The organism is Streptomyces sp. Ru73 (assembly GCF_002920575.1).
GTDB lineage: Bacteria > Actinomycetota > Actinomycetes > Streptomycetales > Streptomycetaceae > Streptomyces.
Window position 1 is genome coordinate 1 of the sequence record NZ_PQSQ01000055.1, and the last position, 52324, is coordinate 52324.

Annotated in this window: 55 protein-coding genes, 1 tRNA gene and 1 pseudogene; 22 read left to right on the forward strand and 35 right to left on the reverse strand. The window is 70.8% G+C overall.

The window, feature by feature from the left end; translation table 11 throughout:
- Positions 1-138: 138 nt before the first annotated feature.
- Positions 139-1281 carry an 8-amino-7-oxononanoate synthase gene (locus C3486_RS22325; protein ID WP_103834528.1) on the forward strand — a complete coding sequence of 381 codons (1143 nt, stop codon included), beginning with the start codon at positions 139-141 and terminating at the stop codon, positions 1279-1281.
- 81 nt (positions 1282-1362) lie between these two features.
- Here C3486_RS22325 and C3486_RS22330 read toward each other — a convergent pair whose 3' ends face one another.
- Together C3486_RS22330 and C3486_RS22335 are read right to left on the reverse strand one after the other, a co-directional pair.
- Positions 1363-2382, reverse strand: coding sequence for a biotin-dependent carboxyltransferase family protein (locus C3486_RS22330; protein WP_103834529.1), 1020 nt, complete (start codon positions 2380-2382; stop codon positions 1363-1365).
- Positions 2379-3344, reverse strand: a complete 966-nt coding sequence (locus C3486_RS22335) for an allophanate hydrolase subunit 1 (RefSeq protein WP_103834530.1) — start codon at positions 3342-3344, stop codon at positions 2379-2381. Before C3486_RS22335 ends, C3486_RS22330 begins: the two co-directional genes overlap by 4 nt.
- A 183-nt stretch (positions 3345-3527) precedes the next feature.
- On the opposite strand from C3486_RS22335, the gene C3486_RS22340 reads away from it, so the two are divergent.
- Positions 3528-5045: a PucR family transcriptional regulator gene (locus tag C3486_RS22340; protein WP_103834531.1), complete on the forward strand. Its 1518-nt coding sequence runs from the start codon at positions 3528-3530 to the stop codon at positions 5043-5045.
- A 7-nt stretch (positions 5046-5052) separates the two neighbouring features.
- On the opposite strand, the gene C3486_RS22345 is transcribed toward C3486_RS22340, so the two are convergent.
- The 16 genes from C3486_RS22345 to C3486_RS22420 form a co-directional block, all read right to left on the reverse strand.
- A complete protein-coding gene (locus tag C3486_RS22345) occupies positions 5053-5442 on the reverse strand; it encodes an SRPBCC family protein (RefSeq protein ID WP_103834532.1) in 390 nt (129 codons plus the stop codon).
- Between the two features lie 93 nt (positions 5443-5535).
- On the reverse strand, positions 5536-5772 hold the full coding sequence (locus C3486_RS22350; RefSeq protein ID WP_258052945.1) for a tautomerase family protein: 237 nt from the start codon (positions 5770-5772) through the stop codon (positions 5536-5538).
- Positions 5773-5775: 3 nt separating this feature from the next.
- A complete protein-coding gene (locus tag C3486_RS22355) occupies positions 5776-6732 on the reverse strand; it encodes a biotin-dependent carboxyltransferase family protein (protein WP_103834534.1) in 957 nt (318 codons plus the stop codon).
- Positions 6722-7615 (reverse strand): allophanate hydrolase subunit 1, encoded by an 894-nt coding sequence (locus C3486_RS22360; protein ID WP_103834535.1) that lies wholly within the window; start codon positions 7613-7615, stop codon positions 6722-6724. Before C3486_RS22360 ends, C3486_RS22355 begins: the two co-directional genes overlap by 11 nt.
- Positions 7612-8985 carry an acetyl-CoA carboxylase biotin carboxylase subunit gene (locus C3486_RS22365; protein WP_103834536.1) on the reverse strand — a complete coding sequence of 458 codons (1374 nt, stop codon included), beginning with the start codon at positions 8983-8985 and terminating at the stop codon, positions 7612-7614. Before C3486_RS22365 ends, C3486_RS22360 begins: the two co-directional genes overlap by 4 nt.
- Complete coding sequence (locus C3486_RS22370) at positions 8982-9230, reverse strand: acetyl-CoA carboxylase (RefSeq protein ID WP_103834537.1); 249 nt, start codon at positions 9228-9230, stop codon at positions 8982-8984. The genes C3486_RS22365 and C3486_RS22370 overlap by 4 nt, the downstream gene beginning before the upstream one ends.
- A gap of 35 nt (positions 9231-9265) precedes the next feature.
- Entirely contained in the window at positions 9266-9988 is a 723-nt protein-coding gene (locus C3486_RS22375) for a LamB/YcsF family protein (RefSeq protein WP_103834538.1), read from the reverse strand.
- A gap of 25 nt (positions 9989-10013) precedes the next feature.
- On the reverse strand, positions 10014-10349 hold the full coding sequence (locus C3486_RS22380) for a Rieske 2Fe-2S domain-containing protein (RefSeq protein WP_103834539.1): 336 nt from the start codon (positions 10347-10349) through the stop codon (positions 10014-10016).
- A 16-nt stretch (positions 10350-10365) separates the two neighbouring features.
- Positions 10366-11403, reverse strand: coding sequence for a 2Fe-2S iron-sulfur cluster binding domain-containing protein (locus tag C3486_RS22385; protein WP_103834540.1), 1038 nt, complete (start codon positions 11401-11403; stop codon positions 10366-10368).
- Positions 11404-11410: 7 nt separating this feature from the next.
- The gene (locus C3486_RS22390) at positions 11411-12397 is read right to left on the reverse strand and encodes a toluene monooxygenase (protein WP_103834541.1); all 987 of its coding nucleotides are present in this window, start codon (positions 12395-12397) and stop codon (positions 11411-11413) included.
- Positions 12394-12726: an MmoB/DmpM family protein gene (locus C3486_RS22395; protein WP_103834542.1), complete on the reverse strand. Its 333-nt coding sequence runs from the start codon at positions 12724-12726 to the stop codon at positions 12394-12396. The genes C3486_RS22390 and C3486_RS22395 overlap by 4 nt, the downstream gene beginning before the upstream one ends.
- Positions 12727-12735: 9 nt before the next feature.
- Entirely contained in the window at positions 12736-12990 is a 255-nt protein-coding gene (locus C3486_RS22400) for a toluene-4-monooxygenase system B family protein (RefSeq protein WP_103834543.1), read from the reverse strand.
- 23 nt (positions 12991-13013) lie between these two features.
- A complete protein-coding gene (locus C3486_RS22405) occupies positions 13014-14510 on the reverse strand; it encodes a YHS domain-containing protein (RefSeq protein WP_103834544.1) in 1497 nt (498 codons plus the stop codon).
- Positions 14511-14570: 60 nt separating this feature from the next.
- On the reverse strand, positions 14571-15278 hold the full coding sequence (locus C3486_RS22410; protein ID WP_103834545.1) for a hypothetical protein: 708 nt from the start codon (positions 15276-15278) through the stop codon (positions 14571-14573).
- 276 nt (positions 15279-15554) lie between these two features.
- Positions 15555-17207, reverse strand: a complete 1653-nt coding sequence (locus tag C3486_RS22415) for an amidohydrolase (RefSeq protein ID WP_103834546.1) — start codon at positions 17205-17207, stop codon at positions 15555-15557.
- Between the two features lie 88 nt (positions 17208-17295).
- Positions 17296-18636, reverse strand: coding sequence for an MFS transporter (locus C3486_RS22420; RefSeq protein ID WP_103834547.1), 1341 nt, complete (start codon positions 18634-18636; stop codon positions 17296-17298).
- Between the two features lie 330 nt (positions 18637-18966).
- Between C3486_RS22420 and C3486_RS22425 the strand changes: the two genes are divergently transcribed.
- On the forward strand, positions 18967-19860 hold the full coding sequence (locus tag C3486_RS22425) for a LysR family transcriptional regulator (protein WP_103834548.1): 894 nt from the start codon (positions 18967-18969) through the stop codon (positions 19858-19860).
- Positions 19861-20001: 141 nt separating this feature from the next.
- Here C3486_RS22425 and C3486_RS22430 read toward each other — a convergent pair whose 3' ends face one another.
- Entirely contained in the window at positions 20002-20571 is a 570-nt protein-coding gene (locus C3486_RS22430; protein ID WP_103834549.1) for a DoxX family protein, read from the reverse strand.
- A gap of 418 nt (positions 20572-20989) precedes the next feature.
- Here C3486_RS22430 and C3486_RS22435 point away from each other — a divergent pair, with 418 nt between their 5' ends.
- The 4 genes from C3486_RS22435 to C3486_RS22450 all read left to right on the forward strand — a co-directional run bounded on the left by C3486_RS22435 (position 20990) and on the right by C3486_RS22450 (position 25268).
- Positions 20990-21337: a hypothetical protein gene (locus C3486_RS22435; protein WP_146075036.1), complete on the forward strand. Its 348-nt coding sequence runs from the start codon at positions 20990-20992 to the stop codon at positions 21335-21337.
- Positions 21338-21599: 262 nt separating this feature from the next.
- Positions 21600-22781, forward strand: coding sequence for an oxidoreductase (locus C3486_RS22440; protein WP_219822239.1), 1182 nt, complete (start codon positions 21600-21602; stop codon positions 22779-22781).
- A gap of 114 nt (positions 22782-22895) precedes the next feature.
- Positions 22896-24008, forward strand: a complete 1113-nt coding sequence (locus tag C3486_RS22445; protein ID WP_146075037.1) for a methyltransferase — start codon at positions 22896-22898, stop codon at positions 24006-24008.
- Positions 24009-24083: 75 nt separating this feature from the next.
- On the forward strand, positions 24084-25268 hold the full coding sequence (locus tag C3486_RS22450; protein ID WP_103834553.1) for a beta-ketoacyl synthase N-terminal-like domain-containing protein: 1185 nt from the start codon (positions 24084-24086) through the stop codon (positions 25266-25268).
- A gap of 140 nt (positions 25269-25408) precedes the next feature.
- Here C3486_RS22450 and C3486_RS22455 read toward each other — a convergent pair whose 3' ends face one another.
- Complete coding sequence (locus C3486_RS22455; protein WP_103834554.1) at positions 25409-26014, reverse strand: bifunctional 2-polyprenyl-6-hydroxyphenol methylase/3-demethylubiquinol 3-O-methyltransferase UbiG; 606 nt, start codon at positions 26012-26014, stop codon at positions 25409-25411.
- A gap of 473 nt (positions 26015-26487) precedes the next feature.
- On the opposite strand from C3486_RS22455, the gene C3486_RS22460 reads away from it, so the two are divergent.
- From C3486_RS22460 to C3486_RS22495, 9 genes are all read left to right on the forward strand, one after another.
- Positions 26488-27249, forward strand: coding sequence for an IclR family transcriptional regulator (locus tag C3486_RS22460; protein WP_258052940.1), 762 nt, complete (start codon positions 26488-26490; stop codon positions 27247-27249).
- Positions 27250-27470: 221 nt separating this feature from the next.
- Positions 27471-28553: an aromatic ring-hydroxylating dioxygenase subunit alpha gene (locus tag C3486_RS22465; RefSeq protein WP_103834555.1), complete on the forward strand. Its 1083-nt coding sequence runs from the start codon at positions 27471-27473 to the stop codon at positions 28551-28553.
- Entirely contained in the window at positions 28550-28810 is a 261-nt protein-coding gene (locus C3486_RS22470; RefSeq protein ID WP_308461261.1) for a hypothetical protein, read from the forward strand. The genes C3486_RS22465 and C3486_RS22470 overlap by 4 nt, the downstream gene beginning before the upstream one ends.
- Complete coding sequence (locus C3486_RS22475) at positions 28807-29766, forward strand: PDR/VanB family oxidoreductase (protein WP_103834556.1); 960 nt, start codon at positions 28807-28809, stop codon at positions 29764-29766. The genes C3486_RS22470 and C3486_RS22475 overlap by 4 nt, the downstream gene beginning before the upstream one ends.
- Positions 29767-29998: 232 nt before the next feature.
- Entirely contained in the window at positions 29999-30886 is an 888-nt protein-coding gene (locus C3486_RS22480) for an LLM class F420-dependent oxidoreductase (RefSeq protein WP_103834557.1), read from the forward strand.
- 84 nt (positions 30887-30970) lie between these two features.
- Positions 30971-31044 (forward strand) — tRNA-Met (locus tag C3486_RS22485).
- A gap of 79 nt (positions 31045-31123) precedes the next feature.
- Positions 31124-31285, forward strand: coding sequence for a hypothetical protein (locus C3486_RS37405; protein ID WP_181138650.1), 162 nt, complete (start codon positions 31124-31126; stop codon positions 31283-31285).
- Positions 31286-31436: 151 nt separating this feature from the next.
- Positions 31437-32144: a maleylpyruvate isomerase family mycothiol-dependent enzyme gene (locus tag C3486_RS22490; RefSeq protein WP_103834577.1), complete on the forward strand. Its 708-nt coding sequence runs from the start codon at positions 31437-31439 to the stop codon at positions 32142-32144.
- A 50-nt stretch (positions 32145-32194) separates the two neighbouring features.
- Positions 32195-32914 (forward strand): leucine-rich repeat domain-containing protein, encoded by a 720-nt coding sequence (locus C3486_RS22495; protein ID WP_103834578.1) that lies wholly within the window; start codon positions 32195-32197, stop codon positions 32912-32914.
- 130 nt (positions 32915-33044) lie between these two features.
- On the opposite strand, the gene C3486_RS22500 is transcribed toward C3486_RS22495, so the two are convergent.
- The 7 genes from C3486_RS22500 to C3486_RS22530 all read right to left on the reverse strand — a co-directional run bounded on the left by C3486_RS22500 (position 33045) and on the right by C3486_RS22530 (position 38726).
- Complete coding sequence (locus C3486_RS22500) at positions 33045-33752, reverse strand: type 1 glutamine amidotransferase domain-containing protein (RefSeq protein WP_103834558.1); 708 nt, start codon at positions 33750-33752, stop codon at positions 33045-33047.
- A 69-nt stretch (positions 33753-33821) separates the two neighbouring features.
- Positions 33822-35057, reverse strand: a complete 1236-nt coding sequence (locus C3486_RS22505; protein ID WP_103834559.1) for a cupin domain-containing protein — start codon at positions 35055-35057, stop codon at positions 33822-33824.
- Positions 35054-36508, reverse strand: coding sequence for a pyridoxal-dependent decarboxylase (locus C3486_RS22510; protein WP_103834560.1), 1455 nt, complete (start codon positions 36506-36508; stop codon positions 35054-35056). Before C3486_RS22510 ends, C3486_RS22505 begins: the two co-directional genes overlap by 4 nt.
- Positions 36495-36821 (reverse strand): hypothetical protein, encoded by a 327-nt coding sequence (locus tag C3486_RS22515; RefSeq protein WP_103834561.1) that lies wholly within the window; start codon positions 36819-36821, stop codon positions 36495-36497. Before C3486_RS22515 ends, C3486_RS22510 begins: the two co-directional genes overlap by 14 nt.
- Positions 36822-36863: 42 nt before the next feature.
- On the reverse strand, positions 36864-37376 hold the full coding sequence (locus tag C3486_RS22520; protein ID WP_103834562.1) for a hypothetical protein: 513 nt from the start codon (positions 37374-37376) through the stop codon (positions 36864-36866).
- 22 nt (positions 37377-37398) lie between these two features.
- Positions 37399-37695, reverse strand: coding sequence for a hypothetical protein (locus C3486_RS22525; RefSeq protein ID WP_103834563.1), 297 nt, complete (start codon positions 37693-37695; stop codon positions 37399-37401).
- Positions 37696-37784: 89 nt separating this feature from the next.
- Positions 37785-38726, reverse strand: a complete 942-nt coding sequence (locus C3486_RS22530; RefSeq protein ID WP_258052941.1) for a DMT family transporter — start codon at positions 38724-38726, stop codon at positions 37785-37787.
- A gap of 75 nt (positions 38727-38801) precedes the next feature.
- Between C3486_RS22530 and C3486_RS22535 the strand changes: the two genes are divergently transcribed.
- Positions 38802-39716, forward strand: coding sequence for a LysR family transcriptional regulator (locus C3486_RS22535; protein ID WP_103834564.1), 915 nt, complete (start codon positions 38802-38804; stop codon positions 39714-39716).
- A gap of 77 nt (positions 39717-39793) precedes the next feature.
- Here the strand turns inward: C3486_RS22535 and C3486_RS22540 are convergent, their stop codons facing one another.
- Genes C3486_RS22540 through C3486_RS37410 form a run of 3 tightly spaced genes read right to left on the reverse strand, consistent with a single transcriptional unit; the run spans position 39794 to position 41339 of the window.
- A complete protein-coding gene (locus tag C3486_RS22540) occupies positions 39794-40591 on the reverse strand; it encodes a hypothetical protein (RefSeq protein WP_103834565.1) in 798 nt (265 codons plus the stop codon).
- Entirely contained in the window at positions 40588-41163 is a 576-nt protein-coding gene (locus tag C3486_RS22545; RefSeq protein WP_181138651.1) for an RNA polymerase sigma factor, read from the reverse strand. Before C3486_RS22545 ends, C3486_RS22540 begins: the two co-directional genes overlap by 4 nt.
- Positions 41160-41339 (reverse strand): hypothetical protein, encoded by a 180-nt coding sequence (locus C3486_RS37410; RefSeq protein WP_181138652.1) that lies wholly within the window; start codon positions 41337-41339, stop codon positions 41160-41162. The genes C3486_RS22545 and C3486_RS37410 overlap by 4 nt, the downstream gene beginning before the upstream one ends.
- Positions 41340-41781: 442 nt before the next feature.
- Here C3486_RS37410 and C3486_RS22550 point away from each other — a divergent pair, with 442 nt between their 5' ends.
- From C3486_RS22550 to C3486_RS22560, 3 genes are all read left to right on the forward strand, one after another.
- Entirely contained in the window at positions 41782-43272 is a 1491-nt protein-coding gene (locus C3486_RS22550; RefSeq protein WP_258052942.1) for an MFS transporter, read from the forward strand.
- 275 nt (positions 43273-43547) lie between these two features.
- Positions 43548-44507 (forward strand): alpha/beta hydrolase, encoded by a 960-nt coding sequence (locus C3486_RS22555; RefSeq protein ID WP_103834567.1) that lies wholly within the window; start codon positions 43548-43550, stop codon positions 44505-44507.
- Positions 44500-46152, forward strand: coding sequence for an NAD(P)/FAD-dependent oxidoreductase (locus C3486_RS22560; RefSeq protein ID WP_258052943.1), 1653 nt, complete (start codon positions 44500-44502; stop codon positions 46150-46152). Before C3486_RS22555 ends, C3486_RS22560 begins: the two co-directional genes overlap by 8 nt.
- Positions 46153-46182: 30 nt before the next feature.
- Here the strand turns inward: C3486_RS22560 and C3486_RS22565 are convergent, their stop codons facing one another.
- Positions 46183-46590 carry a four-helix bundle copper-binding protein gene (locus tag C3486_RS22565; RefSeq protein WP_103834569.1) on the reverse strand — a complete coding sequence of 136 codons (408 nt, stop codon included), beginning with the start codon at positions 46588-46590 and terminating at the stop codon, positions 46183-46185.
- 400 nt (positions 46591-46990) lie between these two features.
- Here C3486_RS22565 and C3486_RS22570 point away from each other — a divergent pair, with 400 nt between their 5' ends.
- Entirely contained in the window at positions 46991-47860 is an 870-nt protein-coding gene (locus C3486_RS22570) for a universal stress protein (protein WP_103834570.1), read from the forward strand.
- A gap of 91 nt (positions 47861-47951) precedes the next feature.
- Here the strand turns inward: C3486_RS22570 and C3486_RS22575 are convergent, their stop codons facing one another.
- The 4 genes from C3486_RS22575 to C3486_RS22590 form a co-directional block, all read right to left on the reverse strand.
- A complete protein-coding gene (locus C3486_RS22575) occupies positions 47952-48956 on the reverse strand; it encodes a sporulation protein (RefSeq protein ID WP_103834571.1) in 1005 nt (334 codons plus the stop codon).
- Positions 48957-49086: 130 nt separating this feature from the next.
- The gene (locus tag C3486_RS22580; RefSeq protein WP_103834572.1) at positions 49087-49308 is read right to left on the reverse strand and encodes a hypothetical protein; all 222 of its coding nucleotides are present in this window, start codon (positions 49306-49308) and stop codon (positions 49087-49089) included.
- 36 nt (positions 49309-49344) lie between these two features.
- A complete protein-coding gene (locus C3486_RS22585) occupies positions 49345-49608 on the reverse strand; it encodes a GlsB/YeaQ/YmgE family stress response membrane protein (RefSeq protein ID WP_103834573.1) in 264 nt (87 codons plus the stop codon).
- Between the two features lie 166 nt (positions 49609-49774).
- Positions 49775-51649 carry a potassium transporter TrkA gene (locus C3486_RS22590; RefSeq protein WP_258052944.1) on the reverse strand — a complete coding sequence of 625 codons (1875 nt, stop codon included), beginning with the start codon at positions 51647-51649 and terminating at the stop codon, positions 49775-49777.
- 395 nt (positions 51650-52044) lie between these two features.
- Between C3486_RS22590 and C3486_RS22595 the strand changes: the two are divergent.
- Positions 52045-52324, forward strand: a pseudogene (locus C3486_RS22595) (AAA family ATPase); the annotation flags it as partial.

The following is a 52324-nucleotide window of genomic DNA, read 5'->3' on the forward strand; positions in this document are numbered from 1 at the left end:
TTTCGCCAAGGCACCCGCCCGTGACCATAGGACAGGTGGGACAACGACGGTGGATCCGTTGTGCGTACCGCGCACGGTCGGGCCCCGCACATTCCTCGGTACGTTGCTCGCCCACCGCACACGACCGAGGGACGACCGATGGCCCAGGACCCGTTCGACTGGATCGATACGCACCGGGAGCGGCGTCGCCGCGCCGGACTCGTGCGGACCCTGCGTCCGCGCCCGGCCGACTCGCCACTGCTCGACCTGGCGAGCAACGACTACCTGGGCCTCGCCCGGCACCGGGAGGTCGTCGACGCCGCGGCCGAGGCCGCCCGGCGCTGGGGTGCGGGGGCCACCGGATCCCGCCTCGTCACGGGCAGCACCGCACTCCACAGCGAGCTGGAGGCGGAGCTCGCGGCCTTCTGCGGCTTCGAGGCGGCGCTCGTCCTCTCCTCCGGTTACGCCGCCAACCTCGCCGCCGTCACCGCCCTGACCGGACAGGGCACCCTCGTGGTCTCCGATGCCGCCAACCACGCCTCCCTCATCGACGGGTGCCGCCTCTCCCGCGCCGAAACCACTGTCGTCCCGCACGCCGACCCCGAGGCGGTGCGCAAGGCCATGGACGGGCACGACGGCCGGGCGGTCGCCGTCTCGGACTCGGTGTTCTCCGTCGACGGCGACGCCGCCCCGCTGCCGGGGCTCGCCGCCGCCTGCCGCGCCCACGGTGCCGCCCTGCTCGTCGACGATGCACACGGCCTCGGCGTCCTCGGCGAAGGCGGGCGCGGCGCCCTGTACGCCGCCGGGCTCGCGGGCGAACGCGACGTGGTCGCCACCGTCACCCTGTCCAAATCCCTGGGCAGTCAGGGCGGTGCCGTCCTGGGCCCGGCCCGGGTGATCGAGCACCTGGTGAACACCGCCCGCACCTTCATCTTCGACACCGGGCTCGCGCCGGCGGCGGCGGGTGCGGCCCTCGCGGCGCTGCGCCTGCTGCGCCGCGAGCCGCAGCGCGCGGCCCGGGCCCGGACCGTCGCCGCATCTCTCCACCGGCAGCTGACCGGAGCCGGCCGCACGGCGGTGCGGCCGGACGCCGCGGTGGTCTCCGTGCACGCGCCCTCGCCGGAGGCGGCGGTGCGCTGGGCCGCCGACTGCCGGGCGGCCGGGCTGGTGGTGGGCTGCTTCCGGCCGCCGTCCGTGCCCGACGGGATCTCGCGGCTGCGCCTGACGGCCCGGGCGGACCTGACGGACGAGCAGATCGCGGAGGCGGTCGAGGTGATCGTCCGGACGGCTCCGACCGGCTGAACACGGAGCCTCGGCGACGAGAACCAGCCACCGCCCGGTCGTCGGCACTGCATTCCTGCGGGAAGCGAATCGCCCTGTGTATTAGAGCGGTTCGAGCTGTTGCCGCCTGAGCGTGAATTGCATGTGGTCATCCAGTCCGGCCGCCTGGTCGAGAGTGATTTCCTTCAGTTTCACGGTGTCGCGCCCCGGGCGGAGCTGGCCGATCTTCCACATGCTGGCGTGGGCGACCGTGGCGACCACCGTTGACCCTCCTGACACATGCCCGTCGGGACCGAGGACGGTCAGGGTGTCGCCGTAGGCGAGAATGCCGCCGAGCGGGTAACAGCCGTCCAGGATGTTCGACGGGTGGCCGCCGGTGACATCGCCGCGGTCGCGGGCCCAGCGGAACTGATGCGGGTGGAAACGGGTGGCCGCGCGGTCGGAGCTCACGTCGACACGCCATTCCGTACTCAGCAGTTCCTTGTAATCGCTTTCGGTGAGGAAGTCCGGATCGGCATGCGGACCACGCAGGATTTCGATCTCCCAGTTGCTCGTGTACCGCGGGCGAAGGTCGAGCGGCAGTCGGTAGCCTCTTTTGCGCTGTGCTCCCTTGGCTTGCGCGTTGATGACATCAGCGCGTGCCAGGGCGCGTCCGTCCAGTCCGCCGATGCCCGCCACCAGGAAGGTGGACATGGAGCCGAATACCTCGGGGACGGCGATACCACCGGAGACCGCGAGATACAGCCGGAATCCCGGGCCGCGCGCGACGCTGCAGCGGATCGAATCGCCGACGGAGAGGGGAACGGCCTCCCAGGTCGGTACGGAGCGGTCGTTGATCCTGACATCGACACCGGAGGCGCCGCATACCGAAACCAGCCCGTCGTAGAGTGCCACCGCATGGAACCGGCCGTACGGGATTTCGAGGGCGGCCGCTCCTGGCGGGTTTCCCACCAGGACGTTGGCCACCCGGAAGGCGAAGTGGTCCGCCGGGCCGGAAGGAAAGAACCCCAGCGACTGGAGGCCGAGCCGGCCCGGGTAGTCCTGCACCGTGGTCTGCAGGCCCGGGTCCACGATCTCCAGCGCCGGAATGGAGGTGGTGCAGGAATCGCCGGAGACGGTCATGGAATCTGCACCTTGCGCTCGGCGGAAGAAGGTTCCGCGTGACAACTGGTCACCTCGTCGGAGAGCCGGGAAACCTCGGCCAAGTGCTCGGAGACCGAGTACTGGCCGAGTTCGATGCGGTACTCGTAGGCGCCCTCGAACACTTGCCGTCTGAGCTCGATGAGCTCGGCCTCCTCGACCCTTTCGAACTGGATGCGGTCTCCGTAGAGAAACATGACCGGATCGAGGCTGCGGCTCCGTTCGCTGCGGACGAGGTCGGCGATCGGCAGCGTCCGGCCGAGGAGCTGGTAACTTCCGGGCGTTTCGAGCGGGTGAATGACGATGCACGGGCCGCCGAGGCCGACGGCGCCCTCGGCCGTCCAGGCGCGTGCCGGGTTGTACTTCGGTGCGGAGATGCTGCATCTCGGATCGAGTGGCAGGAGCGACGGCAGTCCGGGATAGAAGCCGGTAAAGGCGTTCCACCACTCGGTGTTCAGGATCGTCGTGTACAAGTCGTCCCGGTCGGTGAATCCGTTGTATCGGGTGACGTAGTCGATATTGTTGCCATTGATCGCATTGGGGGCGTCCGGGCGGATGGTTATCTGGTAACGGTGCACGGCTTCCCGCGAGGTGGAGTCGTCGAAGGCGATCGGAAGGACGATGCGACGGCTGGGAACCGTGAGCGAGGCCGGCGGCGGGACCTGATGATGCACCTCTTCCAATGCCGCGACGAGATCCGCTTGACTGATCTGCCGGGGAATGAACCGGACGAGCAGCGACCGCAGTCCGGGAGCCGTTTCGCGCACTCCGGGAATCGGGGAAGCCGCAATGCGTCTCGCCACCTCGTGAACGAAGAAGTTGGCGCACAGGTCGACTGTCGCCTCGGCCCCGTACTCGACGAGCACATAACGGTCGCCGGCCGTGCGGTACGTCACCGTCGGCCGGCCTTCGGGAAGTTCTGAGCGAGTGATGATCGCGGCCATCGGCTCTCCCTTTGACCTGCTTGACTGGATCACGACCGTACGATCATGATCGGAGACCGCGGGCTGCGCAGCAGTGGCCGGCTTCTCGGTCCTGCCGCAGGGACCAGCTCCGATCTCAGGTGCCAGCACGGTACATGGACATGGCCGAATCCGCTCGGGCCTCCGTAGACTCTGGGAGTGCAGATGGGCCTCACTCTGCAAACGCTGGTCAACAAGCGCGAACTCGGCCTCTCCGTCCGGACCGGCGCTGAGCACCTGGACCGTGAGGTGCGGTGGGCGCTGGTGAGCGAGCACCCCGACCCCGCGGTGTTCCTCGAGGGCGGCGAGTTCGTCCTCACGACCGGGTCCCGGCTGCCGTCCAGTGCGTCCGAGCGCCGCCGGTACGTCTCCCGGCTGGGCGGAGCGGGGGCCGTCGCCCTCGGGTTCGGCCTGAGCAGCCAGGCCCCCGAGGTTCCCGGCGAGCTCGTGGAAGCCGCTGAGCTGGCGTCGCTCCCCCTCCTTTCCGTGCCGGAGGAGACGGCGTTCGCGGACATCAGCCGCTACGTCAGCAACTGCATCGCCGACGAGCAGCAGCGGGCCTTGACCTTCGCCGTGAGCGCGCAGCGCGACCTGGCCAGGGCCGCGCTCTCGCCGAATGTCGCACGCGAGGTGGTCAACCGCCTGGCCAAGGCCCTGCGCTGCTGGGTCCTGCTGCTGGATCACGAAGGTGAGCTGCGTGCCGGTACCGCCGCGGGGCGCATCCATCTGTCCCGCGTGCGCATCGACCTGGCGCGGCTTCGTGACGGTGGTACGGGGCGGAGCCTGTCGATGACCGTGGGGGGAGACTCGGTCGTCCTGATGTCGCTCGTGGTCGGCGGGCGCGTGCGAGGGTTCCTCGCGGTCGGCCGCTCGTTGGCCTTCACGTCCTCGGACCAAGCCATCATCGTCACCGCCGTTTCCCTGTTGTGCGCCGACCTGCAGGGCATGGGAGGCACGCTCGACACCGCCCGCCGGCACCGGCTGGCCGTCATCAAGATCGCGATCGCCGGGGAACTGGCGCTGGCGGAGTCGACCAGTGCGGTACTCGAGACGGGCTGGCCCGAGGGCGATCTCCGGGTCGCGCTGCTGGGCGTACCGGCCCGTCACGAGGTCGAGCTGCTGGAGTGCGCGGAGAACGACCAGGCCCTGCTCAGTCTGGGCGCGCTGGTGGCGGTATGGGACAAGGGGCGGGTGGTGGTGCTCATGCCCCACGCCGAGGGTGACATCCGGACCTTGGAGTCGTTGCTGCGGCAGGTGCCGTACGCCCGCGGAGCCGTCAGCGAGCCGACTCCGGGGCGCGAGCTCCCGGATGCCTGGCGCAGGGTCCACTCCGTGTTCAACGCGGCGCCCGACGCGAGCAGAAAGCTGGTGGTGGCCGGTGATGTCGCGACGATGGGCCTCATGCGGCACCTGATGTCTCCCGAGGCACGTGGCTGGGCGGAAACACTGCTGCAGCCCTTGACGGACAACAGTGGCAAGTCCAAGATCGATCTGCGCCACACCCTGTGGACGTTCCTGGCCCACAACGGCCAGGTCGACGCGTCGGCGTCAGCGCTGGGCATCCACCGTCACACCCTTCGCTACCGGATGTCGAAGGTCGCCGAGGCGCTGGGTTGCGACATGGACGACCCGGCCACGCGCGCGGAGCTGTGGTTCGCCCTGCAACTCGACGACCAGCCCTGATCCGGTGTCAGCACACGGAGGCGGCGAGGTTCTCCAACGCTTCGGCGATGGCCTGGTCAAAGGTCTCGGCCAGCGTCTCCGGTTCGATGTCGGTGCTGTAGACGACCAGTGATCTGCCGCCGCCTGCGTCGATGACGTCGATCGTGCCGAGGTGTGAATCGACGGAGAGGTCACCGCCGACGACCCGGTACCGGAAGCGTCGCAGCTGCGGGTCGGAGAGAACGACTTCTTCCTCCAGTTGCGCACCTCCCTCCAGGGTGACCGTCCGGTGCTTGTGGTCGCCCGTGGAGGCCGTGATGGCCGGGAACCAGTCGCTGATGTGCGGTGCGTCGCTCACCACCTTCCAGACGGCATCGGGGGCACAGTCGATCAGGGCGTGCGAGCGCAGTGTGGCCATGGTTTCTCCTCGAGGGTGACGGAGCGCCAGCCCCCCATCGCGTGAGTGCACGGTCTCGCGACGAGGGGCCGGTACGGGGGCGGGGCGGCAGTGTCAGTCGTCGGCGAAGAGCTTGCCGCCGCGCGACCAGCTCTCCTTTTCCACGTCGGTGAAGACGATCCCGACGGCGTCGGGCTCGCAGCGGCCGATCCGGCAGATCTCACGGGTCAGGACGGCAGCGAGCTCGCGCTTCTGCTCGGTGGTGCGACCGGGGAACCAGTCGATACGCACGTGCGGCATGGCAGGTCTCCTTGGCTGGGCGGATTGGCTGAGGGAATGGGCTGGACGAATTGGCTAGGCGAAGAGGCCGGCGACGCGCTGGGCCCGCTGCCGGTAGTCGCGGCGGGCGGCCAGGGCCTCGTCGAGGCCGATTTCGACGAATCTCGTCCGGGTGTTGGGTGCGGACTGGGCGACCACGTCGAGGTCACCGCTGATCACGGTGGCGACCATCATGTATCCGCCGCCGGAGACCGCGTCCCGGTGGAGGATGATGGGCTCCACTCCCCCGGGAATCTGGATCGAGCCGATCGGGTACGGAGCGTCGACGATGTTCGAGGGGTCCTGCCCCGCTCCGAAGGGCGGAGTGCGCTCGACGAGCTCCAGCTCCGCGCCCTTGTACCGGAAGCCCACACGGTCGGCGACCGGGGTGAGGGTCCAGGTGGAGCCGAGGAAGTTCTTGCGTCCCTCCGGGGCGAGGACGTGGTCGTAGAGACCCATCACCACGCGGATCTCGACTTCCTTGCTCAGCACCGGCCGCAGTTCCTCGGGCACGGTACGGCCCGCGACGTCCCCCGAGTGCGCACCGATCGGCAGGACGTCTCCGGCTTCGAGCGGCCGGCCGAGCCCGCCGAGCTTGTAGGTGGAGCGGCTGCCGAGCATCACGGGGGTGTCGATACCGCCCGCCACACCGATGTAGGCACGGGCGCCGGCCTTGGCGAAGCCGAAGTCGAGTACGTCACCGGCGGCGACGGGGAACGCCTCCCACAGGGGGCGTTCCTCGCCGTTGATCCGCGGCGGGATGTCGGCGCCGGTGACGGCGACCGTGGCCGGCTCGGTGAAGGCGATTTCCGGGCCCATGTAGACGCATTCGAGTACGGCGGCGTCGGGGGCGTTGCCGACCAGGTGGTTCGCCGCGGTCAGGGAGTACTGGTCGAGGGCGCCCGAGGGCGGGATGCCGACGTCGTAGTAGCCGCTGCGGCCCGCGTCCTGCACGGTGGTGGAAAGGCCCGGCTTGTGCACCTCAATCGGCACGGAGCACCTCCAGCATGCGGGCGTTGAAGCCTTCGGGATCGTTGAGGAAGGGGTCGAGCCGGAAGTCGAAGGGCCTGGACCGGATGCGGTAGGTGCCCGCTTCCACCTGCTTGATGGTCGCGTCGTACTCGTCGCGTTCGATGGGGGTGAACTTGACGATGTCGCCGGGCCTGAAGAAGACCAGGAAGTCCTCGAAGTCGGGCATCGAGCGGTCGGGGTCGTAGATGGGGGCGGGGGTGACCCCGAACATCTGGTAGCCGCCGGCGCCGCGCACGGAGTAGATGCAGCCGAAGCAGCCGCCGTGCCCGACGGTCTGCTTGGGCGTGTCCGTGCGGGGCCGCAGGTACTTCGGCACGATCAGCTGCTGTTCCTGCGGGACCATCTGGAACATGAACGGGAGGCCCGCCACGAAGCCCACCATGGAGGTGAACCACGGGGAGCCCGAGTGTGCCGCGATGAACTCCTCCGTACCGGAGAACCCGTTGATGCGGGCGGCGTACTCGATGTCGGTGGCGTCCGGGTCCTGGTGGCGGTCCCGGAAGCGCGAGAGCGTCTCGGTGGTCCACGGGTCCTGGTAGAGCACCGGTATCTCGACGATGCGTGTGGCGAGGCTGAAGCCGGCGGCGTCGCCGACCTGCTTCTCGATCTCCTGCAGCTGCTGGCGGAGCACACGGGGGTCGATCACGTCCGGGTCGTAACGCACCTGGTAGGACGCGTTGGCGGGACAGATCTCGAGGATGCCGTCCGGGCGCTGCTCGCGCAGCGACGTGGTGATGGCCATGGCGCGGAAGTTGGCCTGCAGGCTCATCGATTCGGCGAGCTCGACGAAGATGTGCTCGTCGCCGCCCCAGCTGTACCGGGCTGCGGTCGGGGTGGCCGTCATCGTGTCGCTCCCGCCTCCCCCGGCTTCGTACGCTGCTGGAGCCAGTCCTCGAGCGTTCCGGTGTCGAACTCCCCGCTCGCGAACCACGGTTCGCCGATGATCTCGGTCAGCAGTCCCGTCGTGGTGGGCACGCCCTCGACGATGAACTCGCCGAGTGCCCGGTGTGCGCGCCTGAGCGCCGAAGTGCGGGTGTCGCCCCAGACGACGACCTTGGCGATGAGCGAGTCGTAGAAGGGGGAGACGGCGCTGCCGGGGGCCAGCCAGGTGTCGGTGCGGACCCAGGGTCCCTGCGGGAGTTCGACGTGGTTGATGCTGCCCGGGCCCGGCAGGAATCCGCGGTCGGGGTCCTCGGCGCAGATCCGGAACTCGATGGCGTGGCCGCGCTTGGTCACGTCGGCCTGGCGGAAGCTCAGTGGTTCGCCGGCGGCGATGCGGAGCTGCTCGGCGACCAGATCGATGCCGGTGATCAGTTCCGTGACGGGGTGCTCGACCTGGATGCGGGTGTTCATCTCGATGAAGAAGAACTCGCCGGTGTGGTCGTCCACGAGGAACTCGCAGGTGCCGGCGCTGCGGTAGCCGACCTGCCGGCACAGCCGTACTGCCGCACTGGTCATGGCCGCTCGGATGTCCGCGTCGATGCCTGGGGCCGGGGCTTCCTCGATGACCTTCTGGCGGCGGCGCTGCAGCGAGCATTCCCGCTCGAAGACGTGAATGGCGTCGGAGCCGTCGCCGAGGACCTGGACCTCGACGTGCCGGGAGCTGCGGATGAACCGCTCCAGGTACATCCGGCCGTCGCCGAAGGCGCTGGCCGCTTCGGCCGAGGCGGTGGGGAAGGCGGCCCGCAGCTCGGCCTCGTCGGACACCACCCGGATGCCCCGCCCACCGCCACCCGCTGCCGCCTTGAGCATCACGGGGTACCCGATCCCGGCCGCGGCGGCCACCGCGGCCGAGACGTCGGAGACGCCGTCGGGTGTGCCGGGGACGGTGGGCACGCCGGCGGCCATCGCGACCTGCCGGGCCCGGACCTTGTCGCCCATCTGGTCGATGACCTGGGCATCGGGCCCCACGAACGTCAGCCCGGCGTCGGTGACGGCGGCGGCGAAGTCGGCGCGTTCGGAGAGGAAGCCGTAGCCCGGGTGGACCGCGTCGGCGCCCGCCTCCCGGGCCGCGGCGACGATGCCCTCGGCCCGGAGGTAACTCTTGGTGGCGGGTGCCGGGCCGACGTGGACGACGGTGTCGGCGAGGCGGGCGTGTGCCGCGTCGCGGTCCGCGTCGCTGGCGACGGCGACGGTCTCGATCCCCAGGTCGCGGGCGGCGCGGATGATCCGTACCGCGATCTCGCCCCGGTTGGCGATGAGCAGGCGCTTCATCCCTCGACCTCCAGGATCACCACGGCCTGGCCCGGGTCGACGACGGACTCACCTTCGACCGCGAAGTCGACGACGGTCCCCGCCACGCCGGCGAGCACGGGATGAAAGGACTTCATGACCTCCACCAGACCGACCGTGTCGTCGGCCGTGACCGTCTGCCCCGGTTTGACGTAGTCGGGGCTGCCGGGGTCCGGCCGGCGGTAGAAGACGCCCGGGATGGGGGCCAGTACCTCGTGACGTGGCATCGGAAGACCTCGATTCGCTCGTGGGTGGGTTCGGCTCAGCTGAGGTGTGGCTGGAGCGCCGCGTGGACGGCCTTCGCGAGGTCGACCGCGCCCGGGGTGTCGGAGTGGACGCAGATGCAGTCGGCCCGCATCGGGAGGTCCGTGCCGTCGACCGATGTCGCGACGCCGTCGGTGACCACGCGCACCGCCCGCTCGGCGGCCACGACCGGGTCGTAGGCGGCGTGCTCGCGGGTGATGATGAGCGAGCCGTCGGCGCGGTAGTCCAGGTCGGTGTAGTACTCGGCGATGAAACCGGCGTCCCGCTTGCCCCACACCTGTTCGTGCATGGTGTTGGCCATGCCCATCAGCGGCACGCCGAAGACATCGGCCGCATCGGCGATGGCCTCGGCGACCTCCTCGTCGCGGGAGGCCAGCCCGTAGAGCGCGCCGTGCGGCTTGATGTGGTTCAGCGGCATCGCCTGCGCCTTGAGGAAGGCGGCGAGCGCGCCGACCTGGTAGAGGACGGCGGCGGTGAGCTCGTGCCGCTCCAGCTTCATCTCGCGCCGGCCGAAGCCGTCGCGGTCCGGGAAGGAGGGGTGGGCACCGACCTTGACGCCGTACTGCTTGGCCAGCGCGACCGTCTTCCGCATGACGACCGGGTCGGACGCGTGGTAGCCGCACGCCACGTTGGCGACGGTGATGTAGGGCATGATGCCCTCGTCGTCACCGCAGCGGTAGATGCTGTAGGCCTCGCCCATGTCGCAGTTGATGGCAACCATGGCAGTGTGTTTCTCCTCTTCTGGGTCAGGAATGGGCGACTTTGGGGGTGTCGCCGTCGGGGTCGACGTAGACGTCGTCGCCGTCGACCTTCACGGGGTAGCGGGCCAGGCGTGCGTGGCCCGGGTTGATGCCGGCGCAGGTGGTCAGGTCGAAGGACCACAGGTGGCTCTTGCAGGTGAGGGTCTTCTTGTCCAGCTCTCCCTCGACGAGCTCCACCTGCTGGTGCGGGCAGATCGCCTGGGTCGCGACGACCTCGCCGCCGTCCAGGTGAGCGATGAGTACCTCCTTGTCGCCCACCTCGAAGGACTCCATGTCGCCCTCCCAGACGTCGTCCAGGCTGCAGACGCGAACGAATCCCATGGATCGTGCTCCTTTCTCAGCAGAACCGGTCGAAGTGGAGCCGGTCCGCGTCCAGGCCCCCTTCCAGCACGAGCGAGCGCGCGAGCGCGTCCGTCATGGCCGGCGGTCCTGCTGCGTAGTAGGTGTAATCCGTGAGGTCATCGCCCAGGACGTCGATGACCGCCTCGTGCACGAAGCCCCGGTAGGCGTCGCTCTCGGGCCGGCACGCCTCCGCGCCGGTCTCGGGCGCCCCGGAGACCGCCGTGTGGAAGTGCAGTGCGCCGAGCCGGGGTGCCGCCAGCTCCAGCGCGGACGGCAGGAAGAGGTCGTCTGCGGTGCGGCCCCCGAGGAACAGGTGGACGCTCCGGTCGGCCGCGTCGGGCAGCGCGGCCGCTCCGAGGACGATGCTGATCATCGCCCCGACGCCCGAGCCGCCGCCGACGCAGACGATCTTCGGGTTGTCCCGGCGCAGGTAGGCGTGGCCGTACGGCCCGTCCAGGCCGACCGTCGCGCCCACCTCCAGCTTGTCGAACAGGAGGGAGGTGGCCCGGCCGTCCGGTGTGCGCTTGACGACGAAGCGCCATTCGCCGTAGCAGTTGCCGACGTTGCTCATGGAGTAGGCGCGCTCCACACCCCCGTCGGGGAGCAGGACCATGGCGTACTGGCCGGGGCTGAAGGCGGCCGGCTGTCCCGTGGTGAAGACGAACTCGGCCATGTCGTGGGTGAGCGGGTTGACCTCCCGCAGGGCGGCCCACTGCCGTACGGGCCGGTGGGGCGCGGGCTCGGTGGTCGCGCCGACGCGTACGGTGCAGGCGGAGCGCGGTTCGCTCTGGCAGGCGAGGCGGCGTTGCTTGCGGCGGTCCCGAGCAGTGAGGCCGGGTGCGTCCGGACGGCGGTCGTGCATCTCGCCGTCGAGGAGCTCGTAGCGGCAGCTTCCGCAGGAGCCGCTGTTGCACTCGTAGCTCAGTCCGACTCCCGCGCGGAGGGCGGCGCGCAGCAGCGTGTCGCCCTCCGCGCAGGCGAAGCGAACGTCGGTCCCGTGCAGGGAGACCTCGTGTCCGGTCCGATCGGTCATCGGGAGGTCATCCCCCAAGGCCCAGCTGGCGCTGGAAGGACTGCACCGCGTCGAGGGCGTTGTCGGCCGCCTCCGCGTTCTCGGGGATCTCCTCGCTGTAGGCCCGGATCGCCGCGGTGGCGAGCGGTTGCCACTTCTCGACCCACTTCCGCAGCTGCGGCAGGTTGGTGTCGACCTCCGCCATCTGGCGGACGAGCGCCGTGGTCCACCGGCGCGACCGCTCGCTGTCGCGCAGCGCTGCTTCGCCCAGGAGTGCGTGCAGTACGTCGTCCTCGCGGCGGGCGCTGACGCCGAGCTGCCGGAAGAGCGTCTCGTCGATGGCCGGCTTGGCGACGACGTTGAGCGCGACGAACGCCTCGGCCCAGTCGAAGGTGGTCAGCTGGCGTTCCATCAGCTCGCGGAAGCCCTGCCAGGCCGGCAGTTCCTCCCACAGCTCCCGCTCGCGCTCGCCGAAGCCGAGGCCGGGGTGGGCCAGGCCGAGTTCGGCCGTGCGGTAGGCGACGTTGGACAGCCAGCGCAGGGAGTCCGCCGCCTGGAAGGCGGCACAGTTGGCGATGGTGCTGGCGGGCGCCATGTGCACCAGGTAGGCGCTGGCCATCTGCACGGTGTGCAGCAGGTAGCGGCTGGGCGTGTAGAGCTTGGCGAGGGTGGCGGTCCACTCCGCCGACAGGCCCTTGTCGTGCCCTTCGGCGTTGTGCTGGTCCAGCAGGCCCTCGACGTAGGTCTCCTGCCCGTCCTGGAGGATGTTGTACGTGCGGTAGACCAGCTCGTCGGGGTCACGGAAGGCGTCCCAGTCCGGGTGCGTGACGGGGCTGCCGTTGCGGTACTTGCGGTAGTGGTCCGCCATGACACCGGTGTGCCCGACGTCCCAGGGCTGTTCGGCGTCCCGGGTGTGCCACAGCAGCTTGGTCGAGACGATCTCGTACTCGCTCGGCTTGCGCCGCCGCGCTGCCAGGTGGCCCCAGGTCTTCAGCGGCTTCAGCGGGGTGGTCATGAGAGGGCCTCCTCGTGGCCGGCGGCCGGCGTCTGCTCGAAGGTGTGGTAGAAGCGGAAGACCTCGGTGCCGGTTTCGATGCGGCCCACGAAGGACGGCATGTTCAGCTCCAGCTCGGACATCTTGAACGCGCGGCCGAGCTGCTCGGCGATCGTGCTGCGGCGCAGTACGCACTCACCGCCCTCGACCTCGATGCGGACGTAGGAGCCGCGGTCGCGGATGTCGACCCGGCGCCCCTCGTTGTCGATCACGACCGCGTCGGCGACCGCGCGGGCGACCTCTCCGGACTGCAGGACGGGTCCGACGGGATCGATGATGTGGTCAGCCATCGGTCCTCCTCACTCGAAGTAGATTTCGACGCACTCGGTGGGCGTCAGGCCGACCTTCCCGACGGTGTCGGTGCGCGCGTACGGAGCGGTCGCGCCCTGCTTGCGGACGCGCATCGTGCGGCCGGGCTGCTCGGGGACGTGGATGCCCACGGCGTTGGCGGCGGCGGCCGCGGCCACCTCGTCCATGGTGTGGCCGGTGTCGACCTGGACCAGCTTGAGGACGAAGTCGCCGTCGACGTGCGCGGCCAGAGGGATCAGTGACATGGGGGAAACTCCTTGTCCGCAGCTCAGCCGGCCGTGGCGAGCTGCTTGCGGTAGCTGTCGAGCCAGGCGAAGCCGTGGGCGTCGTCGCCACCGGGACCGACCCGGCCCAGGCCCATGTACTCCAGGGCGCCGCCGAGGTCGGCCGGCTGGATGTCGCCGCCGAGGAAGCGGTCGACGAGGTTCTTGTGGTGGCGGTAGCGCTCGGGGTCGTCCTCGAAGATCCACTTGTCCACCTCGGAGGCGAAGTGGTAGCGGCGGCCCTCGTGCACCAGGGAGATGTCGCGCAGCGTCCGAGACGGGGTGCCGACGATTGGCAGCTGGGAGACGTTGCAGATGAGCGGCAGTGTGTTGGGGACCGTCTTCTCCGTCCGGCCGTGGACGAAGTTGTCGATCATGACGTCCCACACCTTGCCGAAGGTGTCGTTCCAGCCGGGGTACTTCTCCTCCAGCCAGTCCCGCTCCTCCGGGCTCACGCCGGCGGCCGGGTCCCACCACAGCGTCGGCCGCCAGGAGTAGGTCCCCAGGTGCTGCCCGTGGTGGTGCTCGGAGATGTCACGGAGGAAGATGTCCCAGTACCAGGGCTTGGACAGCCCCAGGTCCTCCAGGGACCGCATGAACTGGGTGACGATCCACTCCTCCATGAACTCCTTGAACGACGCCTCCCGGACCTCCAGGGGCACGTAGTAGTCCATCGGGATGCCCGACAGGATCGTGAACAGCCGGTAGGAGCGCCAGAACGCGATGTCGATCTTCTTCTGCGCCTCCTCCTTCTGGCCGTTCTCGATGAGCATCTGCAGCAGCGGCGTACCGAGCTGGGCGTGCCGGGCCTCGTCGGACTGGATGCTCTGGATGAGCTTGGAGAAGGTGAAGTCGCCGGCGTTGGCCGCGTCCCCGGAGAGCCCGATGAACTGCAGGTTGGTGAAGCCGGTCTCGAAGGAGAAGTTCGCGAAGATCGACGTGGAGAGCGCGTCGCGGGTCATCATCACGTCGTCGAAGAAGTGCCGCGCGCCGAGCGCGACCCAGTTGTCGCTCCACATCGCGGCGTGGGACCACTCGAACTGCCGGTCCTTGTTGACGTACTCGTGCGGGAAGAACAGCTGGATCTGGCCGTGCCGGATCTCGTCCAGCATGCCGAAGGTGGCCATGTTGCGCATGCCCGGCGCCTTGGACCAGCGCACGAAGCGGGACTCCTGGAAGGAGGCGCCGTACTCCACCAGCGCCACCGCGGCGTAGTGCTCCTTCAGGATGGAGATCCAGCCCGGGTCGGCCTTGTTGTAGAGGTCGGACCGCTCCAGCGCCGCCTTGACGGAGTAGGCACCGGCGTCCTTCTGCCGCTGGATGTCGACGTACTCGCGGTAGCTGATCTTGTACGGCTCGTCGTAGGAGGACCAGATGTCGTCCGGCAGGCCCTCGCCGCCGCTGAGTTCCGGAGGGAAGAGTTCGTCCTGCGTCACGTAGCGCGGGGTCCATTCGGTACTGCGCGCGATGTCGTACCACTGCGAGCGTTCCAGCAGAGCCATGCTTGCTCCTTGGAGAGTTGCTGAGGGTTCTGGGGAGGTCGGTACGGACGGACGACGGGGTCAGCTGCCGTGCTCGGAGCCCAGCGGGCCTTCCCCGCCCGGGTAGCAGAAGGCCATGGAGGGGGCGTAGAAGCCGAAGGTCACGGTGAGGGGATCGGCGGGCCGGAGCTGGTAGGTGGGGTGATCCTTGTCGAGGAATTCGAAGGAGAGCACCTCGAAGCTCTCGGCGAGATCGGCGACGTAGGGGTAACGGCCGCTGATGAACTCCCCGTCGCGGCGGGTGAGGTAGCGCAGCTGCCCCGTGGCGCGCTGCGGTGTGCCGAGGGTGACCCGGGCGGTGGTGCGGATGACGGGGCGCCCGCCGATCACCGTGGTGGCGACGAGGGTGTCGCCGTCCAGGTCCAGGGTGGTGGTGCCGGGTTCCCCGGTGGGGACGCCGTGGGCCGCCGCGTAGGCCGTCATCACGTCCGAGCTGTTGTGGTAGTGGGTCCACCACCGGCCCGGTACGCCGTCCTCGGTGTCCAGGCCGGCGAGGTTGGCCCCGAGGTAGGTCAGCGAGTAGGCGCCGAACGGCTCGGCCGAACCGCTGGAGGACGTCTGGTCCGCGCCCTCGACGACGTACTGGTTGATGTAGCACGACCGGTCCTCGGCCGGGGTGAGCCCGTCGGGTACCAGCTTGCCGACGGCGTCCGGGTCCGCGGGAATCCACACCATGTACAGGGTTCGAGAGTTGGTGATCAGCTGCGGGGGATGCAGTGCTGTACCCATGGCGCCTCCTGGCTCCCCGTTGAAACCACTGGATGAAGAGTCGGTGGCAGGCCCCGGGAGGCCCGCTGAACTCCTGCCGAAGATGCTGTGCCACGCGTCACGTCAGTGACAGTGCGCGCTTCGTACAACGAACGGTGGAGCTGGTGCCACTCGGGAGTACGAGGTGGTGTTGTGGCTGGTCAGGCAGGGTGTGAACGAGGCGAGTGGGCAGGGCGGCAGGGGCCGTGCCCGCCGCCGCCCCGCACCGCGAAACGGATCAGGACGCCGTCGAGGCGCTCAGGAGGCCGTCAGGGCTCCCGCGTCGTGGGCGATCCGTCCGCCGACGACCGTGGCGCCGACCGTCAGCGTGGCGAGGGCTTCCGCGGGCACCCCGAGGAGGTCGTCGCTGAGGACGGTGAAGTCGGCGAGCTTGCCGCGGGTGAGGGTGCCCTTGAGGTGTTCCTCGTGGACCGCGTGGGCGGAGCCGACCGTGTACGCGCGCAGGGCCTCGTACGCCGTCACCGCCTCGTGCGGGGCGATCGGCGCGCCCGAGGCGGTCCGCCGGTTCACCATGTCGTGGATGCCGAGGAGCGGGTCGGCGGCGACGACGGGCGCGTCGGAGGAGCCGGGGAGTTCGATGCCGGCGTCGAGGAACGCGCGCATGCGGTACGCCCGTTGGCTCCGCTCAGGGCCGAGGGCCGTGAGCAGCCCGTCGCCGATCTCCGACAGGAAACGGCCCTGCGGCACCGGGATCAGCCCGAGTGCGGCGATCCGGGCGACCTGTGCGGCGCTGGTCACCGCCGCGTGCTCGACCCGGTGGCGGACGTCGGCGCGCGGGTGCAGCCGCTGGGCCTCCTCGTACGCGTCCAGGACGATGTCCAGGGCCGCGTCCCCGATCGCGTGCGTGGCGATCTGCCAGCCGCAGCGGTGCGCCTCGGTGATGTAGTGGCGGATGCGCTCGGGCTCGTGCTGGAGCAGACCGCTGTTGCCGGGCGAGTCGTGGTAATCGCAGCACATCGCGGCCGACCGGCCGATCAGCGAACCGTCCGACATCAGCTTCGTCGGCCCGATGCGCAGCCACTCGTCGCCGAAGCCGGTGCGCAGCCCGAGGTCCAGGCCGTACCAGCGGGACTCCGGCTCGAACACACCGCAGTCGTGCAGCGCGGTGATGTACGGCATGACCGTCATCCGCACGCCCAGCTCCCCGCGCTCCCGGACCCGCAGATACGCGTCGAGGTCGGCGGGGCCGTTGCCGATGCCGTCGGTGACACCGATGCCCGGCTCGGTCACACTGGTCAGGCCGACCGCGAGGGCCGCCCGGGCCCCGGTGGCGATGTTGGCGGTCCACTCGCTCGCGGGCTCCGGGCGCAGCGCCCGCTCGACCACCTGCATCGCGGTCTCCTGGAGCAGCCCTTCCGCCCGCCCGTCGGCGGTGCGTACGACATGGCCGCCGGGCACGTCGGGTACGGCGGTGAGGCCGGTGCAGCCGGCCCGGCGGAACGCTTCGGTGCTGGCCACGCCCATGTGGTGCGAGGTGTGCACGAGCCATACGGGGCGGCCCTGCGCGGCCTTGTCGAGCGCCTCGGCAGTGGGATGGGCGCCGAGCTTGTTCTGGTCGTAGCCGGCCCCCAGCATCCAGGCATCGGCGGGCAGGGCCGCGGCGCGCTCGGCCACCGCCGCGTACAGCGCGTCGAGGGTGGGCACGGCCTCGTACGACAGGTCGAGTTCACGCAGCCCTTTGCCGACGAGGCTGAGGTGATGGTGGGCGTCGTTGAAGCCGGGCACGGCGTGTGCCCCGCCCATGTCGATGACGGCGTCGGCGGTGCATCCCTCCAGTTCTTCGTCGAGGGCGGCGATCCGGCCGCCCAGGACACCGAGAGCGCGTGCGGTGGGCCGCTCCGGGTCGAGAGTGGTGAAGCGGCCGTTGCGGAACACGGCGTCGAGGCGCACGAAAGTCAACTCCTTGCTGGGTGGGGGCCGGCGGCCACCGCGGACGGCGGGTCGGCACGGTGGCCGCCGGAGGTCTGGTGCGGCATCCTCAGGCGGTGGCCGCGGCGACGGCCGGCTCCTCGTACGCACCCCGGCCGGTGCTGCGGGACAGTGCGGCGACGCACGCCGTGGTGAGCAGCAGCAGGACCGCGTAGAACCCGACCACGGGCCAGATGGAGCCACCGCCGGACGTCAGCAGGGCCTGGGCCACCAGCGGCGTCGTACCGCCGATGAGGGTGGAGCACAGCTGGTAGGAGAGGGAGATGCCGGTGTAGCGGATCCGGGAGGGGAAGGCACGGGCGAGGAAGCCGGCCAGGACAGCGTAGTACCCCGAGCCGCTGACGATGCCGAGCGCGATGCCGAGGAAGGCGAGCACCGGCCGCGCGGTGCTGATCAGCAGGAACATCGGTACGGCGACGACGACGTTGGCCAGCAGCGAGCACACCATGAACCGGGTCTCGCCGACCCGCTCGGAGATCAGTGCGGCGATGGGCTGCCACAGGAACTGCACCACGGAGATGGCCAGCAGGACGTACAGCATCGTCTGGCGGTCCATGTGCAGCTCGTTGGTGGTCCAGGAGAGCACGAAGGTGTTGGTGAAGTACGCGGCGGAGATGCCCATGACCGAGGCGCCGATGGCCAGCAGCACGGTCCGCCAGGCGGTGCGCAGTACCTCGGCGATCGGCAGCTTCACCACGTCACCGCGCTCCCTGACCCGCTCGAAGTCGCCCGGCTCCTCGACCTTCAGCCGGATCACGAGGCCGACCACGACGAGCGCGCCCGACAGCAGGAACGGCACGCGCCAGCCCCACGCGAGGAAGGCCGCGTCGTCCAGCGTGCCCGCGCCGAGGAAGACCAGTGTGGCCAGGATCGCCCCGGCCGGGGAGCCCTGCTGCACCAGCATCGCGTAGAAGGAACCGCGCCCCTTCGGCGCGCTCTCGGACGCCATCAGGACCGCGCCGCCCCACTCGCCGCCCACGGCGATGCCCTGCACGGCGCGCAGCAGCGCCAGCAGGAACGGCGCGGCGATCCCGATCTGCGCGTGCGTGGGCAGCACACCGACGAGGAAGGTCGCGGCGCCCATCATCACCAGCGTGGTGACCAGGGTGCCCTTGCGGCCCATCCGGTCGCCGAAGTGGCCGAAGACGATGCCGCCGAGCGGCCGGGCGAGGAAGCCGACCCAGAACGTCGCGAAGGACGCGAGCACGCCGGCGGCCGGTGACACGTCGGGGAAGAAGAGCTTGCCGAAGACCAGCGCGGAGGCCGTCCCGTAGATGAAGAAGTCGTACCACTCGATGGCCGTGCCGACGAACGAGGCGAGACCGGCGCGACGGGCCTGCCGCGTCGCACGGGTCTTGCCGGCGGCAGCGGCGTGGGAGGGAGCGTTCATGGGGCCTCCGGCGGATTCGGAGCCTTCGCCGGGGCGCCCGGGCGGTGGGGCACGGCCGGGTGACGGGGCGCGACCGGGCGGCGGGATGCCTCCGGGGCGGGGCCTCCGGGGCGGGATGCCTCCGTACGGCGGCACGCGGGCGGGCTTCGGCGAAGGAGCCAGGACGGACGGGTTGTCGGGACACACACAGTCTGGGTCCGGCCACCCATGCCGTCTAATACTTGATTGGTACGATCCCCATGCCTGTGAGGCATGGGGCCTCCGAGGCACGCGTCTTCGAGACACGGCACCTTCGAGGCGCGGCGCCTTCAAGGTGTCCGGGAGGTCGTCATGGAACTGCGGGTACTGCGGTACTTCCTCGCCGTCGCCGAGGCCGAGTCGGTGACGGCAGCGGCCCGCCGGGTCCACATCGCCCAGCCGTCCCTCTCCCGCCAGCTCAGCGCCCTGGAACGGGACCTGGGCGTCGCCCTCTTCACGCGCCGGCCCGGCTCCCTGACACTGAACGCCGCCGGGCGTCGCTTCCGCCCCATCGCGCAGGATCTGGTGCGCCGGGCCGAGCAGGCCGCCGAGACGATGACGGCGATGGCACGGGGCGAGGGCGCCGCGCTCACCGTGGTCGCCTCCCCCTCCACCGTTGCCTACCTGCTGGCACCGTTCATGGCCGGCGACGACCCAGCGGGCCTCGCCCTGCACGACGCGATCTCGGAGGAGCCGAGCAAGGTCTTCGACACCATGCTGCGCAGCGACGCGGACCTCGGAATCTCCACCACCCCGGCCCCCGCTCCCCTGAAGTCGGCGTTCCTGGGCCGCACCCCCGTCATCGCCCAGGTCCCCGCCGAGCACCCCTGGAGCGGCCGCACGACGATCACCCTGGACGAGCTGGTCACCGAGCCGCTGATCCTGATGTCCCGCTCGAACGTGGCACGGCTGGTCGTCGACGAGGCGGTGAGCCGGGCGGGACTCACCCCCGCCGCCGTCACCGAATCCGGCTCAGCGGCCTTCGCCCAGGCGCTCGCCGCGCGGGGCCGAGGCGTCTGCCTGGTCACCGACGACGCGCGCTTCGGCCTCAGGGAGCTGATCGTGCAGACACCGGACGCCCCGCTGACCGTGCCCCTCTACGCCGGGTGGGACGCCTCCCACTACGCCCATTCGGCCCTCCCCGCACTGATCGACGGCCTCCGCACCCATCTCGCCCATCGCATCCGCCGCTTCCCGGGACTGTGAAACCGGTTCGCCGACTGGACCGGACGTCCCCGGGGAACACCGGCTCCCGCGGCGGGCCCGCTGACGGGAGCGGCGGGCCCGCTCGCAGAAACAGCCACTACGAAACCGCCGGGCGGGCGGCGGCTGTTCGGCGCCGCCCGCTCAGTGGCGGCTCAGGAGCGTCGCGGCCGCCAGTACGGCGCCGAGGAGGAGGGCAGCCGCCCCGTGTGCGAGGCGGTGCGCGCGCAGTCCGGGGAGCATCCGGTCGACGGCGTACCGGCCGGGACCGGTCAGGGCCAGGGCCGCGGCGCCGGCGGCCAGCAGGAACGCGTACTCCACGCCCTTGGGCAGGAAGAAACCGCCGTTCGCGTCCACGACGACGGCATTGACCATCGTGCCGAAGACGGCGGCTCCCGCGAGCGGGGTGACCAAGCCGAGTACCAGACCGAGTCCCCCGAGCATCTCGGTGGTTCCGGCGACCGCGGCCATCGCCCTGCCCGCCGGATAGCCCATGCCGGTGAAGGCCGCGCCGATGCCGTCGAGGCCGGGACCGCCGAACCAGCCGAACAGCTTCTGCGAGCCGTGCGCCGCGATGGTCAGTCCGAGCACGACTCGGAGCAGCAGGAGCCCGGTGTCGTACGCGTGCGGGGATGTCGCGGGAGCGCGGGACGTGGTGGCCGTGGGCTCGGCGCCGGTGGCCGATGCGTCGAGAGCGGCTGGAGTGAGGGGCATGAGCGGAGCTCCTTGTGTCGGACGGGGCCTGGCTGCTGATCTCTGCGTGCCGTCATGGGACGGATGCCGGCGAAACCACTCGAAACCGTTGTCGGTGCTCACTTCACGACACCTCCCCGCGAGCGGCCATGAATGCGGGCATCGGTTTTCTTGTTCTTCGCCGCCACCCTCTTAGCGGGCAACAGCGCCGTTTCCGCGCCATGTCGTTGCGATGCCGTTCACGTCAACTGCAGCTCAGTATCGGGGAATTGGCGTGGTGATTCAGCTTTCATCGACAGGCAACTGCCGAGAAACTCCGGGCCGCCGACGAGCTGGTGAACTCTTCAACAAGCCCCAGAGGGCGAAGGCGGAACCAGCCCACAGAAATCCACCCGCAGAAACCCGCTCAGGGAAACCCGCTCGTAGAAAGAGAGAGTTCATGTTTGCTTCTTCCAGCAGGACACGGACCGGCCGCCCCTCGCACACCCGACGGCGGCTGGCGCGGGCCGCGGGGACTGTGGTGGCCGCCGGTGTGATCGCCGGCTTCGCGGGCGCAGGCACCGCTTCGGCGCACGACAAGGCGCCGGCCGGCGGTCTCACGAGCCCGGTCGGTGAGTCGGCGGGCGCCCTGTGGCACCACCTGGAGATGTACCACCTGAGCGACCCCACGTGGGAGGTGACCAGCATGCTCACCGATCCGGCCGGCAACCTCAAGGTCCACGGGCAGATGGCCGACGATGTCCTCTCCCCCGTCGTGGGAACCGCCGTGGGCGCACTCGGCGGCTGATGTCCTGACGTGCCGTCCGTTCGACGGCATGTCGTCGTGCCGGCCGGTCCGGGGAAGCCGCTGCATCAGCGGCCCTCCCCGGGCTGTCCGGCAGGGCTGTCGATTTCCATGTCCGGTGCCGCGCGGAGGCCCTGTATTCGCTGCGCGGGAAATTCCGTGGCGAAGTCCGTGGCGAAGAGGGGAAACGCTGAGCACTGTGGAGACAGCAATGATTTCCGCCGAGGCCGTGTCGAATGCACCAATGCCGTCGGGAACAGGGTTCGTGCGCCGTGCCACGGCACTCCGCGAACTGCTGGCGCGGCATCGCCTCACGGGCGACGAACAACGCCGGCTGACCGATCAGGTGATGGCCGGGCTCGCCGGAGCCGGGCTGTCCCGGATGTGGGTGCCGAAGCGGTTCGGAGGATCGGAATGCGACCTGCGCACCATGGTGGACACCACGATCGAGGTGACGAAGGGGGACCCGTCCGCGGGATGGGTGCACTGGATCCTCGGCTGCGGTGACTGGCTGACCGGGCTGTTTCCCGAGGCCGGCCAGGCGGAGGTGTACGCGACCGGGCCGGACACACACGTGTGCTCGGTCTTCGCTCCCAGCGCGACGGCGCGCCGCGTCCCCGGGGGATGGAGGATCAGCGGCCGGTGGAGCCCCGCTTCGGGCAGCGCACACGCCCAGTGGGCGATGCTCGGCTTCCCCCTGCCCGCTGAAGCTGCGGCGGAGCACCTCGCCGGCGAGGCCGCAGACCACGATGATCTCGGTTTCGCTCTCATCCCCATGAGCGAACTCCACGTCGAGGACACCTGGTTCACCACGGGAATGCGTGGCACTGGCAGCAACACCCTCTCCGGCGAGGGTCTTTTCGTACCCGATCACCGTGTGCTGTCCGTGATGCCGGCCGTACGCGGCGATGCCGCATTCCAGGGGGCCGCGTCCCGCAGCCCCCGGTACCGGTCGGCGTTCCTGCCGACCCTGGTGACCCACATGATGGGTCCCTACATCGGGATGGCTCGCGCCGCGCTGGAACTCGTCTCCGCGGACGCGTCGACCCGCGGCATCTCGTTCACGGCGTACGGCAGGCGCAGCGACTCCACGGCGTTCCAGCTCGCTGTCGCCGAGGCGACGGCGCGGGTGGACGCGGCCACCGCACTGGCACACAGCGCGGCCGACGCCATCGACGCATACGCCGCCGTCGGGACGTACCCCGATGCCGTCTTCCGCGCCCGGGTCCGCCTGCACTTCGGGCATGTGGTGGCCCAGTGCTGCGAGGCGGTCGACCTGTTGGTCTCCGCGCACGGTGCTTCGGCCTTCGCCGAGGCGAGCCCGCTCGGCGGCATCGTCCGCGACATCCAGACGGCCGGCCGGCACGCGTTCGCCAGCCCGGTGGTCAACAAGGAGGTGTTCGGGCGCGCGGTGCTCGGTGTCGAGAACATCACCGACTTCATCTGACGCGCCGGCCCCTGACAGTCCCTGACACGCCCTCACACGCCCCAACGGCGACCGGTCACGGCGGGAGCTCGGCCCGCCTGCAGCAACCCGCCCCACTACAGCAGGGAGACAGTTGTGCCCGCAGCCGAAACGGCACCACGCGGTATCCAGGACATGATGTTCAACGTCTTCATGGCCCGCGCTCTCTATGCCGTCACCTCGCTCGGCATCCCCGACCTGCTCAGCGACCGGCCGCTGTCCTGCCGCACCCTGGCGGACAAGACCGGCGTACGCGCCGGCTCGCTGCACCAGGTCCTGCGGGCGGTGGCGAGCACCGACGTGCTGCGTACCGTCCCCTCCCCCGAGTCCGGGGATGGGGAGGAGAAGGGGGACAGGAACGAGCCGGCCTACGCGCTGACACCTGTCGGCGAGACGCTGTGCACCGGCCACCCCAGCGGCACCCGTGACATGGTGCTCACCCTGCAGGGCCCCATCTGGGACGCGCTGACCGTCCTCCCCCAGCGGCTGACCACCGAGCGGACGGGGACGGAGCTCGCCCTCGGTCTGCCCTGGTTCGACTATTTGCGGCAACGTCCTGACAGGGGCGCCGCGTTCGACCGCATGATGATTGCCGTGCACGGTGCCGAGCCGGCGGCCGTGGCCCGCGCGTACGACTTCTCCTGGGCCCGGCACGTCACGGACATCGGCGGCGGCGTCGGAACCCTGCTGCTGGCCGTGCTCCGCGAACACCCCCACTTGTCCGGCGTGCTGTTCGACCTGCCCGAGGGCGCGGAGCACGCCCGTGAGTACATCCAGGCGTCCGGCATGGCGGATCGCTGCGTCACCGAGAGCGGCAGTTTCTTCGACACGGTGCCGCCCGGGTCCGACGCGTACCTGCTGTCGCACATCCTGCACAACTGCGACGAGGACGCCTGCGTGCGCATCCTCCGCTCCTGTGCGGCGGCGATGTCCCCGCACAGCCGATTGCTCGTGGTGGAAATGGTGCTGCCCGCCGGCGACGAGCCGCACCCCGGCAAGGTGCTGGACCTCGCGATGGTCACGCTCACCACCGGCCGTGAACGCACCGCGCAGGAGTACGCGGACCTGCTGGCCCGGGCCGGGCTCCGCCTCCGGAAGGTCGTCCCCACCGACTCAGCGGTCAGCGTCCTCGAAGCGGTCCTGGAGACCGGCCCGATACCGGAGACCGGCTCAGTACCGGGGACCGGCCCGGTACCGGGGACCGCATAGACCCGGCCGCCCCCGGCTCGACAACAGAAGTCATCAGCTCGAGGCCCACGTTCAACCCGTTCAGCGAGGTGCGACATGTTCAGAACAGGCATACCGATCGTCGGCATCGGTGCGGTGACCGGCTACGGCTGGGGAATCGACACCATGTGGGACGGCCTGTCCAGTGGCCGTCCCGCCGCCCAGCAGTGGCATGAGCTGGGCGGCCGGTTCCCGGAGGGCTGCTGGTTCGCCCGGGTCCCGGAGGGCGAGGGCCCAGCGCGCGAGAACAGCGGCACGTCACGGTACGCACGGGCCTACGCCGCCGCTGTTGACGAGGCGCTGCAGGACGCGCGGGACGCGGGCTGGGAGCCCGGCGAGCGCGTGGCGATCGTGCACTCGACGACCCGCGCCGACCTCGAACTCATGCGGACCCGTTATCTGGACCCCGGATCCGTCAGCCCGCGGCGTTCGTACGTGGAGCAGGCGTGGACCACTCCGCCGGGCATGGCCATGATCCGGCACCAGTTCTCCGGCCCTTCCCTCGTGGTCAGCGCGGCCTGTTCGTCCGGGCTGCACGCGCTGGCCGTGGCACAGCGGCTGCTGGACTGCGGAGATGCGACCGATGTGGTGGTCACCGCGGCCGACATCGGGTTCGACGGTGAGGAAATGACGCTGTTCGCCTCGCTCGGCCCGCTCATTCACGACGCTCCGCCGGAAGCGGTGTGCCGGCCCTTCCAGTCGGGCTCCCGCGGCTTCGTACTGGGCGAAGCGGCAGCCGCCGTGGTGCTCAGCCGTTCGGCCACGGCCCGCCCGTACGCCAGGCTGCTGTCGTCGACGCTCGGCAATGACGCCTACCACCCGGTGGCGATCAAGCCCGACCACGTCCAGATGCTGCGCGTCGTCGACGACGCGCTCGCCGCCGCCGGTACCGAGCGGTCCGAGGTGGAGTACTACAGCGCTCACGGCACCGGTACCGAAGAGTGCAACCAGGCCGACACGGCAGTGCTGGACCACCTCGGCCGGGCGGCGGGCTACGGCCTCAAACCGCTGCTCGGCCACACGATGGGGGCCGCACCGCTGATGGACACCGTGGTGATGGCCGCCTCGTACCGGGAGGGCCGGCTCCCGGTACCGAAACCGGTTGCGGACGGGCACCCCCGGCTCGCACGGGACGCCATCGAACGCGACACCGGAATCACCCTGCAGCTCGGCATCGGCTTCGGCGGCAACATCTCCGCCGCCGTCTTCGATGCCCCGCCGCCTCCCGGACAGGCAGCCTGAAGCGTACGTCCGCCGCGACGCGCTACGGGGTGGCCCGACGTTGGGTCACCCCGGCGTCCCGAACCGGCATGAGGTGCACGAGGCGATCCGGCGTGCCGGCCGGGGAGGGCCCCCTTGGTGATGCGGACGCTGAGCGCTCCTCACCGGCGGTGGACGCTCACGGCATAGCCGCCGCCCTCGTACGGCTCGGCGTCCCAGGTGGCGAAGCGGTCGACGAGGGTGAGGCCGGCCGCGGCGCAGTACTCGTCGTACTCCGGCAGCGTGATGCTGGGCGGCACCGGCAGGTGGGCTGCGTCCAGGCCGAAGCCCGCGACCATCAGGCCACCCGGTCGCAGGGCCGCGGCCAGGCGCTTTACCACCGTGGCCTCGGTGCCTTCCGCGAGCAGCGGGAAGATGTTGCCGGCAGCGACGACGAGGTCGAAGCCGGCCGCGATGCCGAGCAGGTCCGGCGCGAACTCGGTCAGATCGGCCTGGTACCAGGGCAGGTCCGGCGCCTGTTCCCGCGCCACTGCCAGCATCGACGCGTCGCGGTCCACTCCGACACAGTCGTACCCGAGCTCCGCCAGCCGGATCATGACCCGCCCGGTACCGCACCCGGCGTCCAGCACCCGCGCTCCGGCAGGCACGAGAGCCGCACAGAACCGCGCCTCGCCGTGCACGTCCTTCCCACTGCGGGCCAGCGCCGTGAACCGCGCGGCGTACTCATTACCGGACGTCTCCCCGGTCAGCTCATTCCAACGGCTCATGCGCCCCACAATAGGTCCGCTGTGTACCTCCACCCGGACCACCTCGCTGACGGCGGTGACCGGGTGCCCGTGATGACGGCCGACGCGTCGCGGCCGACGCTCGGTGCGTCGGGGGGCGCACGCCGTATTGCCCCGGGCTCACACAGTGCACATGGTGCGCTGTCGCTCACAATTCAGCGTCCGCTGGCATCTGCACCACCTCCCCCACCGCACACCCTCTTGATCCGACCCTGGGCGAGGACGTACACCGGGTCGACCTGACGGCGCTGCGCGACCGCGTCCGCGCGAACGTCTCGGGCTGAGGAGGAGGAGGAAGGGACCAATGGTCGCTCTGACCGAGGGAGAGAAGGCCGTGCGCGACGGCCGGGACGGCGACGCCGTGGCGGTGGTCCGCGGGGAGCCGGAGCGTTCCGGAGCCGCTGGTGCCCGGTAAGAGCATTCCGTCGGGCGGGCGCGACGGCCGTTCACTCAGCGTGCGCACGCTCGACGTGCTGGGGGCCTTCAGCGCCGCCCGGCCGCGGCTCACCCTCTCGGAGATCTCCCGGGCGAGCGGCCTCTCGCTCACGACGACCCACCGCATCGTCGCCGACCTCGTCGAGTGGGGCGCGCTGGAGGAGGCCGGCGGGCATTACCAGGTCGGGCTCCGGCTCTGGGAGGCGGCGTGCGCGGCGCCTCGCGGGCTCGCGCTGCGGGAGACGGCGCTGCCGGCGATGGAGGACCTCTACGAGGCGACCCACGAGAACGTCCAACTGGCCGTGCGTGAGGGCCTTGAGGTCGTGTACGTGGAGCGCCTCACCGGCCATGGCGCGGTCCGCGTACTCACCAGGGTCGGCGGGCGCTTCGCCCTCCCGGCCACCGGCGTCGGGCTGGTGCTGCTGGCCCACGCGCCCGGGGAGGTTCAGGAGCGGGTGCTGGCCGAGCCGCTGCGGCAGTGGACGCCGTACACCGTCACCGACCCCGGGGAACTCCGCAAGATGCTCGCCGAGGTGCGGCGTACCGGCACGGCCGTCAGCGACCGCCAGGTGACCGACGACGCGTTCTCGGTCGCCTGCCCGGTACGCGGCGTGGGCGGTGAGGTGCTCGCGGCGCTCTCCGTCGTGGTCCGCTCCGACGGCCCCTTCACCCCGATGGCACTGACCCCAGCGGTACAGGCGGCGAGCCGCAGCATCTCCCGTGCCCTGGGCTGGGAACCGGCCCGGCCGTCGGATGGCCGCCGCCTGCTGGACGGGAGTTGAGGTCCCATCAGGCGACCGGGGCCCCGTCAGGCGACCGGTGCCGAGATGTCTTCCGTACATCGGAAGTGCCATAGGCCACGAAGGGCTGCGCCCGTCACCGTGGGGTACGGCCCGGTCACCGCACCGGGCCCCGAGCCGCTTCCGCCCGGCCGGACCCCGCACCGCGACGCGACCAGGCCCCGCACCGCTGCCCGGCCGGGCGGCAGACAGAAGGAGCAACGATGCCCAGTTGGCCCTTGAACCAGTGGTACATCGCCGCGTACAGCGAAGAGATCGGCGACGGCCTGCTCGGCCGCACGATCTGCGGCGAGCCGCTCGTCTTCTACCGGACCGGCGAGGGCGAGGCCGTCGCGCTGGCCGACCGCTGCGTGCACCGCCGGTACCCGCTGTCGCGCAGCCACCTCAAGGACGACCGGATCATCTGCGGCTACCACGGCTTCACGTACGACAAGACCGGCAGCTGCGTCGCCGCGCCGGGCCAGAAGCGCATCCCGCGCACGGCCCGCGTGCCCGCCTGGACGGTCCGCGAGCGGGACTCGCTGGTGTGGGTGTGGATCGGTGACCAGGAACTGGCCGACGAGGCACTGATCCCGCGGGCGCCGTGGCTGGACTCGCCGGACTACACGGTGGTCCGCGGCATGGAACCGCTCAAGGCACGCTACGGCTTGCTGGTCGACAACCTGCTGGACCTCTCCCACGAGACCTACCTCCACGGCGGCTACATCGGCACCCCGGAGGTCGCCGAGACGCCCATCACGACCGAGGTCGACGAGGAGGCCAACGTCGTCTACGTGAGCCGCCACATGGACGACGCCGCGTGCCCGCCGTTCTACTCCGAGTCCACGGGCATCAAGGGCCGGATCACCCGCTGGCAGGACATCGAGTACCACGCACCGTGCCTCTACCTGCTGCACAGCCGGATCGCGCCGGCCGGCGTCCTGCCGCCGGCCGAGGGCCCGGACGACCAGGCCTTCCATGTCGAGGTGACCTACGGGATCACCCCCTCGACCGAACACGAGACGCTGGACTTCTGGATGGTCGCGCGTGACTTCGCGCTCGACGACGAGCAGGTCTCCGAGTTCCTCGCGACCAGCAACCGCACGGTGGTCCTCCAGGACGTCGAAGCCCTCGACGTGCTCGAAGAGGTGGTCGAAGGCGAGAAGGAGAACTACCAGGAGCTGTCCATCAACATCGACACCGGCGGACTGGCCGCCCGCCGGATCCTCGCCAAGCTGGTCGCCCAGGGCGAGGCGAGGACGGCCGCGGCGACGACGGCCGCGTCGAGGGCGGTGACCGCACCGTGAGCAGCCCGGACCCGACCGGCCCCGTACGCGCGGACCTGCCCGAGCCGACCAGGATGCTCACGGGCCGGACCGTCTACCGGGTGGTGTGGAAGCTCGACACCGATGTGCTCGTGGGCTACTGCTGGTGCGGCGCCAGTCACGAGGACGTCGACCCCATCGCGCTGTGGGACTGGCTGCTGGCACACCCGGACACGCACGGCGACAGCGGGACCGACCCCGACGTACCTTCTTCCGACGCCGAGTTGGTGGACGCGTGAACACTGAGACCGATCTGGAGCTGGTCGTCGTGGCCACCGCGGACATCGCGGCGGACGTCCGGCTGCTGGAACTCCGCAGCGCCGACGGGGGCGAGCTGCCTGCCTGGTCCGCCGGGGCCCACATCGACCTGCTGCTCGACGACGGGCTGGTGCGGCAGTACTCGCTGTGCGGTGATCCGGCCGACCGCGGCCGCTGGCAGGTGGCGGTGCTGCGCGAGCCGGAAGGCCGCGGCGGGTCGGCGCACGTCCACGACAAGCTGTGCGCGGGCGACCCGGTCGGGGCACGCGGACCGCGGAACCACTTCGCGCTGGAGCCGGCGGGGGCGTACGTCTTCGTGGCGGGCGGCATCGGCGTCACGCCGATCCTCCCGATGCTCGCCGCGGCCGACGCCGCCGGCGCCGACTGGCGGCTCCATTACGGTGGCCGCACCCGGGCCTCGATGGCCTTCGTGGACGATCTGGTGGCACGGTACGGCGACCGCGTCGTCGTCCGCCCGCAGGACGAGACCGGACTTCTCGACGTGACCGGGATCGTCGCCGGCCGCCCGGACGGCGCGCTGATCTACTGCTGCGGGCCCGGCCCACTCCTCGACGCCATGGCGACCGGGTGCGCGACGCTGCCGGCCGGCACGCTGCGGACCGAACGGTTCACGGCGCCCGAGGCCGACCCGGACGCCGTTTCCGAGGGTTTCGAGGTCGAGCTCGCCGATTCCGGGCAGGTCCTGCAGGTACCGGCCGGCAAGTCGATCCTCGACGTACTGGAGGACGCCGGCATCGAGATCCTCTCCTCCTGCCGGGAAGGAACCTGCGGCACCTGCGAGACCGGCGTCCTGTCGGGCACGGTCGACCACCGCGACACCTTGCTGACGCCCGACGAGCGAGCGGCCAACGACGTGATGTTCGTCTGCGTCTCGCGCGCCGCGCCCGGCTGCCCGAGGCTCGTCCTCGAACGCTGACAGAGGTCGGGGCGGCCGGGTCCGGCGGCTCTCCGCACGGCGCTCCGGCGCGAAGCGCGGGGGCGCCGAGCCCGGCACTGGGTACCGGCACTGCCACCGCCACCGGTCAGTGCCGGTGCCAGCACTGACCGGTACCGGCACTGACCGGTGGTGCATTGCGCCGTTCAGGTGCCGATCCGGACGTGGCGCCGCCCGCGGGAATAGCTGCCCGTCCCCCACCCTTGTCCGAACCATGACCGTCACTGAAGACATCGGCACCATCGGCATCTGGACCGGAGCGTACGGGGCTCAGTACGCGGACGACGCACGACGCCGTGCGGAGATCGCGGACGCCGCGGCGGAGCTGGACGAACTGGGCTACGGAACGCTCTGGCTCGGGGGCAACCCGGGCGTGGCCAACGCCGTACCGGTCCTGGAGGCCACCCGGAACCTCCGTGTCGCCACCGGCATCCTCAGCATCTGGCAGCACGAACCGGCCGCCGTCGCCGCGCAGTTCGCGGAGGCCGACGCCGCCTACGACCACCGCTTCCTGCTGGGTCTGGGCGTCAGCCACGCGCAGCTCGCCGACGCGTACGCCCGGCCGTACTCCGCGATGAAGGACTTCCTGACGGCGCTGGACGAGGCACCGGTTCCCGTACCGGCCGGACGGCGAGTGCTGGCAGCACTCGGCCCCAAGATGCTCAAGCTCTCCCGCGACCGGACTGCAGGCGCGCACCCGTACCTGGTCACGGTCGAGTACACCGCACAGGCCCGGGAGGCGCTGGGCGAGGACGCGACGCTCGCCCCCGAGCACAAGGTCGTCCTCGACACCGACCTCGCCCGCGGCCGGCAGACGGCCCGGAACTACCTCTCGTTCTACCTGCCGATGCCCAACTACACCAACAACTTCAAACGGCTCGGCTTCACCGAGGACGACTTCAAGGACGGCGGCAGCGACCGGCTCATCGACGCGTTGTTCGTCATCGGCGACGTGGACGCGGTCCGCCGGCGCACCGACGAGTTCTTCGAGGCCGGCGCTGACCACGTCGCGCTGCAGGTCGTCACCGCCGACCCGCTGGGCGACATCCCCCGCGCGGAGTGGCGGCGCCTGGCGGAGGCACTGCCCCTGACCTCCCGCTGAACCCCTCAGGCACCGGCCGGTCGGACGGCATCGGCTCACCGATTAGGTGTGACGGCCCGGGTCGCGTAGGCTGATGACTACCGACGCGGGGTGGAGCAGCTCGGTAGCTCGCTGGGCTCATAACCCAGAGGTCGCAGGTTCAAATCCTGTCCCCGCTACTGCTCCCTGGGCCTGCCGGAAGATTCTCCGGCAGGCCCAGGGATTTTTGCGCTTGCCGGGCTTGGTGGGCTGCGCACTGTGCGGGAGCCGGGTGACCGCGAGGTCCGCGCGCTCGGCCAGCAGGGGGAGGTCACCTGGGCCGGCGACACCCCACGGCGCGCGGTGTCCCTCCCCTACGGCCGCGGCCCGGCGAAGACGGTCTCCCGGCACCGGACGATCGGCCGAGGCACCGCCGGGTGAGCGACCGGGGCGGGAGTCGCAGTGGAGATGGCTTCAACGTGCGGGCTCCCTGGGCCTGTTGACGGCATCGGAGTGCGATGCTTAGAGTCGAGCGACTTTCGTCATGCGGATGAATGATTCTGCTATGCGGATGCAGGTCGGGGGGGGTGTCATGCAGGACGTTACGGCTCTGGATGCGATTGCCGCGGCCACGGAGCGGTTCGTCGCTACCGTCGGCGCGCTCAGTGATGCGGAGGTCGCCGGGGACACACTGGTTCCGCCGTGGTCGCGCGGGCATGTGGTCACCCATGTCGCGCGTGCCACTGACAGCCTCTGTCGGCTGCTTTCCTGGGCCCGTACCGGGATCGAGACGCCGCAGTACGCGAGCATGGCGGCCCGCGCCGCCGAGATCGAGGCGGGGGCGCGGCGGCCCGTCGCCGAGCTGGTCGCCGATGTCCGGGAGACCGCAGCCCGCTTCGAGGAGGCGGTGCGTACGCTGCCGCCGGCGGCCTGGCGCGCCGAGGTCCGGATGCGTACCGGCGAGCTGCGGACGCCCGCGACCCTGCTCCCCACCCGGCTGCGGGAACTGGAGATCCACCACGCCGACCTGGACGCCGGCTACGGCTTCCGCGACATACCGGCCGACGCCGTCCGGTGGATCGTCGGAGACATCGTCGAGGCACTCGCCCGGCGGCCGGACACCCCGCCGTTGCGTCTGGAGGCGACCGACACCGGACTCGTCCACGCCCTCGGGACCGGCGGCCCCACCGTCAGCGGGCGGCAGGCCGACCTCCTCGGCTGGCTCAGCGGCCGCTCCTCCGGTACGGGGCTCACCGTGAGGGGAGCGGACGAGGTCCCGGCGGCGCCCTTCTGGATCTGAGCGGTCCCGTATGCCAGCATCCCCGGCGGGGACACGGAGGGGGCAAGACTCTGGAGACCACACTCAACTTCTGGCGTCAGCACCTCGGGGAGGTACCCGAGTCGGTCTGGCAGCGTACCGAGCTGCAGGTGCTGATCCTGGCGGACAACGGGCTCACGGCGCTCTCCTCCAGGGTCGGGGAGCTGCGCAGCCTCCACACCTTGGACCTCGGACACAACAGGCTCACCTCGCTGCCCGATGCGCTGGGTGACCTCGCCGGACTCAGCGGCTGTCTCTACCTGCACGACAACCGCCTGTCCCGGCTTCCGGACACACTGGGGAACCTGACGCGGCTGCGGTACCTCAACGTCGGCGAGAACCCGCTCACCGCCCTGCCCGGGACGACAGGCCGGATGACGGGCCTGATCGAGCTTCGGGCTCAGCACGCTCGGCTGACCGGGCTGCCGGACAGCATCGGCCGCCTCCGCGCGTTGCGCGAGCTCTGGTTGCGGGGGAACGCGCTCACGAGCCTGCCGCCCTCGGTCGCCGACCTGCGTGAACTGCGGCACCTGGAGCTGCGCGAGAACGCACTCGCCGAGCTGCCGGATGCCCTGGCCGGCCTTCCACGGCTCCGGCAGCTCGACCTGCGCAGCAACCACATCGCTGAGCTGCCGGAGTGGGTCGTACGGATGCCCGCGCTGGAGAAGCTCGATCTGCGCTGGAACGACTGCGTGCCGCCGCAGCGTGTGCTGAACGAGCTGGAAGGGCGCGGGTGCGTTGTGCTGCTGTAGGACCACCCGTCAGGGCTCGGTGGCACAGGAGCTGCCTGGCCGTCCGGAGCGGGAGGGCGGCAAGGGGGGAAGTCCTTGCCGGCCGCTCCGGACGGCTGCTGCTGCTGACTGACTGAGGCTCCCGGCTCGGCTACGGCTGCAGCAGGCTGGTCAGCTGCTCGCCCAGCGGGCCGGCGGAAGCGGGGTTCTGGCCGGTCAGCAGGGTGCCGTCCTGGACGATGTGGGCGTCCCACGGGCGGCTGCCGGTACGGAATTCCGCGCCTCGGTCGGTGAGGGCCTTCTGCGCGGTCCACGGGAGCTCGGCCAGCAGACCGACCTCCTTCTCCTCGTCGTCCGAGAAGGCGGTCATCACGCGGCCCGCGAAGGGCCACGGCTCGGTGGACGAGGTGCACGACAGCAGCGCCGCGGGGCCGTGGCAGACCGCGGCGATCGGCTTTCCGGCGCGGTGGAGGCCGGTCAGCAGGCTGCCGCAGGCGGGGTCGGCCCACAGGTCCACCAGAGGGGCGTAACCGCCGGGGATGAACGCGGCGTCGAAGGAGTCGGCGGTCAGACGGTCCAGGGCCTCCGGAGCCTCGTACCGCGGCCGCAAGTCCTCGACCGTACGGCGGAGTTCTGCACATTCGGCGTCGGTCATGCCGGTGCCCTCGGGGGTGAGGCCGGCCGGCTCGGGGGCGGCGGGCCGGCCTCCGGGCGTGGCGAAGGTGACGGTGAAGCCGTGCCGGGTGAAGATGCGGTGGGGCTCCACCAGCTCTTCCGGCCAGAAGCCCACGGGGCGTGAGCTGCCGTCGAGGAGGGGCATCTGGGTGGCGGCGGACAACACGATCAGGATGTCGGTCATGGGCTCTTCTCCGCGTGGTCATGGGCCGGCGGCGCCCCGCACGGGCGGGGCGCCGCCGGAGGCGGTCGGTCAGCGGTCCTGTTCGGCGGTGCTTTCCCCGGCGGGGCTCTCCCCGGCCGTGCTCTCCTCCGCGGGGCCTTCCCCGGCGGCGGTTTTCGCGCAGGGAGTTGCCCCGGTGATGCCCTTCTCGAGGGCGGTGGCCCTGACGAGTCCTTCCGCCACGGCGCTCACGTCGTCGGCGGCTTCCTCGACGTACAGGCCGAGCTTCTCCATCAGCGGGAACTCGTTGTACGAGAACAGCACCGCTTCGTCGGACGGGTCCCGGTTGGTGTGGGAGTGCCAGGCCCACGAGGGGACGCAGAACGTGTCGCCCGCCGACCAGTCGAAGTCCGTGCCGTTGATGCGGGTCGTCCCGCGGCCGGACGCCACGACGTAGACCACCGCGCCGGTGTGGCGGTGCGTCGCGGTGTGTTCACCGGGGCCGAGCAGCTGGAGTTTGCTGCCGATGGTGCGGGTGACCGGGCCGCCGGTCGCGGGGTCGGTGTAGTCGAGGATCACACCGTCGTACGGGGAGTGGTGGCCGGCCGCGCGTGCCGCCGTGAGCGCCTCGTAGCACTTGTCCCAGGGGTAGGAGTAGAGCGGTGAGGCTTCGCGGCCCCGGCGGGTGTCGGGCAGCAGCAGGCCGCCCCAGGTCGCGAGGGTGTCCTTCCGCGGTGTCGACTTGAGGTGTGTCTTGTCGGGATGCAGCTCGAAGAAGTTGGCGCCGAGCGCGTTCACCAGCGGGTCGTTGGTGCAGTCCTGCCAGATCACCAGGCCGTCGTCGGCGTCGTTCCCGTGCTCGTGCCACAGCCGGCCGGGGGTGACGACGACGTCCCCGGCGCTGACGCGGATGCGGTCGCCGTCGACGGCGGTCCAGCCGCCCTCGCCCTCGTGCACGAACCGGATGGCGGACGCCGCGTGCCGGTGGCACGTCATGGACTCGTGCGGTTTGAGGGCCTGCAGGCCGGAGTACAGGTGCCCGCAGGCCGCCTCGTCGCCGCGGTGGCCGGGGTTGAGGTGGGTGAGGACGCGGAGCGCCGCCGCGTCGCCCTTGACGAACTCGGCGGCCTCCAGGACGAACGGCCGCAGGTTCGCGTACCGCCACATGCAGGGGACCGAACGGGGCGCCGGCGACCAGGGCAGGTCGTCGTTGACGGCGGCCCAGCGCCCGATGGCGTAGAACTCCCCCAGCCGCTCGGCGAAGGTGCCCGGGTCGGCCGCTGTGGGGTTCGTCCGGCGCGCGTTTCCTTCCGCAGTAGTGCTCATGCGGCGCTTCCTTCCGCGGCGGCGGTGGTCAGTTCGTGCCACAGCCCGTCGATGTCTTCCTGGCGCGTGTGGATGTTCCCGATGGAGACCCGGATGACGTATCCGCAGCTCAGGACGGTGTGGGAGACGTACGAGCGGCCGTGCTCGTTGATCCGGTGGTGGATGCGCCGGTTCAGGTCGTCGGTCTGCTCGGGGGTGAGGCCGGGCGGCGCGTACCGGAGACACACCAGCGGGAACGGTGAGTGGGCGTTCTCCACCCGCCAGTGGGGCGTGTTGTCGGCCGCCTTGCGCAGTTGGTCGGCCATGTCGCACGCGGCGGTGAGCCGGTCGGCGATGCCGCGGCTGCCGAAGGACTTGATGATCCACCACAGCTTCAACGCCCTGAACTGCCGCCCCAGTTGGAGGGAGTAGTTCATGAAGTCGACGCTGCCGTCCTCGTGCCGGGTGGTGAGGTATTCGGGAACGAGCCGGAAGGTGTTGCTGAGGGCTTCCGGGTGGCGGCAGAAGAGTGCGCTGGCCTCCATCGGGCACAGCAGCACCTTGTGCGGATTGGCGACCAGCGAGTCGGCCACGTCCAGGTCCGGCAGGTGGCCGCGTACCCGGTCCGTGAGCCGCCAGAAACCGCCGTACGCGGCGTCCGCGTGCAGCCATACGCCGTGTGCAGCGCACACCTCGGCGATCTCACCGAGCGGGTCGACCGCTCCGGTGGAGGTGGTGCCGATGGTCGCGACCACCGCCATGGGCCGGTACCCCGCACGCAGGTCCTGGCGGATGTGCTCGTCCAGGGCACGGGGGTCGAGGCTCCCGTCGGGCCGCGCGGGGAGGTGCACGACGTTGTCCAGGCCGATGCCGAGGGTGATGGCGGCCTTGTCGACGCTGCTGTGCGTGTGGTCGGAGGTGTAGATCCGCAGCTGCGGGGCCGAGGCCATGCCGTGCTGGCGAATCTGCAGGCCGGCGAGGCGTTCACGGGCGGCGGCCAGCGCGTACAGCGTGGCGAGCGAAGCGCCGTCGACGAGCACCGCGTCGCCGTCCGCGGGATAGCCGAGCATGTCGGCGAGCCAGCCCAGTACGGTCGTCTCGACGGCCGCTGCGGCCGGTGCCGCGTCCCACAGCATCACGTTGACATTGAGCGCCGCCGTGGCCATCTCGGCGAGGATCGCGGGCCCGCTGGAGCTGTTGGCGAAATAGGCGTGGAAGCGCGGGTGGTTCCAGAGGGTGAGGTGGGGCCGGACGTCGTTCCACGTCTGGTCGAGGACGTCGGGGAAGGGCTGCGGCTCCACCGGCAGCGGCTCGTCGACCAGCGTATGTATCTCGCGCGCCGGGCGGTGCGTGGTGACCGGTCTGGCCCGCAGCGTCTCGAAGTGTTCGCGCAGGTAGGACAGCAGGATGCGGCCGTTGTCCTCCAGGTCCTGCGGTGTCCAGTCACCCAGCGGCGGCTCAGTGGTGGTCATGCTCGACCTCCACCGGCAGTGCGGTCGCGTAACGGATGGTGCGCGGGCGGGTGCAGTACTTGGCGATGAGCGGCTGCACGAGGGCCTCTTCGGTCTTCAGGAGGTCGCGGTGGTCCGACTCGCTGCGCCACGGGTAGATCCAGGTGACGACGCCGGGGTCGGCCGTGTCCTGGAGGAAGGTCGCGTGCCCGGCCCAGCCGGCGTGGTGGTGCGCGTTGTCACCGATGGCATCGTCGATGATCTGCATGGTCTCGGTGGCGCGCTGTGCGGCCTCGTCGTTCAGGTACCAGGTCTCGACAACGTTGAACGTCATGCTGTTCTCCTCCGGATGCAAGTCACTGGGGTGGGTGACGAATCATTGGGGACGGGTGACGAAATATTCCTGGAGCAGGGATTGCCCGCCCGGAACGAACTTCTCGCAGATGAGCTTGTGTTGCGCGCGGTTGCGCGACTGTTCCTGCCACAGCCGCTGCGCGGCGTCGCGTACGTCCGCCGGAGCGGCACCGGTGCGGGCGGCCTTCTTCAGCGGGCCGCGGACTTCCTTGACGAGTTCGAGCATGCGCTCGTGATCGGTGTTGAACTTGCCGGAGAAACCGGGGCTGACCCAGGGCGGCTCCATCGATGGACGCAGCAGGCCGTCGTAGCTCTCCCGCGGGAAGTCCGAGGCGTACTGCATGCAGGCGGTGGCCGCCCGGTACAGGCGGGTCAGCACCTCCAGCAGCCGGCGTGCGGTCACCCAGTCCTCCTCGTCCACTGCCTTCCGTAAGGTGACCAGGTGGGTGTTCATCACGGTCAGGTGCAGGTGGAAGACGTGGTGTCCCAGCTTCCACCGGCGGACTGCCGTCTTCTGTTCCTCATCGAGCGTCATGTGTGCTCCCGTTGGCAGGCGGTCACTGCTGGTCGGCGGTGATGCGCAGGGCGTGCTGGAGCAGCACGGCGATGCCGTCGAGGAGGTCGGCGCGTTCGCCGTCCGCCAGGCTCGTGGTCTGCAGGTCCTCGGTGACCTGCTGCGACACGGAGAGCGCCTGTGCGGACCACTCGGCGGCGCTGACGTCATCGTGTGCGATGCGGAAGAAGGCGTCGTATTCGGCGGGGCCACTGACGTCGCCGGGGGCGTGGCCGTCGGGCGGGAGGGTGATCGGGGCTATCAGACCGTAATCGTCCGTTGTGGGGACGGACCGGACCATGTGTTGTTGTCCCTTCGGGGTGGGGGGTGCGGTGGAACACGGAAGCGGCCGCAGGGAACCGGCCCGCTTCCGGCGGGAAGGTACGGGCGTCAGGCATGGCGGCGCGGGGCGCGGTTGGCGAACCACACCGCGCCGATGACGACGGCGCAGCCCGCCAGCTGGCTGACGGTGGGTGACTCGCCGAGGACGACGAGCCCGAATCCGATGGCCATCACCGGCTGCAGCAGCAGGAGCGCGGCGGAGGCGTTCGGTGCGAGCCGGTGGCTGCCCTTGCTGATGAAGAGCCACGCGGCGACCTGTCCGAGGAGGGCCAGGGCGATGATCCAGCCCCATGCCGCGGGACGGATGGCGAGCGGCAGGCCCGTGGTCAGCAGGGCGATGCCCCCGGAGGCGAGCGCGGCCGAGCCGGTGGAGATGCACACCGGGGCCACGAGGTGCTGTGGTGAGCGCTGCCCGGACAGCCTGGTCAGGTACAGGTACATGGCGTACGCGACACCGGCGGCGACGCCCAGCACCGCACCGCGAACCGGATGGGGTGCCTGCCCGTCGTGCTCCAGCACGCCGGCCGCCAGCGCGATGCCGGCCAGCATGAAGGGCGTGGTGAAGAGGAAGCGCCGGGGAATCGGTGTGCCGCTGAAGATGCGGGCCAGTACGGGGAAGGCGATGACCTGCACGTTGATCAGTACCGTGGAGATGGCCGCGCCGATGTCCAGGATGCTGACGGTCCACATGACGTAGTCGACACCGAGGAACACACCGGCGGACACGGCGTGGCGGTACAGGGGGCCGGGCAGTGGGCCGTGCCGCCGGGCCTCGTGCACCAGCATGGGAATGAGCGGTACGAGGGCGACGGCACAGCGCAGGAAAGCCGCGGTGCCTGCGTTGATGTCGGCGAGCTTGACGAACATCGCCGAGGCCGACAGGCAGGCGGCGCCCGCGACGACGAGCAGTCCCGCGGCCGTCTGCGTGCCTGCGGCGTGCTGCCGGTCTTCGGGGACAACCGTGGCTCGGGTTTCGGGGGTGGCTTTCACACAGAGCACGATGGCATTCGGCCCCCGAACAGCACTACTTACCATTTATTACCTGAAGAACTTAGCCTGGCTTATATGTTGACGTGGGAGAGACTGAGAGTGTTCGCGGCCGTGGCGCACCACGGCTCGGTGGGGGCCGCGGCCGACGCCCTCCACGTCACCGGCCCGGCCGTCTCCCAGCATCTGCGGCGGCTGGAGAAGGAAGCGGGGTGCCGGCTGGTCGAGCCGGAGGGCCGCGGCATCCGGCTGACGCACGCCGGCCGCATCCTGGCCGCCACCGCGCAGCAGATGGCCACCGCCGCGTCCCACGCCGCGCGGGACCTGGCGACCATCAGCGGACTGGTGGCGGGCCCCCTGCGGGTGGGAGCCGTGGCCTCCGCCCTCCGCGCGCTGATCCCCCAGGCGCTGCAGCGCCTCCAGGAGAGCTATCCGCGCCTCGAACCGGAGGTGTGGGACGGCGAGGCGGCGGAGATGATTCCCTCGCTGCGTACGGGCCAGCTGGACGCGGTCGTCATGGAGAGCTGGGCACACTGCCCCGCGCGCATCCCGCCCGGCATCCGCACCACTCCCCTGGTGCACGAGAACGCGCTCCTGGCCGTGCACGAACGCCACCCGCTCGCCCACTTGGACACCGTGCCGCTGAGCAGCCTGCACGGCCAGGTGTGGGCCACGTGCGCACCCGGCAGCGACGCCCACCAGGCGCTCGTACAGCTCCTGAACTCCCACCGGGTCACCGACATGAAGGTGCGCTACTGCGTCGCGGACTACGCCACGCAGCTCCAACTGGTGGCCTCCGGCCTCGCCGCCGCGCTCGTCCCGAGCATGGCGATACCCGCCGCCCACGAAGGCGTACGGCTGATCCCGTGCCGGCCGGCCGTGACCCGTACCGTCGCGGTCGCCACCGCCCACGGCACCGAAACCCCGCCGATCCACGCCTTCATCGCCGAGATGAAGCGCGCGGGCCAGCACCAGTACGCGGGAGAACGGTGAGGGTGCGTGCGTGTGTGCACACCCCCGTGTGCGCATGTCTTCGTGTGCGCATGTCTTCGTGTGTGCGGCTGAGCGCCCTATGACGTGGTGGCTTCCTCCAGTTCGGCGGCCAGGTCCGGGTCGGGCTTGGGGATGGCGCCGAAGTCGTCGTCCGAGTCGATCTCCAGGCGCAGGACCGCGTCGGTGAGCGAGGTGGTGAAGACCCACCATCTGGCTTCGTAGGCACGGCGCTGCCGTGTGCAGCGCTTGACCTCGACGACGACGTCGAGCTGCCCGGTGGCGAACATCAGGTCGGGGGCAGGGGCCAGGAGGCTGGGGCGCTCGGTGAGCATCGGGTCGGCCTCCTTGTCGTACAGGGCGACGGCCTGGTGGTGCCAGTGCAGGGCGGATTCGGGTTCGGCGTACTGGAGGTGGTGCAGGTACAGGCAGCGGGCGGCGGTGGCGGAGTCGGCGCCGGCGGCGAACTGCCACCAGAACTGCGCTGCCTCGTGCCGGTCGGCGAGGTAGAGCAGGCAGGCGAAGGCGAGCGCGCCGGCCGGTTCGATGCGTGCGGGGTCGTCGACCAGCAGGGCCATCGCGGCGATGGCGGCGGGGTCGCGGACGACGCGGCAGGAGAGGGAGCCCAGGTGGGCGGCGGCGCGGGTGTGCAGTGCCGCGGAGTCCGCCGGGCTGGGGGCTTCCCGCTCGTCCGGGCGGCCGCTGGAGTGGCGGGCCCGGCGCGCCCGGTGCTCCATGGTGGTGGCCTTGCGCCACACCACGCGGCGGGCGATGCGGTTCAGCGCGGCCTGGGCGTCGTAGTCGTCGTACTCATCGGCCAGCACCTCGGCCTGCGCGAGCGCCCGGTCGAGTGCGGACCTGTTGTTCTTCCGGCTCATACCTTTTCCTCCTCGGTCGGTTGCCAGTCGAATCCCAGGTAGCGGGCGAGGCGGCGGCGCGCTCCGTGGATGTGCGAGCGGACGGTGGCGGGGGAGACGCCCATGATGTGGGCGACCTTCTTCTGCGAGTAGCCGAGCACGAAGCACAGCACGATGACGTCGTAGTGGCGTTCGGGCAGCCGGGCGATCGCCGAGTACAGGCCCAGGTTCGATTCGAGCGCGGTCAGCCGGACGCGTGAGGCGTCCCGGAGCGCGGCGAAGGCCGCGGTGGCGACGAAGGGCACCTCGCGCCCCCTCGCCGCCAGGCGCTGGGCGAGCACCTCCTTGAGGGTGGCCATGGCGTACGCCTCCACGCTGGGCTGGCGCAGTACCTCGTTCCAGGTGTCGGCCAGCTCGGCGAAGACCTCGTCGACGACGTCCTCGGCTTCGGGCCGGCTGTCCAGCTGCAGGTGCGCGTAGCGGAGGTATGCCTTGTGGTGCTGCAGGTAGAACGCCGTGAGGTCGAGCGGGAGCACCGCGGAGAAGCGGTCACCACCTGGCGCATCGCCCCAGGGGTTGGGCTGGTCGGTCACTTGGAGCCCTCCTCCGGCTGCCGGCGGCTCAGACCGCGGGCGCGGTCGTGCTGCTGGGTGGCGATGTGGGCGGCTCCGATGCGTACGCCGGCGCCCAGCAGGCGCTTGCCCGCCCTGCGTGCGTCGGCTGCGATCACCCGCGCCGTGACTGCCCACGTCACGGCGTGAGCGGCCATTTCAAGATCCACCTTGTGGTGTCCCTCCAAGGAGCTGGAGAGTGCCCACCCCCGTTGGCACTCAAGGCCGTTGCGGCCCTCACTCCTCAGCCAATCGGAAAAGGCCCCCGAATGTTCACGCGCATCTGCAAAATCTTTCGGAACTGACAAGTCCGCGGCCCCTCAAGGATCTTTGGATCACTCAACGCCCCTTCCGTCACAGTTGCAACCGGCGCGCAATGCGCGTGCACGCGCCGCTGAACGACGCGATGCGCCGGTGCATCGTCGGTGCTCGGCCCGCATGCGAAACCCACGGCCCGCGCCCCACGACTCACGACCCACGCGCCACGGCCCTCAGCTCGCAGCCCACGGCGGTGACCGATATACGGACACTCGTGCGAAGACTCGCTGCAGCATGCATACGATTCCGCGGAACGTCCCCGCTCCACCCCGGAAGGCGCCCGTGAGCTCCACCTCTCCCCCGCCCGCCAGCACGTCGCCGGAGGCGGAGCCCGGATCCGGCACGGTGCTGATCCGCTCGGCGGCCGACGTCTCCGACCTGGTCAATTCGGGCACGGCACGCGGCCGGCACGCCCGGATGATCGTGATCATCGCGCTCGGCGGGATCTTCCTCGACGCGTACGACCTCAGCTCCCTCGCGTACGGGCTGCCCGACATCACGAAGCAGTTCGGGCTCAGCTCCGCCATGGCCGGGCTGGTCACCGCCTCGATCAGCGTCGGCTCGCTGCTGGGCGCGCTGATCGGCGGCTGGCTCGTGGACCGCATCGGCCGCTACCGGGTCTTCATGGCCAACATGCTCTTCTTCGTCGTCACCGCGCTGGTGTGCGCGGTGGCCCAGGACGCCTGGACGCTGACCGCAGCGCGCTTCGTGATGGGCATCGGCGTCGGCATGGACATCCCGGTCGCCATCGCCTTCCTCGCCGAGTTCTCGCGGCTGCGGGGCAAGGGCAGCAAGGGCTCGCGCACGGCTGCCTGGTCGCCCGCCTGGTACGCGGCGACCAGCGGCTGCTATTTGATCATCATGCTGCTGTACTTCCTGCTGCCGGACGCGCAGCTGGGGTGGCTGTGGCGGTTCACCGTCGGCTTCGGCGCGGTCCCCGCGCTGGTCGTGCTGCTGCTCCGCCGGCGCTACATGAACGAGTCCCCCACCTGGGCCGCCGACCAGGGCGACCTGGAGAGCGCGGCGCGCATCCTGCGGGAGTCGTACGGTGTGGACGCGCGCGTCGCCGACGACGTGCCCGCGCGGGCGGCCCGTCCCTCCCGGCCGGGGCTGAGCTCGTACGCACGGCTCTTCACGCCGCCGTACCGCACGCGCACGATCCAGTCGGTGACGGTCGGGCTGGCGGAGACCTTCGGGTACAACGCGGTCGCGTTCGGGCTGCCGATCATCATCGCCACGCTGATGACGCAGGGCCCGCTGACCACCATCGCGTCGTCCTTCGCGCTGAACCTGGTCTTCGCGCTGACCGGCGGGCTGCTCGGCATCCGCTGGGCGTCGACGCGTGGCGCCTGGCCGATGATGACGCTGGGCTTCGCGATCCAGTTCGTGGCGATCACGGTGCTCGCACTGGTCGGGCAGCCGTCCGGGACGGCCGTGGTGACGGCCGGCATCCTGATGCTGGGCGCGTTCATGTTCGCCCAGGGCTTCGGCCCCGGCGCGCACATCATGAGTTACGCCTCGCTGGGCTTCCCGACCTCGATGCGCGGCGTGAGCATCGGCTTCAACCAGGCCGTGCTGCGGCTCGGCTCGACGCTGACGCTGTTCTTCTTCCCCATTCTCAGCAGCGGCCTCGGCACGGGCGTGTACTGGGTCATCCTCGCCGCGCCCGCCCTCGGCCTGGCCGCGCTCCTCGTGAAGCGCTGGGAGCCGGTCGGCTTCGACGCGGACGCGGAGGAGCGGACCCTGACGGGAACGGCGGCGGCCGGCAGCTGATCAACGGAGTGACGGGCCCGCGTTCCCTGCCCGGGGACGCGGGCCCGCGCGCTTCCCGGGCAGGGAACGCGGCCCCCGCCGCCGCGGACCACGCCGCCCTCGCGCCGGGGACCGCGGCCCTGCCACGCGGACCTCGGCGAAAAGTTGTGGCGTCAACTGCCCTGCCCTACAGCGGATCGCGCCCGTACCGTGGTGCGCCGAGGACTCGTGACCGGACGGACGTGCGAGCGTGCGGCCGGGCGTACGAGGAGAAGGCGTCGAAAGGGGAAGGTGTCATGCCGCTGGAACCCGTGTCCCGCGCTTTTCTGGCCGAGCTGGCCGCGGCCGAAGGCCCGGCGATCCACGAGTCGACACCGGCGATCGCCCGCATGAGCGGGCCGGTCCTCGCCGGGCTGAGCGGCCCCGGCCCGGCGGTCGGGTCCGTCCGGAACCTCAGAGTCGACGGCAGCGGAGGAACGTTCCGCGTCCGCGTGCTCCAGCCCGAAGGGACGCCGCGGGCCATCATCGTGTACTACCACGGCGGTGGCTGGGTGCTCGGCGACATCGACCTGCAGTACGACCACGTGGGCCGGCGGCTGGCGAACATGACGCAGTCGACGGTGGTCCTCGTCAATTACCGCAAGGCCCCCGAGCACCCCTTCCCCACCGCGGTCGAGGACGGGTACGCCGGGCTGGAATGGGCGGCCGGGCACGCCGCGGAGCTGGCGCCCGCGGGCGTTCCGCTGATCGTCGCCGGTGACAGCGCCGGCGGGAACATCGCGGCGGTGATGACGCTGTGGGCCCGCGACAAGGCGGGGCCGCGCATCGACTACCAGGTCCTGGTCTACCCCGTGACCGACTGCGCCACGGACACGCCCTCCTACCTCGCGCCCGAGAACCAGCTGCTGCTCAGCCGGGACACCATGCTCTGGTTCTGGGGCCACTACCTCGCGGACGAGGCGGCCCGCACGCACCCGGACGCCTCCCCGCTGCGCGCCGCGAGCCACGCCGGGCTGCCCCCTGCGCTGGTGTACGTGGCGCAGTACGACCCCCTGCACGACGAGGGCGTCGCGTACGCGAAGGCACTGGAGGACTCGGGCGTGCCGGTCACGCTCGCGGAGGCCGGGGGACAGATGCACGCGTACTTCCAGATGGCGGGGATACTGCCCGGTCAGGAGGAGGGGATGGCGGTGGTCGCCGGCCACATCGACCGCTTCGTCACCGCCTTCGCCGAGGGGAGCGTGAGCCATGTCTGACCGGATGTCCGCCGCCACCCACGGCAGTGCGTCCGGCCCCGCTGCCGACCATGACGTGGTCATCATCGGGGCCGGGTTCGCGGGCCTGTACCAGCTGCACCGGCTGCGCCGGCTCGGGTTCGACGCACGGGTCATCGAGGCCGGTGACGACGTCGGCGGCACCTGGTACTGGAACCGCTACCCCGGAGCCCGCTGCGACGTCGAGTCGATCCAGTACTCCTACTCCTTCGACCCGGAGCTGGAGCAGGAGTGGGACTGGAGCGAGCGGTACGCGGCACAGCCGGAGCTGCTGTCCTACGCGCGGCACGTCGCGGACCGGTACGGCCTGCGCCCGGACATCACCTTCGGGACGCGCGTCGAGCGGCTGGAGTGGGACGAGGACGCGCGCCGCTGGACGGTGACGACCGACGACGGCGGCTCCCGCACGGCGCGGTACGTGATCGCGGCGACCGGCTGCCTGTCCGTGCCCTCCCGGCCGGCGTTCGAAGGGCTGGCGGACTTCTCGGGCGAGGTGTACTGGACGTCCCGCTGGCCGCACGAGGACGTCGACCTGGCGGGCAAGCGCGTCGCGGTCGTCGGCACCGGGTCGTCCGGGCTGCAGACCATCACCGCGATCGCGCCGGTCGTCGGGGAGCTGACGGTCTTCCAGCGCACCCCGAGCTATGCCGTGCCGGCACACAACGGGCCGATCGGCGAGCGCCTGGCCGAGGCCCGCACGCACTACCCGGAGCTGCGGGAGCGCAGCCGTATGTCGCGTACCGGGTTCCAGTGCCCCGGCCCGGACGGTGCCGGCTCCCTGCTGGCGGCCGAACCGGACGAGGTCAGGCGGGAGTTCGACAAGCGGTGGGCCGACGGCGGGCTGTGCTTCTCCAGCGCCTACAAGGACATCCTCCGGGACCCGCGGGCCAATGAGGCGGCCGCCGAGTACGTACGCGGCCGCATCCGCGAGAAGGTCGCCGACCCGGTGCTGGCCGAGAAGCTGTCGCCGCGTACGTACCCGATCGCGAGCAAGCGGATGTGCGTCGACACCGGGTACTTCGAGGTCTACAACCAGGACAACGTCTCACTGGTCGACCTCACCGAGCAGCCCGTCCGCCGGATCGGCGCACGCGGCATCGTCACGGGCGGCGACGGTGACGAGCAGGAGCACGTCTTCGACGTCATCATCTTCGCCACCGGCTTCGACGCCATGACCGGCGCGCTGAACGCCATGGACATCCGCGGCGGCGAGGGCCGCTCCCTGCGCGGGAAGTGGGCCCACGGGCCGCGCACCTACCTGGGCCTGATGTCGGCCGGCTTCCCGAACCTCTTCATGGTCACCGGGCCGCAGAGCCCGTCGGTGCTGTCCAACATGATGACCTCCATCGAGTACCACGTCGACTGGATCACCCGTGCGCTGGAGCACCTGCGCACGCACGGGCTGACCCGCATGGAGGCGGCGCCCGAGGCCGAGGACAACTGGGTGAACACCACCAACGACCTCGCGGCGCTCACGCTGATGCCGCAGGCCGCTTCGTGGTACATGGGCGCCAACGTCCCGGGCAAGCAGCGGGTGTTCATGCCGTTCATCGGCGGCGTCGGCACGTACCGGCAGATCGGCGACGGGGTGGCGGTGGCGCACTACCACGGCTTCGAGCTGGCCTGAGCGCGCCGGCCCGAACGCCGCTCGCTCGTCTCAGGCCAGGGTCGCCAGCAGGGCCTGGCACGCGTCCGCGCAGTTCCGGCACGCCTCGGCGCACACCGCGCAGTGTTCGTGCATCGAGGCGTGCCGCTCGCACTCGGCACCGCACGCCAGGCACACCGTCGCGCAGGTCTCCAGCACGTCCCGGACGAGGTCGGCGTCCTCGCCGGTGAACCGCGACAGGACGCGGGCGGTGGCGTGGCAGACGTCGGCGCAGTTCAGGTCGGTACGGATGCACCGGCGCAGCTCGGCCACCTGTTCCTCGGCCAGGCAGGCGTCGGCGCAGACCGTACACGCCTGCGCGCACTCCAGTACCTGGTCCAGGCAGCTCACGAGCGCCTCGCGGTCGGCCTGGCCGACTGCGACGGGGCGGGTGGCCAGCATCTTCGCCGTCACGGACATCCTCGGCTCCTCACGGTCACGCTGATGGTCGGGGGATCGGTCACGCTGATGGCCGGGTGGGCCGGTCACGCCGATCGGTCCCCCGTGGGCACCACACGAGGTCCCCCGCGTGCGCGCGGGGAAACACCTCCCTCCGCCGACAGGGGGAACGCCACCGGACACGCCTGGCGGGGAGATCCCGGCCTTCCGCCCCGAAGGGTGACGTCATGTGCAGCGAGCGCTTCCGCAGACCCGGCAGACCTGAGGGAAGTCAGCGGGGCGAATCCGCCGGGCTGCCGTCACGTGCGGCCCCGCCTAACATGGCACCGGGGCACGGCGGCCACTGCCGCCGTCCCTCCCCGTTCGGCGCACCCTGACGGTGCGTCACCGGCTTGCGCATCCTCACCGGAAGGTCAATCGGATGGCCCTGCCCGTCGTCGTCGGCATCGACGGCACCGCCGAGAGTCTGGCCGCCGCCGACTGGGCGGCGGACGAAGCGCTCCGCCGCGGCCTGCCGCTGTCCCTGGTGTACGCCTGGGACCCGCAGCGGCTGGCGGACGTCCCGCTCGCCCTCTCCCCCGCGGCGCAGCAACAGGCCGCCGAGGGACTGGTGCGGGACGCGGAACGGGAGGTGCGCGCCCGCCACCCGGACGTGCCCGTCACGGCCGAGGCGGTGACGGGCCCGGAGGTCGCCGCGCTCACCGCGCGGAGCGAGGACGCGGCGATGCTCGTCCTGGGCTCCCGCGCCCTCGGCCCGGTGGTCGGTTTCCTCGTCGGATCGATCGGCCTCAAGGTGCTCAAGGGGGCCCGGTGCCCGGTGGTCATGGTGCGCAACCACGAGCGGGCGGCCGGGCCGGCCACCGGTGCCGTGGTCGTCGGCGTGCAGGAGACGGGCGAAGCGGCGGCCCCGGTGCTGTCGTACGCCTTCGAGACGGCGGCGGCCCGCGGTGCCGGGGTGCGTGCGGTACGGGCCTGGAGCCTGCCCACGGTCTTCTCGTTCCGGCCGTCGACGCTGCGGCGCGCCGACGAGCACGGCGGCATCGAGGAGATGGAGCGGCAGGCGCTGGCGGACACCCTGGCGCCCTGGCGGGAGCGGTACCCGCAGGTGCCCGTGGAGCAGCATCTCGACCTCGGCAGCGCGCCGGAGGTCCTGCTGACCTCGGCCACGGACGCCCAGCTGCTGGTCATCGGCCGCCGCGCCCGGCCCGGCGGCTTTCGCCACATCGGCCCGGTGGCCCACGCGGTGCTCCACCTCGCGCAGGTCCCGGTCGCCGTGATCGCCGGCGACTGAGCCCCGGGCCCGGCGCCGTGTCCGGCACCGCGTCCGGACCCGGCCCCGTCCGCCCAGGCGGCCCCGCGCCGGCGGGCCCGCGGCGGCCGGGTCAGCCCTCGTCGTCCCCCTCGTCCTCGTCGTCGTCGAAGACCTCGTCGATGACCTCGGCCGCGATGAAGCCACCGGCCACGCCGACCGCTGCGCCCGCCGCGACGCCCGCGACGACGGCTCCCGTGCTGGGGCCGGAGCGCTGCCGGCTCTCGTGGTGGTGCGGGTCGTGGTGGTGGCCGGTGTGGTCGTCGTGCGGCGCGTACGGGGTGCCGTGAGGAGCGGTGTGTCCGGCGCGGCTGTCGATGAGCCGGCGGAGCCAGGTGTCGACCTGTGCCGTCCAGTCCACCTGGGCCACGTTCTCGTGGCTCACGACGAAGCGGTTGAGCGCGTCATGACCGCCGGTGAACAGGCCGCCGCGCTTGTCCGCCTCCAGGACGACCTCCATTCCGGCCGGCGTGGCGAGGAAGGTCACCTCGACCTCGTTGACCGCATGGGCGTGCTGCGGCGGCGGGGTGAGCTCGATCTCCTGGTAGAAGGGGAGCGACTGGGCCGTGCCGTGGATGTGCCCGAGCTCCAGGTCGGCGGACTTGAAGCCGTAGCCCAGCTGTCCCAGCGCCGCCAGGATCGCTTCCTGCGCGGGCAGCGGCTCGACGCGGAGCGGGTCCAGGTCGCCCCGGTCCTTGGCGCCGGCCACGGCCAGTTCGGTCCGTACGCCGAGGACGATGCCCAGCGGCTGCCCGTACAGCTCGGTGACCGGGGTCTCCCACGGGAGCCGGATCGTGAACGGCACGCTGCGGTGTTCGCCCTCCGCGAGGCGGAAGCCGCCGCCGACCGTCACGCGGTCGAAGGAGACGGTGCCCTCGCGCTCGCCGTCGTCGTGCTCGGCTTCGACGCGCGCGACGAGTTCGAGGGTGATGTGCTCGATGTCGAAGGCCGCGCTGCCGCCTTCGAGGTGGACCTGTCCGGAAAGGTGGCCGCCCGGCCGGACGGCGCCGCCGTCCAGGACCGTGTCCACCGAGGGGGCTCCCACGCCGATGGCGCCGAGCAGCCGCTTGAACACCATCGCGGCGTTCTCCTTCAGTTGTTCTCTGTTGTCCGCTGTTGCTGTCTGCTGTGCTCTGCCGTCTTGCTCGCCGGGCCGGCCGTGGTGGCCCCGCGCGGGACCACCACGGGGTGGTGCGGCGCCGGGGGTGTTACTTGGCGGTGCCGTGCAGCGTGGCCAGGGCCGCGGCCCAGTGGACGTACTTCAGTCCGGCGAGATCCGACACGGTCTTGATGCCGAACGCCTCCTCCAGGAGCGCGCCCTGACGGTCGGAAACCCCCTTCAGCGCCGACGCCGGCGCGGCCATGACCTCGGCGAGGTCCTTCTCCGCCCATGCCTTGTCGAGCACCTGGGTGAGGTCGATCGAAGCCATGTCATTCCTCCATGTCCGTTGTCGTGCCGGCTGCGGTCAGCCGCGTGCCTTGAAGCGGTCCAGGGCGGCGACGCCGATGCCGGCCAGGACGATCTGGATGATCCATTCGATCCAGTCGATGCCCTTGGTGTCCGCGACGCCGAACGCGGCCGCGATGCCCGTGCCGATGAACGCGGCCACGATGCCCACCGCAATCGTCCACAGGACGCCGATGCGCTGGCGTCCCGGCACGACGAGCCTGCCGAGGACGCCGATGACGATGCCGATCACGATCGCGCTGATGATGCCTGAGATTTCCATGCCGTCTTCCGTGGTCGTGTATCGCCGTAAGTGCGAAGGGCCGTGCGGGTACGTGGTCGTGAGCGCGCCTGCCGGCGGGTGCGGCAGGGCGTCACGCGGACAGGTTACGAGATAGATCTACAGAGATGTAGAAATTGCGCGCGCGGCGATCATTCTCGGCCACCGCTCACTCCTCGGCGAGCACCACGATCGCGTCGTCCTCGCCGAGGGTGAGGGGCGCCGTCTTGGCCGGATTGAGGCGTACGCCGTACGAGGGCGGCTCGTCGCTGTGGCGGGCGAGGCGGTATCCGATGGCCGTCTCACCGCGCCGGCGTGCCGCCTCGATGACGGTGGCGAAGTTGGCCTGTACGCCGGGCACGAGGTAGTCACCCGCGGGCTTGAGGTAGATCTCCGAGCCCTCCGGGTCGAAGAGGTCGGCGAACACCGCGTAGAGCTGGCGGTTCTCGGTGAGCTGGGTGAGCAGCAGGCTGATCACCTTGGTGCTGACGATGAAGTCGTCGGCCTTGGTCACCTGCGCGACCTCGCGGTTGGCGTCGTCGTTCATCTCGGTGACGATGGAGTACGGGTCGCCGAGCCGGAGTTCGATGTCCCGCAGGTGGAGCAGGGTGACCAGGGTACGGTCGTCGGCGCGTTCGGGGTCGATCCCGTCGTCCGTGAGCACGACGACGTGGCGGTACCCGTCGAGGCCGACGGCTTCCAGCGAGGATCTGCGGGTCGGCACGCAGTGCTTGTGGCCGACAGTGAGGTTCTCCAGGCGGCCCGTGAACAGGTCTTCAGCGGGGCGCCGGGTACTCGCGATGTCGACGACGGACCCCGGTTCCACCAGCCGGTCCAGCAGCTTCACGATCTTCGGGGCGCGGGAGTTCCAGCCGATGACGAGGGTGCGGTCGGGCACGGGCCGCTCGCCGGCCGCCGAGGCGATGGCCGCGCCGACGATCTCCGGGCGGGTGTCGGCGAGCCGGATGAGCAGGTCGTCCTCGGCGACCACGAGCAGCTGGTCACCGGCCCCGATGACGGTGTCCATCGGCGGGTTGACCAGCATCTCGCCGGTGCGGCGGCGCAGCCCGACGGGTATGCCGAGGTCGAACCGGTCGAGCGTGTCGCCGAACTCCGCGCCGACGAGGGCCGGTTCGGTCCACGGGTAGATCTCGTTGCCGACGAAGCTGAGCAGTTCGTTGAAGACGGCGGACAGGCCCGCCTGCCGGTGGGACTGCACGATCAGCCGGACGGCGATGTCGTCGGCGTCGATCACCAGCGCGGTGTCCCCGGCGGCCAGCCGGGCCGCCGCCAGGTTCTCCGAGCTCTGCACGGCGGCCACCACGCTCGGCAGCCGCCCCCGCCACTTCCGGCTGCTGAGCAGCAACAGCATCTTGATGACGTCGATGTCCCCGTCGTCGCCGACGGGCGGCAGTACCATGATCGACTTGGCGGTGTCCGGGCTGACCAGCTCCAGGTCCTCCCGGCGCAGCGGGCTGCCGGAACGGCAGATGACCCGGGTGCGGCCGGTGCGCGGGATGCGCCGCCGGATCTCGTCCTCCATGTCGACCTTGTCCCGGTCGGCCAGGATGACCACGCACGAGCGGCGCTCGCTCTGGTTGGCCTCCACCAGCTCCGCTATCACCGTGAAGACCTGCTCGGACCAGCCCAGCACGATCGTGTGCCCGCGCTCGATCAGCCGGCCCTTGCCCTTGCGCAGCTCCCGTATCCGGTCCTCGAGACCGGTGGTGAGGACGCCGATCAGCGCGCTGACGATGAAGATGCCGCCGATGGTCACGGCCAGCATGAGGGCCAGGAACACCGGCCGTCCGGTGTCACCGCCCATCGTGCCGGGGTCGAGGGTACGCAGCAGGCTCATCCAGGCGACGCCTGCCCAGCCGCCGTTCTTCTCGGTGTCCTCGTCGGTGAGGGCCACCACCAGGCTGGACACCAGGGCGACCAGTACGACCGAAGCCAGTCCCAGCCAGCCGATGAGGGCCGGCGTGCCGCGGTCCATCGTGCCGTCGAACCAGTACCGCAACCGGTCCCTGAGCCTCGTGCGCACTTCCTCCGCCTTCCACTGTCCCGAGCGCGCGGACGGCGGCCGGGGTGCGTTCTCGCGTAGCTGTGTTTCCGCGTAAGCGTGTTTCTGCATATCTGCATGCCTGATGCCTGCGCGTCGGCATGCTTGCGGTAGCGGCGTCCTGCCGCGCACCGCCGTTGATCATCTTCGCAGGCGCACCGGGCGCACCCGACGGGCCGGGCGGGCGGCCGTGCTCGGTATCCGTCGGTGCCCTCCGTACGGTGCGGACCGCGCGACGCCCGCCGCCGAACGGAAATCGGTGTACCGACGTATACCGACACCCGCTCCGGTACCGATGTCCGGCCCGGCCGCCCGATGCAGAGTGGGCCACGCGCGCGGACCGGGAGACGCGCGCGGAGCACGGCTGGAGGAATCCGATGATGGGGGCGAGCGACGGCGGGCCGGACGACCTGACCGGCCGGGACCTGGCGCTGTCCGAGGTGACCGAACTGCTGCTGGCCGAAAGGGTGGTGACGGTGACGGGGCCCGGCGGGGTGGGCAAGAGCGCACTCGCCATGGAACTGGCGCGCCGGCTGCTGCCCGAGCGGTGGCAGGTCGTGGGGCGGGCCGACCTGGCCCGGCTGGACGATCCACAGCTGCTGCCCGAGCGGCTGGCACGCGCCTTGCGGACGGACGGCTCGCCGGGCGGGGGCCGGC

What these genes read in the sequence shown, in the direction of transcription:
- C3486_RS22340 (WP_103834531.1), top strand. Translation starts at nt 3,528, where the DNA reads ATGGGCCTCACTCTGCAAACGCTGGTCAACAAGCGCGAACTCGGCCTC.
- C3486_RS22325 (WP_103834528.1), top strand. Translation starts at nt 139, where the DNA reads ATGGCCCAGGACCCGTTCGACTGGATCGATACGCACCGGGAGCGGCGT.
- C3486_RS22520 (WP_103834562.1), bottom strand. Translation starts at nt 37,376, where the DNA reads ATGACGCTCGATGAGGAACAGAAGACGGCAGTCCGCCGGTGGAAGCTG.
- C3486_RS22480 (WP_103834557.1), top strand. Translation starts at nt 29,999, where the DNA reads ATGACCGTCACTGAAGACATCGGCACCATCGGCATCTGGACCGGAGCG.
- C3486_RS22335 (WP_103834530.1), bottom strand. Translation starts at nt 3,344, where the DNA reads ATGGCCGCGATCATCACTCGCTCAGAACTTCCCGAAGGCCGGCCGACG.
- C3486_RS22505 (WP_103834559.1), bottom strand. Translation starts at nt 35,057, where the DNA reads ATGAGCACTACTGCGGAAGGAAACGCGCGCCGGACGAACCCCACAGCG.
- C3486_RS22575 (WP_103834571.1), bottom strand. Translation starts at nt 48,956, where the DNA reads ATGGTGTTCAAGCGGCTGCTCGGCGCCATCGGCGTGGGAGCCCCCTCG.
- C3486_RS22585 (WP_103834573.1), bottom strand. Translation starts at nt 49,608, where the DNA reads ATGGAAATCTCAGGCATCATCAGCGCGATCGTGATCGGCATCGTCATC.
- C3486_RS22330 (WP_103834529.1), bottom strand. Translation starts at nt 2,382, where the DNA reads ATGACCGTCTCCGGCGATTCCTGCACCACCTCCATTCCGGCGCTGGAG.
- C3486_RS22430 (WP_103834549.1), bottom strand. Translation starts at nt 20,571, where the DNA reads ATGCCCCTCACTCCAGCCGCTCTCGACGCATCGGCCACCGGCGCCGAG.
- C3486_RS22405 (WP_103834544.1), bottom strand. Translation starts at nt 14,510, where the DNA reads ATGGCTCTGCTGGAACGCTCGCAGTGGTACGACATCGCGCGCAGTACC.
- C3486_RS37410 (WP_181138652.1), bottom strand. Translation starts at nt 41,339, where the DNA reads ATGGCCGCTCACGCCGTGACGTGGGCAGTCACGGCGCGGGTGATCGCA.
- C3486_RS22465 (WP_103834555.1), top strand. Translation starts at nt 27,471, where the DNA reads ATGCCCAGTTGGCCCTTGAACCAGTGGTACATCGCCGCGTACAGCGAA.
- C3486_RS22570 (WP_103834570.1), top strand. Translation starts at nt 46,991, where the DNA reads ATGGCCCTGCCCGTCGTCGTCGGCATCGACGGCACCGCCGAGAGTCTG.
- C3486_RS22535 (WP_103834564.1), top strand. Translation starts at nt 38,802, where the DNA reads ATGTTGACGTGGGAGAGACTGAGAGTGTTCGCGGCCGTGGCGCACCAC.
- C3486_RS22420 (WP_103834547.1), bottom strand. Translation starts at nt 18,636, where the DNA reads ATGAACGCTCCCTCCCACGCCGCTGCCGCCGGCAAGACCCGTGCGACG.
- C3486_RS22425 (WP_103834548.1), top strand. Translation starts at nt 18,967, where the DNA reads ATGGAACTGCGGGTACTGCGGTACTTCCTCGCCGTCGCCGAGGCCGAG.
- C3486_RS22455 (WP_103834554.1), bottom strand. Translation starts at nt 26,014, where the DNA reads ATGAGCCGTTGGAATGAGCTGACCGGGGAGACGTCCGGTAATGAGTAC.
- C3486_RS22450 (WP_103834553.1), top strand. Translation starts at nt 24,084, where the DNA reads ATGTTCAGAACAGGCATACCGATCGTCGGCATCGGTGCGGTGACCGGC.
- C3486_RS22500 (WP_103834558.1), bottom strand. Translation starts at nt 33,752, where the DNA reads ATGACCGACATCCTGATCGTGTTGTCCGCCGCCACCCAGATGCCCCTC.
- C3486_RS22375 (WP_103834538.1), bottom strand. Translation starts at nt 9,988, where the DNA reads ATGGTTGCCATCAACTGCGACATGGGCGAGGCCTACAGCATCTACCGC.
- C3486_RS22360 (WP_103834535.1), bottom strand. Translation starts at nt 7,615, where the DNA reads ATGACGGCCACCCCGACCGCAGCCCGGTACAGCTGGGGCGGCGACGAG.
- C3486_RS22565 (WP_103834569.1), bottom strand. Translation starts at nt 46,590, where the DNA reads ATGTCCGTGACGGCGAAGATGCTGGCCACCCGCCCCGTCGCAGTCGGC.
- C3486_RS22365 (WP_103834536.1), bottom strand. Translation starts at nt 8,985, where the DNA reads ATGAAGCGCCTGCTCATCGCCAACCGGGGCGAGATCGCGGTACGGATC.
- C3486_RS22540 (WP_103834565.1), bottom strand. Translation starts at nt 40,591, where the DNA reads ATGAGCCGGAAGAACAACAGGTCCGCACTCGACCGGGCGCTCGCGCAG.
- C3486_RS22410 (WP_103834545.1), bottom strand. Translation starts at nt 15,278, where the DNA reads ATGGGTACAGCACTGCATCCCCCGCAGCTGATCACCAACTCTCGAACC.
- C3486_RS22385 (WP_103834540.1), bottom strand. Translation starts at nt 11,403, where the DNA reads ATGACCGATCGGACCGGACACGAGGTCTCCCTGCACGGGACCGACGTT.
- C3486_RS22490 (WP_103834577.1), top strand. Translation starts at nt 31,437, where the DNA reads ATGCAGGACGTTACGGCTCTGGATGCGATTGCCGCGGCCACGGAGCGG.
- C3486_RS22560 (WP_258052943.1), top strand. Translation starts at nt 44,500, where the DNA reads ATGTCTGACCGGATGTCCGCCGCCACCCACGGCAGTGCGTCCGGCCCC.
- C3486_RS22390 (WP_103834541.1), bottom strand. Translation starts at nt 12,397, where the DNA reads ATGACCACCCCGCTGAAGCCGCTGAAGACCTGGGGCCACCTGGCAGCG.
- C3486_RS22345 (WP_103834532.1), bottom strand. Translation starts at nt 5,442, where the DNA reads ATGGCCACACTGCGCTCGCACGCCCTGATCGACTGTGCCCCCGATGCC.
- C3486_RS22435 (WP_146075036.1), top strand. Translation starts at nt 20,990, where the DNA reads ATGTTTGCTTCTTCCAGCAGGACACGGACCGGCCGCCCCTCGCACACC.
- C3486_RS22515 (WP_103834561.1), bottom strand. Translation starts at nt 36,821, where the DNA reads ATGACGTTCAACGTTGTCGAGACCTGGTACCTGAACGACGAGGCCGCA.
- C3486_RS22400 (WP_103834543.1), bottom strand. Translation starts at nt 12,990, where the DNA reads ATGTCACTGATCCCTCTGGCCGCGCACGTCGACGGCGACTTCGTCCTC.
- C3486_RS22380 (WP_103834539.1), bottom strand. Translation starts at nt 10,349, where the DNA reads ATGGGATTCGTTCGCGTCTGCAGCCTGGACGACGTCTGGGAGGGCGAC.
- C3486_RS22510 (WP_103834560.1), bottom strand. Translation starts at nt 36,508, where the DNA reads ATGACCACCACTGAGCCGCCGCTGGGTGACTGGACACCGCAGGACCTG.
- C3486_RS22555 (WP_103834567.1), top strand. Translation starts at nt 43,548, where the DNA reads ATGCCGCTGGAACCCGTGTCCCGCGCTTTTCTGGCCGAGCTGGCCGCG.
- C3486_RS22580 (WP_103834572.1), bottom strand. Translation starts at nt 49,308, where the DNA reads ATGGCTTCGATCGACCTCACCCAGGTGCTCGACAAGGCATGGGCGGAG.
- C3486_RS22370 (WP_103834537.1), bottom strand. Translation starts at nt 9,230, where the DNA reads ATGCCACGTCACGAGGTACTGGCCCCCATCCCGGGCGTCTTCTACCGC.
- C3486_RS22525 (WP_103834563.1), bottom strand. Translation starts at nt 37,695, where the DNA reads ATGGTCCGGTCCGTCCCCACAACGGACGATTACGGTCTGATAGCCCCG.
- C3486_RS22395 (WP_103834542.1), bottom strand. Translation starts at nt 12,726, where the DNA reads ATGGCTGACCACATCATCGATCCCGTCGGACCCGTCCTGCAGTCCGGA.